A 57671-nucleotide genomic window follows, 5' to 3' on the forward strand; every position below is an offset into this window, starting at 1 on the left:
TTCGGAGACAACTTGTCTTTTGAATCCCTCGCTGTATTCTTGTACAGGGGATGGGCTTTTTTTTAATTTCATAAGGATAACTATTTCTGATGTTTTTTAGTCAACCTTTTTCAGGACGAGACATAAAAACAAGATCCCTCAGAAAATTCTGAGGGATTTTTATTTTTTTTAATATTTATTCATTTCTAAAAGGGGATCTATATACTCCCGATTATTACTTAGCCTTGGCACTTTATTTTGTCCGCCAAGCTTTCCTCTGCTATTCATCCAATCATAAAATAAGTTTGATTTGGCTATATGAACTACCGGCTCTTTAAGGGTTATATTGTTATAACGTTTTGCTTCATAATCCGAATTAACTTTCTTTAGGGTATCATCGAATATACGGGCGAAAGCTTCAATTTCGGATGGCTTTCTGGAGAATTCTATCACCCATTCATGTGCTCCGGATTCGTTTCCGTTCATGTATATTGGTGCACCAGTATAATCTATGATTTCTGCATTCGTATAATCACAGGCCCTTTTCAGAGCAGCTTCTACATTATCAATCATCAATTCTTCACCAAAGGTATTGATATAATGTTTGGTTCTTCCTGAAACTTTTATTCTGTACGGATTGGTTGAAGTAAACTTTACGGTATCACCTATCAGATAGCGCCATAGCCCACCATTTGTAGTCAATACCATTGCATAATTCTTTCCGATCTCTACATCTTCAAGGGTAATTGTTTTAGGGTGAGACTCTCCAAAATGCTCCATCGGAATAAATTCATAGAAAATTCCGTAGTCCAGCATCAATAGCATATCGTCGGCTCCCGATCTATCCTGAATACCAAAGAAGCCTTCTGATGCATTATAAATTTCGTAGTAATTGATATCCTTACCCATCAACTGCTTATATTGATCTTTGTAAGGGATAAAGCTTATACCACCGTGGAAAAACACTTCTAGGTTTGGCCAGAGTTGTCCTATATTGTCTGCATTGGTTTCTTTCAGTAATCTTAGAAGTAAAACCATCATCCAGCTTGGTACCCCGGTAAGGCTGCCAACATCCTGGCTTTTAACTTCAGCAGTTATTGCTTTTAACTTACTCTCCCACTCTCCCATTAGCGAGACCTTTCTGCTCGGTGTATTGATAACTTCTACCCAATACGGAAGATTCTCAATTAGTATTGCTGACAGGTCCCCAAACTTAGTATTGAAATCCTGATACATTTCTGAGCTTCCTCCCAGGCGAAGGTTTTTATGCTGAAAGAGTTCGGATTCTGGGTGGTTATTTACGTAAAGTGCAATAAGGTCTTTACCTGCTTTATAATGACAGTCTTCAAGACTTTCTTCTGTAATTGGTATAAACTTACTCTTGGCATTAGTTGTACCCGAGGATTTAGCGAAACGCTTAATTTGTCCGGGCCAGATAATATCCGGCTCTCCCTGACGGGCCTTTTCTATATAAGGTTCAAAATCTTCGTAGCTAACAATGGGGATTCTATTTTGAAAATCGCTGATGCTGGAAATACTTTTGAAACCATATTTCAGTCCGTATTCAGTATCCTCTGCCAGAAAAAGCTGAGAAAAAAGCACTCCTTTCTGCGTTTCGTAGGGATGAGCAATGAAGCGCTCTATCTGGTCTATTCTTCTCCCAATAAACCAGTTTACCACAGAATTGAAAAGCGCTTTTGTTGCCATAAAATGCCTAAAAAACAAATATAATGTTTTTTAGCTTTTGTAAAGATTTTTTGACAAAGAAAAAGCCATCCTTAAAAAGATGGCTTAAATTTATCATTACAAATAGCTAATTAGCAATATTCGTTGTATGCTGCCTGAAGGTTCGCTGCTATAGCTCCTGCAGGGTTACCTTCGATGTGGTGACGCTCTAGCATGTGTACTAATTCACCATCTTTAAATAATGCTACTGCCGGAGAAGAAGGTGGGAACGGAGCTAAAAGTTTTCTAGCTTCTGCTACCGCTTCTGTATCATATCCTGCAAAAGCAGTTGTAAGATGATCTGGTTTTTTATCGCCTAATAAAGATGCAATAACACCAGGTCTTGCTGCACCTGCTGCACAACCACATACAGAGTTAATTACTAACAGGGTTGTTCCTTGTTGTTTTATAGCCTCATCTACTGCCTCAGGAGTAGTAAGATCTTCGAATCCGTTGCTGGTAAGTTCTGCCTTCATAGGCAATACTAAATCTGATGGATACATAATTTAAATTTTTTATAATAATTGAAATATCTCATACAAAAGTAAACATATTTTACAGATGTATCAATATACTACATCTATGAAAAATATGTTCAATAGTAATCGGACATTATGACAAAAAACCCAGAACCAACTCGTAGTTCCGGGTTTAAATCAAACCGATATACAGATTAATGATATCTCAAATTAAATGCTAGCATATGAACTCCGAAGAAAGGACAGATTTCTTGCCTTCTTTCTTTCATATCTAGCTCAATAGCTTTTTAGCCATTTCCGAAATACTTTTCCCATCGGATTTTCCGGCTAATGTCTTGGAGGCTAACCCCATTACTTTACCTAGGTCTTTTGCTCCTTCAGCTCCGGATTCTGCAATAATTTTCTTTATTTCAGCTTCCAGTTCTTCCGCGCTTAACTGTGCAGGTAAGAATTTTTCTATAACCTTTGTCTGAGCTTCTTCTACCTCAGCAAGGTCCTGACGATTCTGAGCATTGAACTGCTCCATAGAGTCTTTACGCTGCTTTACCATTCTCTGTAGAATTGCAATTTCTTGCTCTGGTGTAACATCTGCTCCTTTTCCGTCAGTTTTTACTAATATTATTTGGGCTTTAATAGCACGCAATGCATCCAGAGCGACTTTGTCTTTCTCTTTCATGGCTGTTTTCATTGCATCCATTACTTGTACTTCTAAGCTCATCTTATTTAAAATTTAACAATGTATCAATATAACAGTTTACCAATAATTACTCAGTGGAAGATTGTTACATTGGTACATTTTACATTGTTATAATATTTAGTCTACGTCTTTATTTAAAAACCGGTTTTCACGAAGATTCATCTGTCCTTTGTTTTCGGAAAAGAATGAATTAATAGTATGATCGGAAGCATTTTCTCCGTCGATATTAATATTCTTTCTCTTGAATGCAGGAATCGTTTCAAAAGCATTTTCAGCCTCTGTATTAACGAATCTGGAGTTAAACTCTTTCAGTTTATTACGACGCTCTTCAATCTTTAACTGATTTTCATTTAAAGGAGCTTTGTTTACAATACTGATTTCTTCTTCGTATGGTTTTTCAACAATAGTAATATTTTCTATTGTTATTTCGGAAGGAGTTTCTACTGGAGCTTGTGTAACTTCAGCTTTCACAACTTCATTAACCTGAGTTTCTTCTATTCTGTTTGCAGATTCCTGTACTTCGACTCTATCATCAGCAAAGTTGAATGTAAAGGCAACCGGTGTTTCTTCTTCTTCGAATAATTCTCCATTAAATTGGAAATCCTGAGCCTGATCTTCTTTTGCCTGAGGTTCTCCGGTAAAAGAAAATAAGTTGAACTCGTTGCTGTCATTCTCTAATTTCCAGTTCTGATCACCAAAACTTTCTTCTTCTTTATCTAAAAATTGAATTTCAGTAGGCGCTTCTTCTACAAAAAATTGTGCTCTGTCTGCGCTTCTTTCTACAGAGTTAACCGGAAATTCAGGTCTTGGAGCATCATCTTCATCATCTAAACGAAATAAATCTTTTCCGGAAGTAACAACTTGCTCTTCGGAAGTTTTGAATGGAGATTCTCTTTTGATCTGAGGTGCAGATTTATCTTCGGAAAGGCTGTGTACAATTTTCTCTGTAGGCCCTGAATATTTTTGGTGCTCTTTTGCAAATCCTGTAGCAATAACAAGTACACTTACAGAATCTCCTAATTCTTCATCGGAACCAACTCCGAAAATGATATCCGCCGTATGGCCTGCTTCCTTTTGGATATGGTCCATAATGATACCGATTTCGTCCATGGTAACTTCTTCGTTTCCACTTCTGATCAATAGTAAAACATTCTTTGCTCCTGTAATTTTATTATCATTCAATAATGGAGAATCCAATGCTTTCTTAACAGCATCTTCTGCTTTGTTCTCACCAGAAGCAATACCATTAGACATCAATGCCGTACCACTATTCTGAAGCACAGATTTAGCATCACGGAAGTCAATATTTACATCGAAATAACCGGTAATAACCTCTGCCATTCCTTTTGCTGCATTGGTTAAAACCTCATCGGCTTTTGAGAAACCTGATTTGAAACCAAGGTTTCCAAATTGCTGACGAAGCTTATCGTTATTAATAACAATTAATGAATCGACATTATTGCGAAGCTTTTCAAGACCAAGCTCAGCTTGTTCTAATCTTCTTTTCCCTTCGAAGCTAAACGGAATAGTTACGATACCTACGGTAAGAATGCCCATTTCTTTTGCTACTTTGGCAATTACTGGGGCTGCACCTGTACCAGTACCACCTCCCATTCCGGCAGTGATGAATACCATTTTGGTATTTTGTCCCATTGCGGCTTTGATATCGTCGATACTTTCAATAGCTGCCTTTTCTCCAACCTCAGGATCTGCTCCGGCACCAAGACCTTCCGTCATGGTTACTCCCAACTGCACTTTGTTGGCAACAGGATTATTGTCTAATGTTTGAGCATCGGTATTACAAATGACGAAATCTACTCCATGAATCCCTCTCTCGTACATGTGCTTCAGTGCGTTGTTACCACCTCCTCCAACACCGATAACTTTTATAATTGATGAATTTCCTTTTGGCAAATCAAACTGAAATCCTTGTACACTTATATTTTCCATTCTTTGTTTCGTTTATATAACGGTCTGCAAAATTTAGCAAACTTTAATGATATTTAAAAAAAATTATTCAACTTCTTCGAAAAATTTTCGAACTTTCTCCATAATAGACTGTCCCAGAGTAGGCTTCATTTTATTCTTACTCGCTTCTGTTACCGGAGTTTGTGCTACAACTTCTGCTGTATTTTCGGTTACTGTTTCTTTCTTATCAGTAACTGTTTCAGTTACCTGTTCAACAATCTCAGGTTCCTCAAAGGCTCTCTTATCTCTGATTTTCAAGCTCTCCATCAGAAGTCCAATAGAAGTAGCAAATTCAGGACCTTTTAAAAACTGGTTCTTATCATTGGCCACATATTCGTTTGCATAACCTATTCTGGCATCAAATCCGGTTACATAATTGGAAAGCTGACGAAGGTGTCTAAGATTAGATCCACCTCCTGTAAGTACAATACCTGCAATTAGTTTTTTCTTTTGCTCGTATGCACCATAGCCTTTTAATTCATTATTTACCATTTCCAGAATCTCTTCTACTCTCGCATTAATAATTTGCGCCAACGTTTTTAAAGAAATTTCTTTGTCTGGTCTTCCGTGAAGCCCAGGAATGGTAACAAAAGTTGAATCTTTTTCTAACTCGGGAACAGCAGAACCAAATTTGACTTTTAGTTTTTCTGCATGGTTCTCGATGATAGAACATCCTTCTTTAATATCATCTGTAATAATTCCTCCGCCATAAGGAATAACGCATGTATGACGGATAATATTGTCTTTAAATATTGCAACATCTGTAGTACCACCTCCGATATCTACAATTGCAACACCTGCTTCTTTTTCTTCTTTTGTAAGAACTGCTTCGGAAGATGCTAAGGGCTCTAGCGTAAGAGCTTCCATATCTAATCCGGCTTCTTTTACACAACGTGCAATATTACGGATAGATCCCATCTGTCCAACAACAACATGGAAGTTAGCTTCCAATCTCTTTCCGTGCATTCCTATAGGTTCCTGAATCTCTCCTTCAGAATCTACTTTGTATTCCTGAGGTAATACGTGGATAATCTCTTCCCCAGGAAGCATTACCAGTTTTTTTACCTGATTTTTAAGCTGTTCTATATCGTCTTCAGTAATATATCTATCCGGATGCTCCCGCATTATATAATCGGAATGCTGTAAGCTTCGAATATGCTTACCGGCAATACCTACTGTAACATTCTTTATTTTCACTCCTGCACTTTTCTCAGCTTCGGAAACAGCTGCCTGAATAGAGCTTATCGTTTGTGAAATATTGTTAACAATGCCCTTATGAACGCCAAGACTTTTACTTCGTCCTACGCCCATTATTTCTATTTTTCCATGGGCATTTTTTCTGCCCACAATGGCTACAATCTTGGTAGTCCCAATGTCGAGCCCTACTGCAAATTCGTTTGTTTCCATCACTATCTCTAATTATTCAGTTTGATTTATTATTTTTTTTCTTTCTTTTTATCTTTAGCTTGTGTCTTTTTGCCCTTTTCTTTTTTGTGCTCGGGCTTTTTCTCGGGAGGAGCTTTCTTCTTTTCCGGGGCTTTTTTATCCGAGACCAATACAGGTCTTGCAATAATATTATTTGGCAATTTCTGAGTTAACAGACTATCAGCATCTGACTTAAAACCTTTTCTTAGTGTTGTTACGATCTGGTTATTATACTTTACCGACACTTGCCTGTACTTCATCGGGTCCTGATAGATAAGATACTTTTCAGCAAAAGTTTTAAATCCTTTTAGTTTAAAGTCTATATTCTCCAGGTCTCCTAATTGCACTTTGAAGTTTCCTTCATCAGTAAGCAATTCATAATTTCCACCTTCTTTATTTATTCCTACAAAATATCTTTTGTTGAAATCATCTTTTCCTATTTTAGCAATAAGCTCTGCTAGACCTTTATAATCTTCTTTTGGAATATCCCCGGAAACCAACATACACGGGTAAGAAAACTTATCTGAAAGAGGAAATTCTTCGCCATTACTATCAACATAATATTGCTTAGCACCATTGTTTATTCTCATAAACGGTACTCTTTGCTTTACATCTACATTCAATACTCCGTTCAGGTTAAGATACACATTTGCACTGTCTACTGCTTTAAGAGCATTTAATTTTTTTTCAAGCGTGGGTATATCTAAAGTTCCTACCTTTCCTGAGGGGTTAGTTTTCTTTACAATACTTTTTACAGTTGCTTCATCTATAAAATATACAGGTGTTTCCTGTGTTAAGTCTATTTTTAGCTTCTGCTCTTTGGTACTGAATCGTTTCAATGAAAAATTGAGCAAAAATGCCAAAAGCACTATTACCACGAAGATTTTTAATATTCTATATTTATTTTTCATTTTTCTATCTCAATACCTAGTTTCTTTCTGAACATATTTTTCTTGAATGCAAAGACCGCAAAGGATTTACACCTTTTTTGTTTCGCTAAGCCGCTTCGCTTAAGCTATGTCCGTTTTATTTTCCAACCTGTTTACAATTCTCTTTATTCCTGTCTTAAATAATTTTGAATTAAAATTTAACAACAACCCCAATCTGTAATCTCCTAATTTTAAATAATTCATAAGTTGTGCAGCATGAAAGTCAATCAGGTTTTCCTGTGCTTTGACTTCAATAACAACTTTATTTTCTACTAGTAGATCTACTTTAAAAGCATTCTTTACTTCCAGATCATCATAAATAACAGACAGGAATTTTTGTCTTTCAACATACAAACCTCTTTTAGTTAGTTCATGAGCCAAGCATTGTTCATATACTGTCTCATATAAACCCATTCCTAAAGCTTTATGCACTTTAAGTCCTGCATCAATAACCACTTTAGAGATTTCGTTTTCAGTCATTTTAGCTTTGTTAAGTGAAACGCCTTTGCTTACTTTATTCAAAAATCATCTGCTCTTAAATCTTTGCGTTCAAATAAATTACTCTTTTTCTTTTCCCATCCATTCCATAATCGGATCGTACAGAGTATCTATATTTCCTGCTCCGACTGTAAGAAGAATATCAAATTCCTTATTTTTAATTTTTTCAAATGCATCCTGAAGGCTGCTTATTTCTTTCTTTTCACTTTTTACTTTTTCCAATAACCAGTCAGAAGTTACTCCTTCTATTGGCAATTCGCGAGCTGGATATATATCTAATAAGATCAACTCTTCTCCTTTACTCAGACTTTCAGCAAAACCATCTACAAAATCTCTTGTTCTGGTAAATAAATGCGGTTGAAAGACTATTAACAGTTTTTTATCGGGATAAAAGGTTTTTATGGAACCAATTACAGCATTTAATTCAGTTGGGTGATGGGCATAGTCATCTATATATATTTTCCCGTTCTCAAAGAAATGCTTGGTATATCTTCTTTTAATCCCTTTGAAAGATTTAATTCCTTTTTTAAGATCTTCATAGCTTGCTCCCAACTGGTGTACTATTGCTATTGCTACAGTCGCGTTTTCTACATTATGAATTCCTGGTAAATGCCATTCAAAATCCTCAATAGTTTCATCACCGGCATGAAAATCAAATCGAAGCGTTCCACCTTCCATACGGATATGATCGGAGTAATAGTCAGCTTCTTCATTTACAGCATAGGATACTGCTTCTCTTCCAATGTCAAGTCCTTTACGTACAAATAACTGCTGATCTTCAGGAACCAGCCCTGCAAAATCTCTGAATGATTCTTCTATTGTATTTTTATCACCATAAATATCTAAATGATCCGCATCCATTGAGGTTACAACTGCCCACTTTGGACGAAGATTCATAAAAGAACGATCATATTCATCTGCTTCTACAACGGATATATCTGTACCATTGAAAATGAAATTAGATCCATAATTTTCTGCAATACCTCCTAAAAAACCTGAGAAAGGAAGATTCGCAACTTTACATAAATGTGTTATCAGCGTAGAAGTTGTCGTTTTCCCATGTGTCCCGGCTACAGCTACACATTCTGTGGTTTCAGTAAGAATTCCCAAAACTTTAGCTCTTTTCATTATGATAAAGCCCTTCTCTGTAAAGTAATCTAAAATCTTAAGATTCTTAATAGCTGGTGTAAAAACAATTAATGTATTTTCAGGAGTCAGGTTCTCTTCTACAGCAGTTAATACATCATCGAAATTTATTGTTATTCCTTCTGTTTGAAGGGCATTGGTAAGTTTGGTATGCGTTTTATCATAACCCGCTACCTTTTTGCCTACAGAATGGAAGTAACGCGCCAGCGTACTCATTCCGATTCCTCCAATTCCTATAAAATAATAGTTTTCGTATGTATTAACATCAGCCATCTGACTTTTTGCTTTTTTAATTTTTATTTATCCTTTAGTTTTCTTCAGGATGCTTATATTATTATTTTGTAACCTCTTCTGTAACTTTGTCAGGCTGAGCCTGTCGAAGCCTCGCTACTTTTTTATTCTATTTTTAGACAATTCTGGTAATATTTCCCAATTGTCATTAATTATAGCTTCTTTCTTTTTTCTACTCCAGCCTTTCACTTGTTTTTCAAAAGCGATTGCCTGTTCTACTTCATTAAATTCGGAATAAAAAACAACTTAACAGGTCTTCTTGTATATGTATAACTTTCTGGGTTATTACCTTCATTATGTTCATCAATTCTTCTGGTTAGATTATTCGTCATCCCTGTATAGTAAGAATTATCCAAACACTTTACAATATATACATAATAAGTTTTCATCTTTATTGTCCTTCGACAAGCTCAGGATGACACTGCTGATTTTATTCTTTATTTATCTTTATATATTTTCAATATTTCTTCTACAATTTGCTTTGTAGCTTCTGGCTTTCCAAATTTCTCCAGATTTATCATCATTTCTTTTCTCAGTGCTTCATTTTCACAAATCTGCTCCAGTGTATTCCAGAATTTTTCTTTCATTTCTATATCCCTAACCATAAATGCTGCTTTTTGATCAACCAGACTTTGTGCATTTTTGGTCTGATGGTCTTCTGCTGCAGTTGGTAACGGGATCAGTAAGATAGGCTTCACTGCTACTGCAAGCTCAGAAATAGCGATTGCCCCTGCACGGGAAACAATGACATCTGCTGCGGAATAAGCTGTTCCCATATCTTTAATAAATTCATTCAGTGAAATCTGACCTTCAGCACTACTCAGGTTTTGAATTTCCTGATTTTTATTTAGTGCTTCATAATCAAGTTTTCCTGTCTGCCATATCAACTGATAGCCCTTTTCAGTCAGCTTATCCAGATTATCCTTCCATCCGTTATTCAGTGTTCTGGAACCCTGACTTCCTCCTACAGAAAGTATGGTTAACTTATTCTGTAATCCTAATTTTTCTTTTGCTACCTCCGGAGCCAGCTTATCATCTATAATATTCTGACGTATTGGATTTCCAAGAAATTTCACTTCTGTATTTGGAAAGAAACTTTCCATTCCAGGGTAAGCGGTAAATACTGCTTTAGCCTTTTTCGACAGAATTTTATTGGTAACCCCAGGAAAAGAGTTTTGCTCCTGAATAAATGTAGGAACTCCTAATTGAGATGCTGCCCATAAAGCAGGTCCACTTGCAAAGCCTCCGGTTCCGATAGCAAAATCGGGTTTGAAGTTTCTGATAATTTTCTTTGCTTTAGAAATGCTGCTCAGTAATCTGAATGGCAGTTTAAAGTTTGATAAGATATTACCTCTGTCAAAACCTGCAATATCCAGTCCTTCAATTTTAAATCCGGCCTGTGGAACTTTTTCCATTTCCATCTTTCCCAAAGCTCCGATAAACATGAACTCTGCATCCGGAAATCTTTTTTGAATTTCCTGAGCAATAGAAACCGCCGGAAAAATATGTCCTCCGGTCCCTCCTCCACTTAATAATACTCTAGGCGATGTCATTTATTTCTTCTACTGTTTGTTTTTTACCCATTCCTTCTTCTTCATTGGTCAGAATTCTTGAGCTTACACTTAATATAATTCCTAACTGCAGATAGGTAACCAACATGGATGTACCTCCGTAGCTAATCAGTGGCAATGGCTGCCCTGTAACCGGAATAAGATTTACTGCCACCGCTATGTTTACGGATAGCTGTACAAAAATCATAATTCCTAACGCCAGTACCAGCAAAGACCCAAAGAACATTGGAATCTTACTGGCAATCATTACAATCCTTACAATCATAATGAAATATAATGTAATAAGTATTGTGGCACCAATAGCACCATACTCTTCTACAATAATTGCAAAAATAAAGTCGGATACTGACTGTGGCAAAGTTTGTTTTAACGCACTTTTACCAGGTCCCATTCCTATAGCCCCACCATGTACTATGGCAGCTTTCGCCTGCATTACCTGATAGTTTTTTGCTTTATCCTCTTCGGTTAAAGCTTCATCTTTTTTCTTGCTAAATGCTTCAATACGGCTTTTCCATGTATGTACACGGTTTCCACCGATAAGATTAGTGTTGAGAGCAACCACAAGGAAGATTCCTGCAAATATTCCCATAGCTCCAGAGAAGCCTATAATATATTTCAACGGAAGCCTTCCCAGTGCCATAACGATTAAAGACACAAACATGATCATTAATGCTGTGGAACCATTATCCTTTGCTACAAGCCCAAATACCAATAGCGTAGGTCCGAATAAATAGATAATATTCTCTATTGGCAACCTTTCTCTGGTGATCTTTTTTGTCAGATATCTGCAGATGTAGATGATCAGCATTAAATAAGCAAATGTTGATGGCTGGAAAGATATTGGCGTACCAGGTATCTTTAACCAACGAGATGCACTGGCGCCATCAATTTTCTGCCCCGTAAACGTGGTTAGTAACAATAGAAAAACGGTAACTCCGAGTAAAATACTACTCAGCTTCCCGATGTATTCATACTTTACAACTCCTACAAGACGCATAATTCCTAATCCCAGAAGTACAAAGAAAATATGCTTGATTACGTGACCGGTTGTGGTACCGTTATTTACAATATATTCCAGGTTGGAACTGGCAGAATATACTGGAAATATGGAAAAAATGGAAATCAAAATGATAACCATCCAAAGGACTTTATCTCCCTTCAGAAATTCAAATTTGTTATCGTTGCTATTTTCCATTTTTACGTTTGCTTAATCTTCTTTTACTTCTTCTCCTTCCAATACATACTTTTTGAACTGATCTCCGCGGTCTTCATAGCTCTTAAATAAATCAAAGCTTGAACAGCATGGTGCCAGTAATACAGTATCACCTGGTTCGGCAATACTTTTACAAAGCTTTACACATTCTTCCATACCAGAGGTCTCAAAAATCAAATCTTTTTTGTTTCTGAAGAACTGAATAATCTTTTCATTATCCAATCCCAAACATACGATAGCACGAACTTTCTTCTTTACCAGATCTTCAATTTCTGTATAATCATTCCCTTTATCTATTCCGCCAACTATCCATATTGCAGGATATTTCACGCTTTCCAATGCATAATACGCAGCATTTACATTGGTCGCTTTACTATCATTGATGTACTTTACATCATTAATAACAGCAACCTGTTCCAATCTGTGCGGAACAGCCTGAAATGTCATCAGACTATTGCGAATACTTTCATTACTGATATTTAGCAGCTTACCTGCTATACTTGCAGCTAAACTATTGGCAACGTTATGATTTCCTACAAGCGAAAGATCAGAAACTTTCATCCTGAGGTCATCCTGAAGTTTAACTACTAATTCATTATCAATAGAATAACCACCTTCACTTAGCTTCTCTTTCATAGAGAAAGGAATCATTGTCGCGTTAATCTCCAGAGACTGAAGAATTTTCTGACTCATTTCATCATCTTTATTGTATATGAAATAGTTGTCATTTTCCTGATTTTCTGTAATTCTGAATTTTGCTAAAGCATATTCTTCATAATTGTAGTTATACTGATCTAAATGGTCTTGTGACAGATTCAGAAGCAAACTAATATAGGGTCTAAAATTCTGAATATCATCTAACTGGAAGCTACTTACTTCAAGTACATAATAGTCAAAATCCTCAGTCGCTACCTGGTAAGCAAAGCTTTTTCCAATATTTCCGCCTAGTCCTACATTATATCCGTCATTTTTCAGGATATGATAGATTAGTGAAGTAGTAGTGGTCTTACCATTACTTCCGGTAACTGCAATTATTTTAGCATCAGTGAAGTGATAAGCAAACTCCAACTCTGAAGAAAGCCTAATACCTTTCTGATGAATTTTACCTACGATTTCGGCTTTCTTAGGTATTCCCGGGCTCTTAATAATCCAGTCTGCCTGTAATATCCGATCTTCGTCGTGGCTACCCTCCTCGAAATCTATTGCATTATCGAGAAGTATTTTCTTATAATTATCTCTTATAGATCCTTGATCTGATAAAAAAACATCCAGACCCTTTTTTTTAGCCAGAAAGGCAGCGCCAACGCCGCTTTCACCGCCACCCAGGATAACAACTTTCATCCTTCCGCTCTGGATTTCTGCATGCTTTTCCATTTTATCTTACTTTTAGTGTAATTAGACAAATAACCGCCAGCATAATTCCTATAATCATAAATCTGTTCACGATTTTAGATTCGTGATAAGATTTTTTCTGATAATGGTGATGTAATGGAGACATCAGGAAAATTCTTTTTCCTTCTCCAAATTTCTTCTTCGTATATTTAAAATAAGCCACCTGAAGCATTACAGATACAAGTTCTATTAAGAACACTCCGCAAAGCACAGGGATTAATAATTCTTTTCTAAGGATAATAGCCAGTACTGCAATAACCCCACCTAACATAAGACTTCCCGTATCTCCCATAAAAACCTGAGCCGGATAAGTATTATACCAGTAGAAACCAATAACAGCTCCTACCATTGCAATAGCAAATATGGTTGTTTCGCCCATATTTGGAAGGAACATAATATTGAGGTAATCGGCGAAAATAATATTCCCTGACAAGTAGGCAAAGAATGCCAGTGTAGACAATATTATAGCACTGGTTCCTGCAGCAAGCCCGTCTATACCATCAGTAATATTGGCTCCGTTAGATACAGCAGTTACAATAAAGATAACCACCGGTATGAAAATAACCCACGCCCATTCCTGTGCCTGAGCATCGTCCATCCAGAACAAAATTTTGCTGTAATCAAACTCATTGTTTTTTGCAAATGGTACTGTAGATACAACAGCCTTTTCTGGTGGTGCAAAGTTTTTCTCTATATTTTGTCTGTTCTCTGGTGATGCATTGGCATATTTACGCTGAACAGTAATATCTGAGTGGAAATACATGGTAACACCTACAATAAGGCCAAGGCCAACTTGCCCTATTACTTTGAAAATACCCCGAAGTCCGTCTTTATTTTTCTTTACTTTTTTCAAATAGTCATCCAGGAAACCAATTGCTCCCATCCAAACCATAGAAACAATAAGCAAAACAATGTACACATTCCATACACGTGTAAACAATAATACAGGAACAATAGTAGCCAATATTATAATAAGTCCGCCCATTGTAGGAGTTCCCTCTTTCTGCTTCTGTCCTTCCAATCCTAAATCTCTTACCAATTCCCCCATTTGCTTTCTGCGTAAATAGTTGATGATTCTCTTTCCGTAGATCATAGCTATCGCAAGGGACATTAAAATAGACAACCCCGCTCTGAAGGAAATATACTTCAGCAAATTCATACCTGGAATGTGAATTCCGTGCGCGGTTAAGTATTCGTATAGATAGTATAACATAGGTTTTCTATTTTCCCATTATGGTTAGTAATTCCTGTATCGTCTCTTTATCATCAAAATGATGTTTTACACCATTAATTTCCTGATAATCTTCATGCCCTTTTCCTGCTACCAGCACAATATCTCCACCCTCAGCAAATTTTATGGACATTTTAATCGCTTCTTTTCTATCCGGAACCGAAAGATATTTGCTATAGTTCTGGGGCTGAACCCCAGCCTCTATTTCTTTGATAATAGCAAGCGGATCTTCTGTTCTTGGATTATCTGATGTGATAATAGCTAATGTTGCATTTTTTGATGCTATATCACCCATTTCTGGTCTTTTGGAATGATCTCTGTCTCCACCGCAACCAAAAACACAAATCAATCTTTCATTTTTAGTTCTGATATCATTGATGGTATTTAAAACATTTTCAAGTGCATCCGGAGTGTGTGCATAATCCACTACAAAGAAGATTCCTGTTCTGGATTTCAGGGTTTCAAAGCGCCCTTTTACTCTTTTCAGTAAACTTATTGCTCTTAATATGTCTCCTTCTTCTATACCCAATTCAACAGCAACTCCAAAAACCAATAAAAGATTATATACATTGAACCTTCCTGTAAGGCTAGTCCAGAATTCTTTGCCATTAAAGTTTAACAACATTCCGTTAAAGTCGGATTCAAGAATTTTTCCGTGGTAATCTGCAAGTGTTTTCAAAGCATAAGTTTTCTTCCTTGCTTTGGTATTTTGCAACATTACCATCCCATTCTTATCGTCTATATTGGTAATAGCAACAGCTGTATCCGGAAGGTTATCGAAATATGATTTCTTCACATTCAGATATTCCAGAAAAGTCTTGTGGTAGTCTAAATGGTCATGACTAATATTGGTAAATCCTGCAATTTTAAAATGTAGTGCTTCTGTTCTGTGTTGGTGAATACCATGTGAGCTTACTTCCATAAAAGCATATTCACAATCTTCATATACAGCTTCTGACAGAAGTTCATTCAGCGTTATTACGTCTGGTGTTGTATGAGTCGACGGGATAATTTTATCTCCAATACGGTTCTCAACAGTAGATATCAGTGCACACTTATGCCCTAATTGAGTAAACACATCGAACAACAATGTTGTTACAGAAGTTTTTCCATTGGTTCCGGTAACTCCAATAAGGTTTAATTTCTCCGATGGATTACCATAAAAATTGCTTGCCAGATGACCTAAGGCAACAGCTGTATCTTTAACCTGAATATAGGTTACATTTTCTTTCTTATCAGACGGAATTTCTTCACAAACAATAACGTTCGCTCCTTTCTCCACCGCAGCGTTTATAAACTGGTGTCCATCCGCTACTACCCCCTTCATAGCTACATACATAGCACTATCTATTGCTTTTCTTGAATCAAAAACAATCTTCGAAATCTCACGGGAAAGTTCTCCCTGAGAATTTAAAACGGATATTCTATGTAATACTTTTTCTAATAACATTAATTCTGAAGACTTAAATAAATTTTCTGATTCCCGTTAATTTTTGTTCCTTCTGCCGGAAATTGTTCTAATACTTTTCCCGCACCCTTATATTCAACACGATAGCCTAAATTTTCCAATTGTGGGATTACATTCCGTCCCATCAATCCTACCAAATTTGGCATCTTGTTGCTATCTACATTTACTTTTCGTGTTGGCTCAATCATTCTGCTCATATCCACCTTCTTGTTCACCAACATTTCCTTGTTCACATTCAGAGGTGTTTTAAGGAATATTTTTCCTGCAATTTCTTTAAAAGCCGGTGCTGCCACTCTGGCTCCATAAAAGCCTTTTGAATTGTCCGGCTGGTTAACCACCACAATACATGTATACTTGGGATTATCCGCAGGAAAGTATCCGGCAAATGATGCTATATACTTCATTGGTCCCGGTTTCCAGTATTCAAAACGAGCAGTACCTGTTTTTCCGGCAATCTTTAAATTTGGTGTATAGATACTTTTTGCAGTACCTTTTTCTACAGCTTTTGTCAAAGAATGCGTCATCATTTCTATAGCCTTATCAGAAGCCATTTTCTGAACCATTACTTCTGGTTTAGCTTCATAAACAACCTTTCCTTCTTTAATAATTTTATCAATGAATAAAGGTTTTACCATCTTTCCTTTATTGGCAACACCATTATAGAAAGTTGTAAGTTGCAACTGATTTACATTAACACCATATCCAAAGGCAATAGAAGCCAAAGCTCCTTTTGACCATCTTTTATTGGCAGGTGTAAGAACACGAGGTTTTGTTACACCAGGAAGCTCTATATTCATTTTTTCGTACAACTTCCATTTTTTGAGGTGATCAAATAAAATCTGAGGATTATCTGCATAATGAGAAGTAATCACCTTTGCTGCACCAATATTACTAGACTGCGCCATAATATCACTGATATCGTAAACCCCACCGGAATGGCTATCTGTAATCCTTTGCCCGGCATAAGTCCACTCTATACCTCCAATATTTATTTTTGTATTCTCATCTACAAATCCATCATCCATTGCAGCCAGCAATGTTACCGTTTTCCAGATAGATCCCGGCTCTGTAGCATCTTTTATTGCGTAGTTATAAGCATCTACATATATACCAGGTTCCGTTCTGCGAAGGTTCACCATCGCCCTCACTTTACCTGTTTCGGTCTCCATTACAATAACACTTCCATGATCTGCATCAAACTCTACTAGTTGTTTTTCCAATGCCGAATGTGCAATATCCTGTACACGAAGATCCAATGTTGTATAAACATCCATTCCGTTTACAGGTTCCTTTACCTTCCAGAAGTCAATTGGCTTCCATTGGGTAGAATTAATTCTCTGTTCTAAACGGGTTCCGTCTGTACCTGTAAGAAATTTACTAAAAGCCCCTTCAAACCCTGACTTTGCTCCGTCGCGGTCCATTCCTATAGTTCCCGATCCAATCTGAGCTGTAGCAATCTCTCTGCGATATTCGCGATCTACAATAAATCCACCTTTATTTTTTCCTCTGTTAAAAATCGGAAATTTGCGAATTCTGTCATACTGATCGAAATCAAGTCCCTTCACCAAAGGATAATACTGATTTTCGGATTTTTTCTGTTGATCCAGTCTTTGCCTAAAATAAGAAGCGGGCTTACCAAACATGGCGCCCAAAGAATCCGACAATTTACCTGCGTTATTTTTATAAATGGTATCCCGCATGGTTTTGAAGTCAAGATAGATATCATAGCGCATTACCGTTGTTGCCAGAATAGAACCATCTGACGCAAAAAGATTTCCCCGTGCAGCCTTTAATGTTGCTTCCCGGTAATTCTTATTAATAATGTTGTCTTTATACTCTTCAACATTTGTATTCTGAAGAATGATAATCCGGGCAATAAATACAACAAATGTCAATAGGGCTACACCAACAAAGGCATATCCCCAAAAAAGCATCTTGCTTCTTTTTTCATTGTATTCACTTCCTTTTCTTACCATCAATTGAATCCATTTTTATTAAAAGTTTAGTCGGATGACTCTCCAACGTCATTAATGAATCCTTTCCCATTTCTTTGCTGAGCTCTGATTCCATTTTAATATGGATCAGTCTGCTCTGCGCATAAGCATTTCTGGATTTGTATTCTTCACTTTGTTCTTTAAGGCCGTTAACAATTTCTATTTTCTGATTTACCAGGTGGTTAGAATAAATCATTACCATCATCAGTATAAAAACCAGAGTAAAATATTTATAATGTTCTTTTACTTCATCCCTATTAAGGAAATTCCCCTTCACAACATCTATGAAGGTTAATCTTTTCCTTTGCTTAGGCGTTGAAGCTTTTTTAGCCATTAATATTGTGTTTTTATCTTAAACCTTAGCTCCTATTCTCAGTTTTGCGCTTCTCGCGCGAGAATTTTCTTCAATCTCTTCTTCTGTCGGAACAATAGCTTTATTCTTTAGAAGTTCGAAAGATTTTTTATAATTTCCAAAAATATCTCTTTCGGGCTCACCCTCAAACATTCCGTTTTTCAGAAAACGCTTTACAAGTCTGTCTTCCAGTGAATGATAAGATATTACTGAAAGTCTGCCTTCCGGCTTTAATACCCTGTAAGACTGCTGCAGCATTTCTTTCAGAACCTCCAGTTCCTGATTCACCTCTATTCTTATAGCCTGAAAAATCTGAGCAAAAAATTTATTACTCTTGTGTGTCGGAATATAAAAAAAGACTTTCTTCAGATCTTCTGTTGTTTTTATCTCTCCTTTTTTTCGAGCCGCCACCAGTTCTCTTGCAAGCTTTCTGGCGTCACGTAATTCTCCGTAGAGATAAAAAATATCTGCCAGCTGTTCCTCTTCATATTCATTCACCACTTTCTTGGCGTCCAGTCCCTGCATAGTATTCATTCTCATATCCAAAGGACCGTCTGTTCGAATAGAGAACCCTCTGTCCGCTTCATCAAACTGATGAGAAGAAACACCAAGATCCGCCAAAACACCGTCAACCTGGCTTACACCATACATTAACAAACTATTTTCAAGGAAACGAAAATTTTGATTTACCAGCGTAAATCTTTCATCATTTATTTTATTCTCAAGAGCATCCAGATCCTGATCAAAGGAAAATAAACGTCCTTTGTCGGAGAGTCTGGAAAGAATCTCCCGTGAATGACCTCCTCCTCCAAAAGTGCAATCTACATAGATTCCGTCCGGATTAGTAATAAGGCCACTGACACTTTCATCTAATAATACTGGATTATGATACATCTTCTGGATTTATTGATCCCATTACTTCTTCCGCTAATGCAGCAAAATCAACATCATTTGTTGAAATTACCTGCTCATACGTTTCTTTGTCCCAAATCTCGAAAAGCTCTCCGGCACTCGTAACCACAACATCTTTCTTAAGACCCGAGTACTGAACCAGGTCTTTAGAAATCTGCAATCTTCCTGCATTATCCACCTCCACTGTTTTTACACCAGCCGTAAACATTCTGATAAAATCTGCGTTTTTCTTTACAAATCGGTTAAGACCATTAATTTTGTGCATTAATTTTTCCCAACCGCTCATCGGATACACTTCAAGACATGACTGAAAAACAGATCGCTTAACAACAAACGGCAGGTCAGCAAAATTCTCCATTTGCTTCACCAGCGACGCAGGTACTTTCAAGCGGCCTTTATCGTCAATTTTACACTCATATGTCCCGATGAAATTATTCATTTGGGACAAATTTATACAAATATTTCCACTTTTTACCACTTCATACCACTATTTTGTTTATTGTGGATAACTTTTGATTTTCAAAATTTTAACGAATATCCTATATTTTCTAATATTTTGGTTTATAACAGTTTATCATATATTTTTATTTTTTTTCATAAAAAGAGATCTGATTGATATTAAAATTTTGTAATTTCTGACATATTAATCAACTTTACCTCTAATCAAGACTTGATTTTTTCGTATTTTTGCAGGGTTTAGGCAACATATAATTATGATTTTTAAAACAAAAAAAGAGAAGAAATTCACCTATATGGAAGCAGGAGAAGGACACCCTATGGTGCTATTGCACGGATTAATGGGTGGTTTGAGCAATTTCGATGAAATGTCAACATACTTCTCGGAAAAAGGATTTAAAGTATTCGTACCACAACTTCCTATTTATGATTTGCCTGTTTTAAATACTAATCTTACAAGTATATCTAAATATGTAATCCGTTTTATAGAAGAACATATTAAAGCCCCGGTAACTCTTGTGGGCAATTCTATGGGCGGACATGTAGGACTTATAACAGCACTAGCGAGACCAGATCTTGTTAAACATCTTGTTCTTACAGGGAGTTCAGGATTATATGAGCGTACTTTTGGTGATTCTTTTCCAAGAAAAAGTGATAAAGCTTATATCAAAAGAAAAACAGAAGAAGTATTCTTCAACCCTGAAGTAGCTACAGATGAACTTGTAGATGAAGTTTTTGCAGTGGTGAATGACAGAATGAAAGGTATAAAAACGGTTATGCTTGCCAGAAGTGCTATCAAACACAATATGCAGAATGATCTTCCGGATATTAAATGTCCAACATGTATTATCTGGGGCAGGCAGGACAATGTTACTCCACCTGAAGTAGCAGAGGAAATGCATAAAGAAATACCAAACTCTGATCTTTTCTGGATCGAAGAATGCGGCCACGCTGCCATGATGGAAAAGCCAAAAGAGTTTAGTGATATATTGTATAACTGGTTAAAAGACAAAATATAAATGCTGATAAAATCAGTTGAGTTTGTAAAAAGTAGCAGCAAATGGCAGGAATGCCCTGAAGCTAATCTTCCGGAATACGCTTTTATCGGAAGATCCAATGTGGGAAAATCTTCTCTCATCAATGCGATGATGGACAGAAAGGATCTTGCTAAAACCTCACAAACTCCCGGAAAAACACAGCTTATCAATCATTTTCTGGTAAATGAAACGTGGTATCTTACCGATTTACCTGGTTATGGATATGCAAAAGTATCGAAGACTCTTCGTAAAAGTTTTGAAAAACTAATCACCAATTATATCCTAAACCGTAATAATCTGGTGAATCTATTTGTGTTGGTAGATATCCGTCATGCTCCTCAGAAAATTGACATTGAATTTATGCAGTGGTGTGGTGAATCCGGAATTCCGTTTTCTATCATATTTACAAAGGCAGATAAGCTAAAGCCTAAAGCAATTGAAAACCATGTAAAAGCATATCATGATGAGCTTTTACAATTCTGGGAAGAACTGCCACAATCTTATATCACGTCTGCCGAGAAAAAAGAAGGCGGAGATGCTATTCTTGATTTCATTGGGGAAACTAATATTATTTTAGAAAAAAATAAGGTAAAGTTTTAATGGAAAATCCTGTCTGGAAAGTAAAAGCTTTTGAAGAGCTTACAACAACCGAACTATATCAAATCCTTCTGCTGAGAGCGGAAGTTTTTGTTGTGGAACAGAATTGCCCCTATCAGGATGTAGACAACGCGGATCAGAAAGCATTGCATTTGTGGGCAGAAATGGGTGGTAAAGTTGTTGCTTATTGCAGAATGTTTGATCAGGGAATAAAGTATTCTGAAAGCAGTATCGGCAGAGTTGTTACTCATCCGGAATATCGCAGTCATAAGCTAGGAAGACCGTTGCTAAATCTGACTCTGGAAACTATTAAAAACAGATATGCAAATCCTGATATCAGAATCAGTGCACAAAACTATCTGTTAAAGTTTTATGGAAGTCTTGGCTTCGAGCCTGTGGGAGAAAGCTATCTTGAAGATGACATTCCCCATACCGAAATGCTAAGAAAGCATTCTTTATAGTTTTAAATCTAAAGAAGAGAAGATTTAATCTCTCAATAGACATAAAAAAAGTAAGAAGCAAAATGCTTCTTACTTTTTTTATGGTTAACAAATACTTAGTTTTCTTCAGGTTTCAACCAACCCTTTTCACCAAAGTATTTTTTGAATTTCTGAATTTTAGGACCTACAACAGCGCTACAGTAAGGCTGATTTGGATTCTCTTTATAATAGCCTTGATGGTAAGCTTCTGCTGGCCAGAATTTTTCAAACGGAACAACTTGCGTTACATACTTACCATTCCATTGTTGCTTAGCCTCAGATTCTTTTAAAGCCTCTTCTGTTTCTTTTTTCTGCTCTTCACTGTTATAGAATACTACAGATCTGTACTGTGTCCCTATATCATTTCCTTGTCTGTTTAGCTGTGTCGGATCGTGAAGAAATAAGAATACCTCCATCAGTTGCTTGTAACTGATTACCGCAGGATCATAGGCTATCTGTACAACCTCAGCATGTCCTGTATCTCCGGTACAAACTTCTTCATAGGTAGGATTTGCTTTATGTCCTCCGGAATAACCTGAAATAACAGAGTCTACCCCTTTTAACATATTAAAGCATGATTCAACACACCAAAAACAACCACCTCCAATGGTTGCATACGCTAATTTATTTTCCATTTTATTTTGCTTAACCGTGCTCTTCCTCTTCTCCTGCCCCTGACAGGAAACTAATAGTAAACTAAGAATAAGGAAAAATACTTTTTTCATAATCTTATACGAAGTTAGTTATTTCTCAGATTATTATCTATTAGTTTTTATCAATTGCTTTATCAAAAAAAGCCAACCGGAATCCGATTGGCCAAAAGTAAAGTAAAAAAACAAACTATTTAATTTATGGTGTATTTATAATTTTTTATGATGATCAGGTATATTATTATGTCCTGGGCCAAAATCTTCCCTTAGAAATGATTTCATATATGCATAAATAGGATAACCATAGAAATTCTGATTATACTTAACATCAAACACAGATTTTAAGCCATCTAAACTTGTACCCCAAAATGACTCTGCTGTATTGTCACCATTAGAATATAATGTTACAACAGATTTACTCATAACCTCTGTTGTTTTCTCATCATATTTTGCTCCTGCTGAAATCTTCCACAGATTAAATGTTGATTCTATAGCTTTTTTTACTTCAGAATAGGAATATTCACTTTCTATAGCTACAAAAGCAAATCTACCATAAGAAACTTTCTGTGCATAAACCGAATAAAGTATATATTCTGGTGTATTTTGAAATAATTCAACATAATCAATACAAACTTCGGGTGGAAGTATTTTACTTTTTTTCTTATCAAGATCATTAATAGATTTAGATTTAAAAAAACCTTCTCTATTAGGTTCAAAAATAACATCAAATGAAGTACTAATTAATCTTGCGAGATAGATACTTCTAGTATTTATTTTTTTAGAGTTACTGGTCATTTTTGCTGTGAAAATCTTACCAAACCCAGCATTTGCTGAAAAAGCTTTTTCTACATCTGAGTAACTATAACATTCGGTTGCTGAGTAATCGGTTTCTCTTTTAGCTCCAGAGTTTATATAATCTTTATAATTTGATGAATTAAGTGCTTTTGATAAATTTTCATTATAAGTTGAAAATCCACTTCCTTGATTTTCTACCCCTCTAATAACATAAGGGTTTGAAAACATAAAATTGAGATCATAGGGAGCTTTCTCTTCTCTTAATTCTCTAGTAAAAGGGCTGTATGACGCATAGGCCTCATGGTGCAAAAAAGTTGCTCCAGGATATATCATTGGATTATTAGGAAAAAAATCTTCATTTGCTCTTGCTACTGCACCAGAAGATATACCTGCACTAGGTTTTAGATTTTGAACATTAAGATCCCCTAAAAATGTCTCATTATCTGATCTATTTGAAGTTTTAATATCCCATGTAAAAGCCTTATTATCGAAACGTCCTGCTTTAGTAACTTTAGTTTCTTCTGTTCTCAGATTATTATCGCTCTGATCCCTATTACAGGAAACAAAAGTAATTGCAGCTATTCCTATTACAGAGAACATTAAAAAAAATCGATTTTTTTTCATATATAATTATTTTGGTAGGTGTTTTTATAAAATAATAACCTCTGGGAGATAGATTAAAACCTCCCAAAGATTAAATAGTTATTTGCTGAAAGTTTTGCTTCCGTCAGTTTGCAAGGCAAATTTAAAATTGTAATATCCAGAGTCATTTAAGGCAGCTTGATCTGAAATTGTAGCTGGGGCTCCTTTATAATAACTCGTAATCTGAATTTTGGCATACTTACCATCTCCCGTTTTAATAACAATAATATTTCCTGCTATTGGAGTAATAAGGTGACTTGGTGGGCCAGAATAATTATACCATCCTTTAGTTGCTCCTGTTGTTATTGCCAAGTCATCCCCGCTATTTCCACTGTCTGTTTTAAAGGTAGCATCTTCAGGTGCTGTTTTTACACCATCAAAAGAAGTTCCTTTTACAATCGTAGCAGCTCCTTTTCCTTTTCTTGCGGTTCCCCCGTTAATAATAATTTTTGTTTTATTAAAACCTATATCCCACTTATCTGTGTCCTGTTCTGTAGAAGCAATAACTTTATTTTCACGAAGGCTGTATAATGTAAATTTATCTGTTGCAACTGTCGCTCCATCAACGTCTTTCACATCTTGTGTCTTAACAGTTGCTGATGGGTTTACTGGTGCTGGTTCAGAGCCTCTGTCATTACTGGAACATGATGCCAGTGATAGTAATCCGATTGCTGTAGTAAAAAGTAATTTTTTCATATATAATATATTAATAAGTTATTTTAAAGCTCACCCATAGTAATCTTCCGGCAAACTCTGGGTTAAATTGTATATTTTTGAAATTCGTGATATTATCAGAACCTATGCTGATATGATAGTTTTTGAAAATCTTCTTTCCTAGCGAAGCGTTGAGTAAGAAATAACCTGGTGCCATTTCGGATTTATTATTGATAATTCCGTTGCCGTCTGTGTCTGCAAAGCCATATTCGCCTCTATAGATTCCTCTTACATTGAAGAACCATCCATTTTTGTCCTCATAAAATAGCTTAGCATTGAAGGTATGTTTACTTCTTCCCGGAATGCCATAGTAATCTCCGGGGCCTAATATGATATAGTTTCCTCTGTCATTATTCCCACCTAATTTTCCGGCTTTTATACGGTCTAAAACATCTTTATCTTTTGCCTCAAGGTATTGATAGCCTCCTGCAAACGTAAAATTGTTCAGGAAACTTACAGACAATTCTGTTTCTATTCCCTGAGTAAAGACTTTGTTAAAGTTCTGATAAGAGAAAACACTCTGTCCGTTTTCTTTTCTGGCAATAGGAACTGTCTGAATAAGATTGTCAATATCATTACGGAATATATTCACTTTGGCAACTACTCCTTTAGCTGGTTTTAATGTTGCACCTAAATTATAGGCCCATGAACTCTCAGGTTTTAGCTCACTAATTTTTGAAGGATCTATAAGTACATTTTCTTGTTTTACAATTCCCTGCACTATCATTTTGGCCAGTTCTACACCAACCTCCTGTGTTCCTAATACAGAATAACCTACTAAATTATTGGTGAAGTTAAGATAGAGCTGTCTGAAGTCCGGAGCCTTAAATCCGCGTCCTGCAGAAGCCTGAATACTTAGAAACTTAAAGACCTGTATATCTGTTGCCAACTTTGGACTAAACTGAGATCCGAATACACTGTTGTTATCATATCGGAATCCTGCCTGGATATTCCAACCCTGCATAGGTGTATAAGCAATCTGCCCTAGTCCATAAAACTGATTTGAAGATTTTCTCTCATTATATCTATTGGCTTCAATATCCTGATAAATAATACCTGCACCTAAAGTTGTCTGCCATTTTTTACTCCACTTGATATCAGTAAAGTTTTCAGCTTTAGCATAGCGTTCTCTAAAGTAGGTTTCATCCATTACCTGTCCGCCATCTACAAACTTATACTGAGAATCGTTGTTCGATGCAGACATATAAAGCCTTAATCTGGAAGTAACTTTATCATTGGGTGTCCATGTAGCCTGTGGGGCAATGTTGTAGTCTTTGTTTTTAGAGTAACCATCAACTTTTTGCCCCTGGCTAAGCATTTTCCCATCCTGATCGTCATAATAATATCTTGCATACAGCCCAAATTTCCATTTACTATTAGGTGTAAAGTTGATATTGGTGGAATATGTGAAGTTTTCGAATGGATTCACTGTTTTCCCATAGCTGTCTGCTCCGGAATTAAGGCTGTAGCCTTCGGAACTATAACGGTTGGCAGATAGGTTTACTGAAAATTTATCTCTTCGGATGTTGATGTCTCCACCAAAATCTATGTTGGTATTGGTCCCGTAGCGCAAGCTTAAACTTCCTGAATCTTTGGTTGCTGTTTCGGTAATGATATTAACTACTCCGGCTAAAGCATCTGATCCGTATAGTGAGGAACTGGGGCCCTTTATAATCTCTATTCTCTTAATATTATTTACGGTAATTCTGGAAAGATCCAGTGTTCCCGCAGTCCTTCCGACCAAAGGTTCTCCATTTATAAGTATTAGTGTATATTCACCGGTCATCCCCTGCATTTGCAGGCTTGTACCATGGTTTGGGGTAATAATAAGACCCGTTTGCTCTGCAAGAATATCACTTAATCGTACACTTCCTGACTGCTGAATCTGTTTTTTATCTATAACCTTTATAGGAATAGGAACTTCCTTTACTTTCTGCTCGAAAGTATTTCCGGATACCACAACTTCTTCAATCTCCTTTTCTTTCTCAGATTGTTGTTGAGCACCCACAGCTATAGAAGCTGAAAGACAGAAAAACAAGACAGCTTTTTTCATAATCTTCTTTTGTGCAAAATTATATTTATTTATTCTAAATTAAGACATGAAATTAATCATATTTTATTTAGACTAAATTTAAATAACTTTGATGTATAAAATTTAACGAAGACAAATAGTTTATATTCAGGCTACTTAATTAAGCAGTAAACTGATTGAAAACAGACATATACATTCAGTAAACAATGATCCTATACTGAAATACAGAAGCCGGAACTAAAGTTCCGGCTTCGTCAATTATTACAATCTTTAAAAAATTTAAGCTTTCTTTTTCTTCCTTCTGCCCCACCAGATCATAAACCCGGTTACAGGTAATGATGCACAGATCAGACTCACAATAAAGGCTATAATCTTAGTCGGCAGTCCCAATATAGCTCCTACATGAATATCATAATTAGCCCCCACAACCTTCTCTCCAAAATTTTTGTCTTTAGGGTCATGTGTATGAAGCAAGTCACCAGAGTTTTCATCAAAAATAAGGCTGCTGTTTTTATGATAAGAATAAGATAAATGTTTTACATAAACTTCAAAGTTAGCATGTTCATGATCATCCATATGCTCGTGTCCAAGGTCTAATGCAAAACCATAAGACTCAGGGTACTTTTCCTTAACAGTATTAATAATCTTATCCAGTGTTCTGTCTGTTCTCATTTCTACAGGAGCTTTGGTCTTAATATGTGTAAAATCCGGATATTTTGTATTCCCTCCGGAGAAAACAATATAGATCATTGCCTGAACAACGAAAAACGCATAAAACAACCCTGTAATGGAGAAGATCAAAGCAAATATAGAAGCATAGAAGCCCAGAACATTATGAAGGTCATAATTCTTCCTTTTCCAGCTTTTAATGTTTTTCCATTTAAAAGAAAATCGTTGTTTTCTCGCCGCTTTATTTTTAGGCCACCAAAGGACAATTCCTGTAATTAACATAACCATAAAAATAATCACCGGAATACCTACCACATAAGAACCCCATTCCTGTTTTAGCAGAAAGCTCCAGTGGATCATCTTTACAATATTGAAAAATCCGTTTTTCTCATCATATACTCTTAGAACTTTTCCTGTATAGGGATTTACGTAAGCTTGCTTGTAAACAGGAAATTCATCAAAATAGTTCCATGCCTTCGGATTATGCTCATACCAGAAGAACATGTAAGACTGTTTCTTATCTATCGGGATATTTACCCAGTGAACGGGATATTTTTCTTTCACCTGCTCTACCACCAGCTTTTCCATAACCTTTATAGGAAGGATCTGCTTGTTTTCAATATTCTGTTCGTTATGGTAGATTACATCTTTTCGGGTATAGTTTTCAACCTCATCTTTGAAAACATACAAAGCTCCGGTTATAGAAATAATAAATATGAGAAAGCCAATAGAAAGACCAAACCAGAGGTGCAGCTTTCCAGACCATTTTTTGAAGAATCCCGGCTTCTTTTTATGATGATGTTTTTTCATATCCTGTCAGTGAAAATAAATTCGCCCAAAGATAAGCTTCTTTTTTTATTTAGATTAATTAAAATTTATATTCAATCATAAAAGTTCCTCTCATCCCCATAGAATTGACAAATTCATTGTCACGCGCATTCCACCATGCAACCGCAGGCTGGTAAAGCTTATCAAAAAGATTCTCAATACCTAATGACAGTTTCCAGTTCTTATTTACCTCATAGCTGGATTTCAAATTAAAAATGGTGTATTCCGGAACAAAACCTTCACCATATGTAAATTGGCCTGTTTTAGGATTTGGCTGGAAACGATCCTGCTTAAAGGAATGCATCATATCCAATCCTACAGAAAGTGCCTGAATTGGTCTAACCTGTACATAGGCTAAAACTTTGGGTGCGGAGATCCTGCTGTTATTAATCTTTGCAGAATAATCACCATCATCTTTCAGTGATGTAACACCCTCCATCCAGCTGTAGCTGGTGCCGAAATTGATCCATCGGGCTAGTGTAAAGTGCAGAAATCCTTCTACCCCATACACAACTTCCGGCGCTCTGAGTATAGTAAGAGACCTGTCCGGACTTTGTACAAATGTTGCCCCTAGTTTGGAAGTACTTACATAAGATGTAATCTCATAGTTAATCCACTTAGCAAGTTGTCCGGTTGCTCCAAATTCATAATTGTTTACAATAATAGGCTTGGTTTCCAGACTGGCAATTGTACTGGCTGTAGATGTTCTTAATATCCTTCCCAACTCATTAATGGAATAAGCCTGTGAGAAGCTACCAAATAAGTTGATGTAGGGCTGAACATTATAACGTACACCTATATTTCCAACAAGGGCATTATATTCCAAATTTCCGCCTTTTACAAATATACTCTTGGTAAAAGTTCCGTCACTTTTAAGTGTAGACAGGGTATTAAAATCCCCCACTTTTACTTTCATATTTTCATAGCGCAACCCTCCTTTTATCGTTAGCTTTTTTAATAAATCAATTTTTATTAATGCAAAAGGCGCTATGTTTGTCATATCCATATCCGGAGTCCAATAACGTCCGTCTTCCAGCTTCTGAACAGTCTGATCATTTAGGATATCTACTCCATAGATAACTTCAGCCTGAGAGTTCGCTGTATTCCATAACTGTGTATCCAGATTTATTCTTGCCCCTTTTTTCTTTGAAATTACGTTGGATTGCCCTCCGTTCAGGAAAGTATCACTATACCCATAAACAGTTCTGAAATCCTGATAATAAAGATTTACATTCAGAGAAGTACCATTGAAAAGGTTTTTGTTATCGTAACTCAATTTATAGTTATGATTCCTGGGTGTTCCTTGCGGGGTTGTCTCCAATCCAAGACCTTTGCCTTCTCCTATAGTTGGAGTAATACCATATTTACCGGTTTTTAATCCCAAATTCAAATCGGATTTTGATGCATAACCAATATAAGAGGCTTCTATTCGCTGATTTTCATTGATGTTATAACCCAGCTTCAGCATCCCATTATAGTTGTCCATCTTTGCTGTGCTGTAAGAAGGGCTAAGATTTACACCATTGGCATCTTTCATATATCCCGTTCTTTCATAGGCTAATAAAGCAACATAATCGAATTTATCCGATAGTTTACCCAAAAGAAGCTGGCTCGCTCTTACTCCAAGCGTCCCGCCATAAGGTTGACCTGTAAAGCCAATTTGAGAAATTCCGGATATCTTCTTGTCCGATTTGCTCCTTCTCGTTATATAATTAATGATACCTCCGTCTGCTCCGTTTCCGTAGATGGAAGATGCTCCTTTAATAACTTCTATACGTTCTATTGAAGAGGGATCTATTACCCTGATATCTCTTCCTCCGTTTCTCAACGGTGTCGATTGTGGCACACCATCTATCAGTACCAGCACCTGTCTGCCCCTAAGGGTTTGCCCTGTATTGGAAGTCTGTCCGGCACTAGGCCCTAAACTGGGAACTGTATATTGTAAAATACTTGTAATATCAGAGTTTACAGTTAATTGGGATTGTACCTGTTTTTCTCCTACAATAGTAACAGAACTTGGTACTTCTTTTATATTCTCTTTTTTTCTTGAAGCAGTAAGTATAACCTCGTCTACACTTTTGGTGTTCAGGCTGTCATTTTTTTGCCCAAATATATTGATTGCAGCAAGACAAGCTGCAGTTAGTATGACCTTATTCATTTTTAATGTGTGCTTATATTTTCTTTTTCTTCTGTTTTCCCCACCATACTAAAAATCCTGTTACAGGTAAAGATGTACATATAAGCCCTGTAATAAACCAGATTATTTTTCCAAACAGCCCAAAATAGGACCCGGTATGAATGTCATAGTTGGCGTTAGAATATTTCTCTGCAGCATTTAGGCTTTCATGAGATTTATTCAGAAGGATTTTTCCTGAATATTTATCAAAAATGATCTGATGCCTTTCGCTGTACCTGCCCTCTTTCTGATAGACCGTTACTGGGATATTTTTCAGTTCCTTTCCTTTCTTATTTTTTCCGCTTAGGGGAATTCTGAAACTTGATGATCCGGGATAATGTAATCTTGTCTGCTGTGCGGTAAGATCATACACAGAACTGTTCTTTATTGTAAGTGAATCCGGTGATTTAATATCTTTCTCTTTTTTGAGCTCTGCGGATCCGGATAGGGCATAATTGAATACATTCTTCACGTACGGATAAGTAAAATAGATTCCGGTGACAGCCATTATTAATCCAATAAATGAAGCATAGAAACCTAAAATATTGTGAAGATCATAGTTTTTACGTTTCCAGGTTTTCACATTCTTCCAGTCGAAACTAAATCGTCCTTTTCTTGCTTTTTTATTTTTCGGCCACCATAATACAATTCCGGTAATCAGCATAAAAATAAAGAGTACAACTGGAATTCCGATAACATATTCTCCCCATTCAGAATTCAGTAAAAGACTCCAATGAAGGTATTTCATAAGCATGAAAAAATCGTACTTCTCATTATATACTGCTTGTATATCACCTGTGTACTGATTCACATAAATAAGTTTATTGACCTTCACCTGACCGAAGTAATTCCATCCTTTCTTGCTCTTTTCATAGTAAGAAAACATATAGGACTTATTTTTGTCTAACGGGATTTCTACAGCGCTCACAGGATATTTCTCCGGAACATGAGTCATCACCTTTTTACGGAGTACTTCTATGGGCAAGGCCTGTTCCTTTACAGACTGTGGCTTTACATAAATAGCCTCTTTTCGGAGCACGTTCTGTACCTCGTCTTTAAAAACAAATAAAGTCCCCGATAAGGACACTATGAGAACAATAAACCCGACAGATAGCCCCAGCCAAAGATGTAATTTGGCAGACCATATTTTAAAAAATCCAGGCTTCTTTTTATGATGATGTTTCTTTTTCATTCTAAAATTACATTAGAATAAACATTATCCCGATGCCCTATTCTTCTGGTACCGCTTACATTTCTTACAATACTTTCTGACATATTTAAGGTAGTCTGATCAGCCAGAATATGAGAACTTTTGGACTGAACATTCTGAGGGAGTTCTATATTTGGGGGCAACAATCTTAACGATCCCGAAACTTCATTTTGTTTATATCTCTGATAATATATCCCGCTAATAACTACTTCATCGATATTTTTTGACTTAAGAGAGTTTTCTTCCTGCGCAAAAAACAATACAGAACCTAATAAAGAGGCACATATTAGTGCTTTATTCATGTTTGCAATTTTTGGCAAAGATATTATCTTTAACAATTCTAAATAAATTTTATTTTTCTATCAAATTTATTTTATTTATTATAAATATAAATAATGTAAGCCAAACTTAGTAATCAAAGAGCCTTACAAAAATACCTTCTCATACTATAAACATGAAAACATGAGATAGGTCATAAAAAAACCGCCAGCCTAAGGCTGACGGTTTTCAACAATATTTAAATTAAAGATTATTAAGCCGGGATCTCTCCTTTATAAAGGAAAGAAACGATCTCTTTGTTAATTTTATCTACCATCTCACTAAATAAGAAGAAAGATTCTTGCTTGTAGATTACTAACGGATCTTTTTGTTCGTAAACAGCCCCTTGAGAAGATCTTCTAAGGTCATCCATCTCACGAAGGTGGTTTTTCCAGTTTTCATCGATAATACCTAAAGAAATATTCTTTTCAAAATCTGTAATCAAAGACTCACAGTGTGTTTCATAAGCCTTCTGAAGGTCAGTAACAATAGTTAGTGTTCTGTGACCATCGCTGAAAGGAACCTGAATCATTTTGAACATACTACCTTGGTTTTGGTATACATTCTCGATAATAGGGAAAGCTTTCTCTTTCAATAAAGCTAACTTCTGCTTGTAGTCTTCTACAGCTGTATTGTATACTTTATCAATTAGTGCAGGTGCCTGCATATTTTTGAATTCGGATTCAGAAACCGGAACATCCATTGTAAAATTCTTAATAATTTCGAATTCAAATTCCTTGAAATTATTATCTGCTTTTGTTTGGTTAACAATAGATCCTGCCGTTTCGTAGATCATGTTCATAATATCAAACTTCAGGTGCTCTCCGAATAAAGCATTTTTTCTACGCTTATAGATAACATCACGTTGTTTGTTCATTACATCATCATACTCCAATAATCTCTTACGAATACCAAAGTTATTCTCTTCTACTTTCTTCTGAGCTCTTTCGATGGAACGACTGATCATAGAGTGCTGAATCACATCTCCGTCTTTGTGCCCCATCTTATCCATCATTTTCGCAATTCTTTCTGAACCGAAAAGGCGCATCAGATTATCTTCCAAAGAAACATAGAACTGAGAGCTTCCCGGATCTCCCTGACGGCCTGCACGACCTCTTAACTGTCTGTCCACACGTCTGGAATCATGTCTTTCAGTACCAATAATTGCTAAACCACCCGCTTCTTTTACCTCTTTAGAAAGCTTGATATCGGTACCACGACCTGCCATGTTTGTTGCAATAGTTACAACTCCCGGTTGTCCGGCTCCGGCAACAATTTCAGCTTCTTTCTTGTGAAGCTTGGCATTAAGTACCTGGTGTTGTATTTTTCTTAATTGAAGTGCTTTTGATAATAGCTGAGAAATCTCTACTGACGTTGTACCAACAAGTACTGGCCTTCCGGCAGCTGTAAGTTTCTCAATTTCTTCAATTACTGCGTTATACTTCTCACGGTTGGTTTTATATACCAAATCGTGTTTATCGTGTCTCTGGATTGGTCTGTTGGTAGGGATTACCACTACGTCCAATTTGTAGATTTCCCAAAGTTCTCCTGCCTCTGTTTCTGCAGTACCCGTCATCCCTGCAAGCTTGTTGTACATACGGAAATAGTTCTGTAATGTAATCGTTGCAAAGGTTTGGGTTGCTGCTTCAATTTTCACATTTTCTTTTGCTTCAATTGCCTGGTGTAGACCATCTGAGTAACGTCTTCCCTCCATAATACGACCTGTCTGCTCATCAACGATCTTAACTTCACCGTCAATTACCACATATTCATCATCTTTTTCGAATAATGAATAAGCTTTAAGTAATTGACTTAAAGTATGTACACGTTCAGATTTTACAGCAAAGTCACGGTACAATTCTTCTTTAGCAGCAAATTCTTCTTCTTTAGGGAGGTTTTGCTTTTCTAGTTCTGCAATTTCAGTTGCTATATCAGGAAGAACGAAGAAACCAGGGTCTGAATTACCCTGCGACATATATTCCACCCCTTTATCGGTAAGGTCTACCTGATTGTTTTTCTCGTCGATTACGAAATAAAGGTCTTTATCTACCTTTGGCATTTCGCGGTTGTTATCCGCCATATATTGCGCCTCAGTCTTCTGTAAAAGCGCTCTGTTTCCTTCCTCTGAAAGGAATTTAATTAATTGTCTGTTTTTTGGCAATCCTCTGAATGCCTGAAGAAGTTTGAATCCACCTTCTTTTTTGTTTCCTGCTGCAATAAGTTTTTTTGCTTCGTTGAAGATACCTGTAATGGTCTTTTTCTGTACCTCTACAATACGATCAACACTTGGCTTTAACAGATCGAATTCTTGTCTGTCTCCTTGCGGAACAGGACCAGAGATAATAAGCGGAGTCCTTGCATCATCTACCAATACAGAGTCTACTTCATCCACAATCGCATAGTTTAATTCACCCTGAACTAATTCTTCAGGACTGTTTACCATGTTATCTCTCAGGTAATCAAAACCAAATTCATTATTGGTGCCGTAGGTAATACTGGACCTATATGCTTTTCTTCTGCTTTCGGAGTTGGGTTGGTGATTGTCGATACAATCTACGGAAAGACCGTGAAATTCAAAGATAGGAGCCATCCATGCCGAGTCACGTTTTGCAAGGTAATCGTTTACCGTTACCACATGTACACCACGTCCCGGAAGGGCATTAAGGAAAATAGGTAAAGTTCCTACTAACGTTTTACCTTCACCGGTTGCCATCTCTGCAATCTTACCTTGGTGAAGTATTGTTCCCCCGATAAACTGAACGTCATAATGTACCATATCCCACTTCACAGCAGTACCGGCAGCGTCCCACTCGCTCTTCCAGATTGCCTGATCCCCTTCTATTACAACAAAATCTTTTGTTGCAGCCAGTTCGCGGTCTCTGTCTGATGCAGTTACACGGATTTCACCATTTTGTGCCCATCTTCTTGCAGTTTCTTTCAACAATGCAAAAGCCTCTGGAAGAATATCTCCTAAAACTTTCTCTTCTTGCTGATATGCAACTTTATTAAGATCTGCTACCTGCCCGTAAAGCGCTTCTTTCTCGTCAACATTCTCAGTTGTCTCAATTTTGCTTTGGATATCCTCTATTTGCTTACGTACATTCGCTGTAGCATCCTGAATTTTTTGTTGAAATTCTCTGGTCTTTTCTCTAAGCCCGTCATCTGAAAGCTGTCCAATAGCCGGCTCAGTTTTTTTTATCTTCTCTACTACTTTTTTTACTTCCTTCAGGTCTTTTTCGTTTTTGTTACCTAAAAAACCCTTGAGAATCGTGTCTAAAAAACCCATTTATATCGCATTTGGCAAATAGCATTTGGCTAATTGCATTAGTTAATCATTAAAAAAAGCCGATAGCTCCATGCAATCAGCCAAACGTTTTATTAATATTCGTCCTCGTTCCAAAGGAAATCCTCATCGGTCGGGTAATCTGACCAAACTTCCTCGATACTTTCATAAATTTCACCTTCATCTTCAATAGCCTGAAGGTTTTCCACAACCTCCATCGGTGCGCCTGTTCTAATAGCATAATCGATTAATTCTGCCTTAGTCATTGGCCATGGTGCATCACTAAGATATGAAGCTAATTCTAATGTCCAGTACATATTTTGAATTTTTTGCAAATGTAAAAAATTAGGTGGGATATTAATTAATTTTCCACCTCTAACTCACTATTTTTTTGTTTTTTTTCTCAAAAACCATTCCACAAATATTTTTATGCCATTTTGGAACTTAGTCTTTGGCTGATAGCCTATTAAAGTTTTTGCTTTCAGGATATCAGCATTTGTTCTCTGTACATCTCCAGCCTGCATAGGTAACCGTTGAAGAACAGGGACTGCATTCAACTCTTCTGACAGTACCGAAACCATCTCCTGCAGGGTTATTACGTCACTCTCCCCCAGGTTTAGTATCTCATAAACACCGTCATGATTATGAAGATAACTAATTGATTTGGTGACACCGTCTATAATATCGTCTATAAAAGTATAATCTCTGGCAGTAGTCCCATCTCCGTAAAACGGAATTCTTTCGTTAAGATACAGTAAATCAGTAAATTTATGGATAGCAAGATCCGGTCTTTGCCTTGGCCCGTATACTGTAAAGAAACGCAGCTGGATTATGTCAATTTTATATAAACTATGGTACACATGTCCTAATATTTCTCCGCATTTTTTTGTAGCAGCATAAGGAGATATAGGCTCATCTACAAAATCTGTTTCTGCAAACGGCGCCTTTTCATTGTTACCATAAACACTGGAAGATGAAGCACATACAAACTTATTTATTCCAAAATATTTGCAAAGTTCCCAGAGATTCATTGTACCACGGATATTAACTTCTTCATATTCAAGAGGCTTTTCAATAGATGGACGTACTCCTGCTAATGCTGCAAGGTGTATCACCATATCAAAAGAATGTGCCTGAAAGATTTTTTCCAATCCGTCTTTATCCCTGATATCCTGATAGTAAAGTCTGTATTGTTCAGATTTTGTTCTGTCAATAAGCTTTGCTATATCTGTAAGCTTATGATCAAAGTCAAAACCGCTGTCATCACCTACTGACTCCAGTGTATTTTGAACTTTTATCTGGTAGTCATAGAAATTATCAAAGTTGTCCACATTTATGACAGAATGTCCTTCTCTCAATAATCTTTCCACCAAATGTGATCCTATAAAACCAGATCCTCCCGTTACTAAATAATTCATCTTTTTCCTGTTCCTAACAAAAATAATCTTTTCTATAGACATTTATGTTAATTTCGAAATAAATAAATTACTGAAATATTACTTACTTTTACATATACATAATTTATATACAAATGAAATTCTCTGGACAAATACTAAAAATGATCACTGAAAACGGTAAACCTATACAATATTACCTTAATCTTTCAGGTGATTTAATTAGTATGAATCAGCTCTTTGATAAAGAAATAAGCATAAAACATATCGGATATCAGTGTGTTTCCTGCGGGCAGGATCTACCTATTTTCCGTATGGGATTCTGTAAAAAATGTTTTTTTGAAAGTCCATATGCCAGTGAAACAATCCTTCGCCCTGAATTGTCAACAGCTCATTTAGGTATTGAAGAGAGAGATCTGGAGGTTGAGAAAGAAATTCAGTTAGTTCCGCATGTTGTTTATCTGGCCTATACAGGGGATGTAAAAGTTGGTGTAACGAGAGAAACTCAGGTTCCGACACGATGGATTGATCAAGGCGCTACATTTGCCCTTCCCATTGCAAGAACAGAAAACCGATATGAAGCAGGAGTTATAGAGGTAGAGATGAAAAATCACCTTGCAGATAAGACCAACTGGAAAAAAATGCTGCAAACTCTGGAATCGGATGTCGATCTTGCTGATTTCCGTGAAAAAATAAAAGAGTATTTCCCAAAAGATTCGCAAAAATTTTATTCTTCTGATGAAGAAATCTGGAGGCTGGATTATCCATATGAAGCACCAAATGATATAAAAGTATTTACATTGGACAAAAAACCTGAATTTACAGGAGTACTAAAAGGTATAAAAGGTCAATATCTTTACTTTGAAGGCGGAAATTTTATCAACGTAAGAAGCCATGAAGGCTACGTAATAGATTTTTCGGCCGGATAAACGGAAATACGATACACTGATGAAATTAAAGTACAAAAGGTTTTTAAAAATATTCGCTTTTGGTATCGGTATATTAGCGATTCTTTCTTTTGTCGCTTCTTATGGATTTAATTACTGGCTAAAAAATAACCTGCCGGAGATTATTAAAAAGAGATCTCCGTATAATATTACGTATCAGCATCTGGATGTTGATATTAAAACAGGAAATATAACCGCAAAAAAGATTAATATTTCCAATAAAAAACCGAATGATCAAAGTGAAATTGGCTTAGACGGAAGTATCGGAGAACTAAAAATAAGCAGTCTCGGAATATGGGACGCTATATACAATAAAGTAATCAATACAGACGATGTAACATTTGTACAACCGAAATTAAGAGTTGTGCTGGCAAAGCCAAAAGATGAAAAAACAGGCAATAATAATAAACAGCCTATACTTTTTAAAAACATCCATGTACAAAGCGGGGATATAGATATTCTAAAGTTCAATAAAGATTCTCTTGTTACAGTAAAGAATCTGAATCTAGAGTTAACAAACTTCAGAATGACAGAAAAGGATGTAAAGCAAAAACTCCCTGTCGTTTTTGATTCCTACTCTATTTCCGGAGAAAACTTTATCTATCGTGACGAAAACATCTACGATTATAAAGCAAAAAGAATTGCTACCGAAAATGGACAGATGAGTATTAAGGGTTTTGAAATGAAGCCTTTACTCACCCAACAGCAGTTTGCGCAAAAATATCCCAATAAAACAAATCTGTTTTCTGTTACATCTAAAGAAATGACTTTTAAAGATGTTGTTTTTAAAGATAATAAAGTCTCTTTGGCAGAAGTAAAATTTGACACCCCTGACATCAGAATCATGTCAACTAATGGAAAGAGCCCTAAATCTCAGAAAAATTTTTCTTATGATATTGAATTGGATAACATCTCATTAAAAAATGGAAATATACTAATGCTGAAACCAGACGGAAGCCAACATTTTCAGTTAAAAAGAGTTTCTGCCAATATGAATAAAATCCTGATGAACGAGGAAACATCGAAAGGAGAAATCCCATTTAAATATGGTGCTTATAGGTTCGAGACGCATGATTTTCACTATAACCCTGGTAAATATTACGAGCTCTCGTTATCATCTCTTGTTCTGGACAATCATAAAATCACTGTTTCTGATTTCAGCTTTCTTCCGACCATGAGCAGACCTCAGTTCAACAAATCAATCCCGGTACAGGAAGACTTATATACAGTAAAGATTCCTAAAATAGAACTCGCCGGATATAAAGTCTCAAATCTGAACAACCATTTGCAGGTAGAAGTCAACAATCTGAATGTATATCAGATGTACATGAATATTTTCAGCAGTAATCTACCGCCACCAGATCCTACTCCAAGAACATTTTTCTCGGAAAAATTCAGGAAAATTAAATTTCCTTTAACTATACATCATACGAAAGTAATCAATAGTCTTCTGGAATATGAGGAAACAGATAAAGGCGCTTTGGCACCGGGAAAACTTTCTTTTGCGAACCTTAATGTGGGTATCGAAAATATAAATACAGCCAAACTAAAAGGAAAGAATACTATGGTTACCGTAAACGGAAAAACCAGCTTCTTCGGAACTTCTCCAACTACAGTTTGGTGGACCTTTGATGTTGCAAACCCGCAAGATGCTTTTAACTTCAAAGCCAATATCATCAATCTGGATGCCTCCCGAATTAATGATTTTATAAGACCCTATCTGCATGTAAGCACCAGTGGGATGATTAATAGTGTCGATTTTGATTTCAAGGGGAATAAATATGGTATAAAAGGCCCTTTCCTGATGACAAATACCAATCTGAAAGTAGAGCTTCTGGATGAGAAAAACCAGAAAAAGAAGAAATTCCTGAGCTTTCTGACCAACTGGTTTATCAAAAATAACACAGGTAATACTCCTAAACAAATTGATGTAGACTATACCAGAACCGAAAAAAGATCTCTTTTTAATTTATTATGGCGTGGTATAGAAACCGGATTAAAAGGTTCTCTGATTGGTGATACCTCCAAAATTGAAAAGACAGTAGATGACATCAAAGAAAAGAAAGAGAAAATAAAGCAAAAGATTGACGCCCGAAAACAAAATAATCAGGCTAAAAAAGGACTTTTTAACGGCCTCTTTAAAAAGAAAGAAACAACAGACTAGATACTCAGATTTCTACCTTCTCTCTCATCTACAGCAATCCCTGTAAGAAAGTTATTAAATTCTGATCCGGCATAGTTGCTTTCAGCACCATATGAGTCTATAATATATGCCTTTTGTCCTGTAGTATCTTCTACTAAATAAAGCACGGCATTATCAGACGGATTCGAATCACCTTCGAAACGATAAACTTTAATAATTGTAAGATCTTCCGGTTGGTACTCTTTATCGGAATTCTGAAGAACAAATTTTTTATTTTCATTCATTTGAATTTCCTTGTCTACCCCTCTTCTTTTCAAGGTATTCATTACCTGTACCAGAGTTGTCATGTCATTATTTTCCATTGTCTGTAATTTAGTCTACTAAAGTTATGCATTTCCAGGCAAATAAGACTTACTCATTCTCTTTTTAACATAATAAAAAAACCAGACAAAGTTTTGGCTTGTCTGGTTATATCTAAACTGGAAAATTATTCTACTTCAGCTTTTTAATACCCATTTCATACAGTGCAAATGAAAGCAGATCTGCATTCTCTGCAACAACCTGCTCGGTAGAACGTCCCGCTCCGTGCCCCGCATTCGTCTCAATACGAATAAGAACTGGGTTCTTACAAGCCTGTTTTGCCTGTAATTCAGCTCCAAATTTAAATGAATGTGCAGGAACAACTCTGTCATCGTGATCACTCGTAATTACCATTGTAGAAGGGTAACATGTACCTGCTTTTACATTATGTACTGGTGAATAAGATTTCAGGTACTCAAACATTTCCTTACTGTCTTCGGCTGTACCGTAGTCATATGCCCATCCGGCACCAGCTGTAAACTTATTATAACGCAGCATATCCAATACCCCAACACCTGGGAAGGCTACTTTAGCTAAATCAGGGCGCATTGTCATGGTTGCACCAACAAGCAATCCTCCATTCGAACGTCCTGAAAGCGCCATATAATCTTTGGAAGTATAACCATTCTTCTGTAAATATTCCCCTGCAGCAATGAAGTCATTAAAAACATTTTTCTTTTGCTGTTTGGTTCCGGCATCATGCCATTTTTTTCCGTATTCACCTCCACCACGGATATTCGGAACAGCATAAATCCCTCCATTCTCCATCCAGATGGCATTTACAACAGAGAATGCAGGTTGCAGGCTGATATTAAATCCTCCATAGCTATACAATATTGTAGGATTCTTTCCGTCTTTTTTCAGTCCTTTTTTATAACTGATCATCATCGGAATTTTAGTTCCGTCTGCAGACGTATAAAATACCTGCTCAGAAACATAGTTTTCAGGATTGAATTTCACTTTTGGCTTCTGATATACCTCGGATTTCCCTGAATCTACATTAAATTTAAAGATTGTTGGAGGCGTAATATAGTTGGTAAATGAATAATACAGTTCTTTCTCTGTCTTCTCACCACCAAAACCACCAGCAGTACCATTACCTGGAAGTTTAATTTCCCTAACCAGCTTTCCTGTTTTATCATATTGCTTAATCTGACTCAGTGCATCCTTCATATAGGTTGCAAAGAAGTAACCTCCGCCTGAGTTCACACGCATAGGCTCAGATGTTTCAGCAATAACATCCTTCCAGGTTTCAGGCTTCGGATTCTGAATCGTCGTTTTTACCATGCGCATATTAGGCGCATTTTTATCAGTATGCAGGAACAATGTATCTCCATCTGTATCAACCAGGCCTACATTGCTATCAAAACCTGTAACAATTGGGATAAAATCTGTTTTATTCTTAAGATCTTTAATATAAAGCTCGTTACCATTGGTTGCGTTAGCTGCAGAAACTACAAGATACCTCTGATCTTCTGTCACATAACCACTCAAGTATCTTCTTGGGAATTTATCACCGCCAATAATCAGCTCATCCTGAGACTGTTTTGTTCCAAGCTTGTGAAAATACACCTTGTGCTTATCCGTCATTCCGGAAAGTACGCTTCCGTCTTTTGGTTTATCATAGCTGGAATAGAAGAAACCTTCATCTCCTAACCAGGAGATACCACTAAATTTCACATCAAGAAGCGTTTCATCGATTTGTTTTTTAGTTTCTGCATCCAGAATAATAATCTTATTCCAGTCAGATCCCCCTTCAGAGATACTGTAGGCTACTAGCGTGCCCTTTTTGTTGAATGAAAGACTTGCTAAAGAGGTTGTTCCCTTATCAGAAAACTTATTGGGATCTAAAAATACATCTGTCTTACCAGCAGCATCCTTTCTGTATAATACTGATTGAGCCTGCAGACCATCATTTTTATAGAAATAAGTGTATTTACCTTTCTTAAACGGAGCTGAAATCTTTTCATAATTCCAGATATCTAAAAGTTGTTTTTTAAGCTGCTCGCGGAAAGGAATCTGCGCAAGATAATCCTGCGTAAATTTCACCTCCTGTTGTACCCATGCTTTGGTATCTTCAGCTCTGTCATCTTCCAGCCAACGGTATGGGTCTGCTACCTGATTACCAAAATAGGTATCGGTATGATTTACTTTCTTTGTTTCGGGATACTTCAATGAGTTAGAATTTTGTGCTGAAACAGCCGCAAAAGCAAAAGCTGCAACTGCCACAGATAGTTTTTTATACTTCATAGAATTGGTTTTACCAAAAATAGGGAAGTTTTCTTAATTCTAAGAATTCTAATTAAATCTATTTCTAAAAGCTTGTAACATTATTTCAATTGCCCAGCCATTAAAGCAAAAACCTCAGTAAATACTGAGGTTTTAATTTATTGACAAGATGCTTCACACAACAAAGGAATCTGAGGATTGTTATAACACACCTCTATTCCATTATATTTGCGCTGAATATCACAATATTCGTCACAATTCATTGGTGGATTGATAATTACTCCACAACCTCCTTCAATAAATCGAAGCTCTCTTTTAGATAATTTTTTCATAATTAATATTTTAGATTTTTTAGTGTATAAAAAATCCCGGAAAATTCCGGGATTAAGTCCTAACATTCACAAATTTCAGCAACCATACTTAGACATCGTGCTTTTTGTGTCGGAGTCCAATTGCACCATTCGTCACAAGTTGTTGCTGGTGCCGGGCACAAGCCAGCTGCTCCATGAACTGTCTTAAGTTCTCTTTTAGATAACTTTTTCATAATGTAATATTTATAAGGTTTTGGTTTTACTAATATAACATTATTTAATAAAAAACAAAAAACCCCAACTTTCGTTGGGGTTTTAATTTTTATAAAACGCTAAAATTAAGCGTTTGGTGCTACAGATACATAAGATCTGTTATCTCTCTTTTTAGTAAATACTACTTTACCATCAACTAGAGCGAAAAGCGTGTGATCTTTACCGATACCTACATTTTCTCCAGCGTGGTGCTGAGTACCTCTTTGTCTAACGATGATGTTACCCGCGATAGCTTCTTGACCACCGAAAATTTTAACACCTAGTCTTTTAGAGTGTGATTCTCTACCGTTTTTGGAGCTACCTACCCCTTTCTTGTGTGCCATTTTATTTTAACTTTTTTCGGGTTAAATATTATTCTCCTGCAGCTTCTTCAGATGTTTCTTCTGCAGCTTTTTTAGTTGTTTTTTTAGCAGCAGCTTTTTTAGCTGGCTTTGCTCCGTCAAATCCTGTGATTGAAGTAATCTGGATTTGAGTTAATTGTTGTCTGTGACCGTTTTTAACCTGGTAACCTTTTCTTCTTTTCTTTTTGAAAACGATTACTTTATCAGCCTGAACATGATCAATAATCTCCGCTTCTACAGCGATTCCTTCTACAGCTGGGGCGCCCACAGTGATTGCTCCGTTAACAGTTAAAAGAACTTTGTCAAAAGAAACTTTGTTTCCTTTATCTCCTTTCAAACGGTTAACATACAATTTTTGGTCTTGCTCAACTTTGTATTGAAGCCCTGCTATCTCTACGATTGCAAACATTGTATATATTTTTTATAATTATTCGAGGTGCAAAGATATTTATTTTTTTGCAATTAGCAATATGTTTATCAACATTTTTTGCACACAAAATCAATTAGTTCAGTTTCTTATCTACTATTCTGTGGAAATAATCCTGCAGGAATGCTTTACACTGCAGCTCTAATTGGTTCATCTCTGCATTTCGCTGACCGATAAGATTGTTTTTCAATCCTTTATCATTCTTGTCGTAAAATCCTAAAGTTTTATGTCCGTCGAAAACGCAAATATAATTTCCGGAAGCATAACGGTATGTATTATCCATATAGTTTACAGTAAAAGGCAACTGGTTTTTATCACCGAATAAACTTACCCCCCAGCTTCGGAAAGGTTTCTGATAGCCAATCATGTCCAGGACTGTCGGATAGATATCTATCTGCTGCGCCCATTCGTCATTTACACCTTGCAAACTTCCGTCCGGTTTATAAATAATAATAGGTACTGCCTGCTTGTTCAGACCTTCCTGATATTCCTTATAGTAACTCTGATTATCGTGGTCAGCTGTCAGAATAAAAATAGTGTTCTTATACCACGGCTCTTTTGACGCAGATTCAAAGAACTTTTTCAATGCATAATCTGTATAACCAACAACCTGGTGCATCTGTACTTTACCCATCGGGAACTTTCCTTTAAATTTAGCCGGCACCTGGAACGGTTCATGGGAAGTTACAGAGAATACTGTCGACATAAAAGGGCCTTTTTTCTGAGTAAGCGTCTTGTTCATATATTGAAAAAAAGGCTCGTCCCAGATCCCCCAGACTCCATCGAAATCTGCATCGTTATTATATTCTGTTTTGCCATAATAATGCTTGAAGCCCAGAATATTTCCAAAGCCTAAGAATCCCATAGATCCGTTTGGAGCTCCGTGAAAAAAAGAAGTATCATAGCCTTCACCATTTAAAACAGAAACTAAAGACTGTATAGTCTGATTAGGATAAGGAGAAGATGTAAATGCATCTTTAAACGACGGAATGCCAGACAGAACAGAGGACATCCCGTGAATAGATTTATAACCATTGGCATAAGCGTTGGTGAAAATCATACTTTTCTGTGATAAAGAATCTAAGAATGGTGTATAGCTTACATAATCCTTAATGCCACTATTTTTATTAAAGGCACCAATATATTCCCGTGAATAACTTTCCAGAATAAAGATGACAATATTGGGTTTGGAAGGAGCATTATTCTCATACTGCTTTACAGGGTGAGCCAATTTATCCGCCTCTTCCTGTGGCATAAAGGTGAGTTTCTTGAAAGATGTTGTGCCAATTGTTCTGATGATACAAAATGGCGTATTAAGAACCACATTGGCTTGTACATATTTATCTACAAATTTATTGGCATCTACCAGATTAATAGGTCTTGTACTCTTTTTAAAGTCACCCCGTATTCCGCCAACAGCCAAAACAGTGATTATACAAACTCCAATAACAGATGTTAGCACATACATTCCTTTCTGTTCGTATTTTTTCTCCTTTACCTTAACTCTTGTATAGAGGAAAATCCATAAAAATGCACAAACAAAATATAATAAGAATACGTACCAATAGTTTTTAAGAAAATCAGCAAACAGTTTTCCTTTATTCGACTCATGCTGAATACTTTCCAATATGTTAACTGCACTTCTGCTGAAAGTAAATTTATAATAAATAAAATCTACAAAATTGAAAGATATTGCTACAAGGTTACATACAAAGTAAAGAATCATCAGGAACTTCTGATACCCCTTCCTGGTGTTGACAAATAATGGTAAAATTGAGAACAGAATAAACAGCGCATTGGTATATAAAATTGCTGTAGTATCGAATGCTATCCCATGAAAACAGAGCTTTAGCAGCTCTCCGACCGAATCAATTTTTAAAAGATTCCAGTTGAAAACAGCGAACAAAACTCTGGTTACAAAATAAAAGAAGTAGGCTAAAAATAAGCGATATGCTAAAGCCAGATATTCATTTTTTCTAAAATTCCTGATCATTTTTAGTAAATAGAGAATGACAAAATTAGCAAATAATTCATACTGAAAAGCATGGCACTCTTTTTTAAAAGATAAAACTTGGTTATCTTTTCCAACCTTTTGAAAAGAACCGGAGTCTTTATCAATAGAAACCACCAAAATGAACGAGGAAATTCTACAACAATGTATCGGTAACGATCGTATCGCACAGCGAAAGCTGTATGATGCCTACTATCCGAAGCTGCATTTTGTTTGCAAAAGATACCTGAAGTCTCAGGAAGACATAGAAGAAGTTTTGGCTGATGCCTTCTTCAGTATCTTTTCCAAATTGTCACAGCTAAAGGAAATTTTAGCATTTGATGCCTGGGCAAGAAGGATTACAGTCAATCAATGCCTCAGTTTTCTGCGCAAAAAAGAGCTGGCCTCCATCTCTATTGATGAGTTTGAACTCAATATACCGGATCCCGTTATACAGGATTTCCCGTATAATGAAGAAGAATTGTTACGCTTAATGGATACCCTTCCCACGGGAAGCAAGACCATTTTCAACCTGTATGCTATTGAAGGCTATTCTCATAAAGAGATTGCTGAGCAATTGGGAATAAGTGAGGGAACCTCCAAATCTCAACTAAACTTTGCAAAAAACAAGCTACAGAAATTGGTACATCAGTTTTACTTTTCAAAAACCAACTAAAATGAACCCAAGAGATCCACTTAACGATATATTTAAAAAGTTAGACCATTCGGAATCTAACGACCTTTCTTCTAAAGAAAAGATATGGGCTATGCTGGAAAACAAGCTGGACCAGCCTGCTAAAAAAGAGACAAAAGAGTTTTCACTCAATCGGAAATGGCTTGCCGCTGCCGCAGTGATACTGTTTGCAGGAATTACATATCTGTTTGTAAAACCTACAGATAAACAAACGCCGATAATGGCTAAGACTGAATCTGTAAACGTAGCAGATTCTCCTGTTGAAACACCTATCCCTCCACAAAAAATTGTACAAAATGATATTACAACGAGCCAGGTAGAAAAAATAAAAGAAGAGAAAAAGAAACTAAATGCTCCTAAAGATATTATTGCATATCAGGAACCTGCTAAAGTGGAAACTTATTATGCGGCACCCTCTCTTGGAATAAGCCCTTCTGCCAGCTATGCTCCACCCCCGCCAGCAAGTACCGTAGCCGGAAAAAATGTAGAAGCTCCGCGTATGCAAGATGAAAGAAGAATGGCGAGAAAATTAAGTAATGCTGATGGGAATATAATTAAAGAAGTTACACTTGTTGGATTTAAAGCTCAAAAAAAACAAATTACAGTAGCAAGAGAAGAAACTGTTGTTTCACCTGCAATGGGAATTAAGAGATCTTCGGTTAATACAGACATGAACAATGTTGTTATCAGAGGAGTATCTACTCCTTCACAAGCCAACGAACCTTTATATGTAATGAACGGTGAAGTTGTAAATAATAATTATTTAAAAGTTCTGTCTCCCAACAATATTGAGTCTATAAATGTACTGAAAGGTGAAAAGGCGACTGCATTATATGGTACAAAAGCAGCAAATGGTGTAATTGTTATCACAACTAAAGATTTATCTAAACGAGAACTGAGAAAAATAAAGCGTAAAGCAAGAAAATTAGAAAAAGAAAATCCAATAATTACTCTTCCTCAACCGAAAATTGAAGTTTCAAAAGAGGAATATCCAGAATTTACAGAAAATAGTTTTGAGAGCCCTGCAACAGCTCCTCTTTCAACTTTTTCCGTTGATGTAGACAAAGCCGCTTATTCTAATATAAGAAGAATGATTAATTATGGACAGACTGTGCCCAAAGATGCTGTAAGAATTGAAGAAATGATTAATTATTTCCCTTATAATTATTCTCAGCCAACGGACCAGCACCCTTTTTCTATCAGTACAGAGTACAGTATTGCACCGTGGAATCCTAAGCATAAGCTTTTGAAAATAGGTTTACAGGGCAAAAATTTAGACCTGAGTAAGGCTCCGAAATCTAATCTGGTTTTTCTGGTGGATGTTTCAGGCTCAATGGATCAGGAAAATAAATTACCTCTGCTAAAAAAATCATTAGCTCTGATGACTGAAAAGCTTTCCTCTGAGGACAAAGTAAGCTTGGTAGCCTACGCTGGTTCAGCAGGGCTTGTTTTGCCAGCTACTCCCGGAAGTGATAAGAAAAAGATTCTTGAAGCTATCGACAGGCTGTCTGCTGGCGGAAGTACCGCTGGAGGTGCCGGAATTCAGCTGGCTTATAAAATAGCAAGAGAAAACCTCATTAAAAACGGAAATAACAGAGTAGTAATAGCTACTGATGGAGATTTTAATGTGGGGGTTTCTTCCAGAAAAGATCTTACAAGTCTTATTGAAGAAGAAAGAAAATCTGGCGTTTTCTTAACCTGCCTGGGATTTGGTATGGGCAATTTTAAAGATACGACACTGGAAACCCTTGCAAAAGTAGGAAATGGAAACTATGCATATATAGATAATCTGCAGGAAGCTAATAAATTTCTGGTAAAGGAATTTGCAGGGACGATGTATACAATAGCTAAGGATGTAAAAATCCAGATAGAATTCAACCCACAAAATATACAGGCATACAGACTGATTGGATATGAAAACAGATTGCTTAAAGACGAAGACTTTGTGAATGATGCTATAGATGCCGGAGAAATTGGTGCAGGACATCAGGTTACTGCTCTCTACGAAATTATACCTACAGGCACAGAAGATGAATTTTCTCCTAAAAATATAAATCTGAAATACTCCAAAAAAACGGAAACTGGAAACAGTTTCGGAAAAGAATTGGCAACCATAAAATTCCGATATAAAAAGCCTGACGGAGACAAAAGTATTGAGATCATTAAAAATATTGACAATAAAAATGTTACTCTAAGCAATACTTCCGATGACTTCAGGTTTGCTGCTGATGTTGCATGGTTTGGAATGAAATTACGCGATTCCCAATATCTCAAAGATAAAGAAACAAAAAGCATCTTAAATCTCGGAAAATCAGCTATAAAATATGATCCGGACGGCTACCGGAATGAATTTCTAAAACTTGTAGAATTAGTTAAATAATGCTGCAGCCGCTTAAAAAGTTTTAAGCGGCTGTTTTATTTTCTATTTTTGAAAAAAGAAATTCATGAAGCGAGATCTCTATATTGACTTTGCCAAAGGACTGGCTACACTTAGTATTATTTTTATTCATACTGCATTCTGGTCCGGCCAATTTTATATTCCAAGTGAATTCAGAGTATTAAGTCTTCTGATAGATGTTCCTATTTTCTTTGCTTTAAGCGGAATTACATCTTCAGGAAATATAGAGAAAACTCTTTACCGTCTGCTGAAACTACAGATCACGTATATGATCTTTGTAACTGGATTATTTTTTGCGGACTGGATCTTCAAAGTAAGTGTTATTACCTTTTGGGATATAGAAACGCTAAAAAGCTTCTACTCTACATTTGGAGGGAAGTATATTCCTCAGAACCCCTCGGCTGCTATCGACTGGGCTCAATTAGGCAACTGGTATCTGCATAGTTACACCAACTGCGACACCTTCCCTGTGGTTATGGGTAGCTTCTGGTATCTTAAGGTGTATTATATTGTTACCATTTTAGGAGTCTTAATTCTCCGTTTCTTCAAGCAGCATATTTCATGGTTTATTGCTCTTTGTGTAGCCCTTACTCTTATTTTCAATATTGATCCAAACAACTATCCTTCCGGACAAGTTGGTTATGTTGTATATTATTTAGGTATATTCCTTATAGGATTTCAGTTAAAAGGAAAAACTATAAAAAAAGCTTACATTCCTGTTTTATATGTATTAGCAGCGATAAGTATTATTACAATAGGTTACATCTACGGACCAGATATTTATTATAAAATCAACAAACAGAAATTCCCGCCACAGGTACCTTATATCGTATGGTCTTTGTTATCACTGATTACTGTTTTTGTTTTGTACAACCGATTAAAAATTACAAAAGATACCTTCATCAATAATATTGGCCGGAATGCCATATTCTTCTATTTTGCACAGGGCATCAGCTCTTCTTTGGTATACTTCATAGTTGTTCCGCTAAAAGGTAATATCCATTGGGCAGTACTGATGGTTTTGATATATGTAATCAATGTTATTTTAGCAATTCTTATTGCAGAAGTATTGAAAAAAGCGGATGCTTTAGGCTGGAAAATTCTGGAAAAATTGAGAAAATTAACTGCTAGAAGTGTTTAGATGCCTGTAATAGAATTAAAAACCCATATAAATGCTGATATTCAGATAGTCTTTGACCTATCAAGAAGTATTGACCTGCATACTATTTCTACAGCTAACACTAATGAAAAGGCTATTGCCGGAGTCACTTCTGGGTTAATAAACAATGGAGAAACAGTTACATGGCAAGCAACACATTTTGGGATCAGACAAACTCTGACATCAAAAATAACAGCATTAGATCCACCTTTTCATTTTCGGGATGAAATGTTAAAAGGAGCTTTTAAATATATCAAACACGATCATTATTTCGAAAAAAAAGATACCGGGACTATAATGACTGATATTTTCAGGTTTGATTCTCCTTTAGGTATCTTGGGAATGCTATTTAATAAGCTGATTTTAACCAATTATCTAAAGCAATTTTTACTGAGCAGGAATCAGATTATAAAAGATTTTGCAGAGAGTGATGAGTGGAAAAAGGTCTTAAAGTAGACCTATTCAAATCTTTTTACAACCGCATTTTGGAAAGTATATCTTGGTGTCTCAATAATGTCTCCAGGCCTGATGTTAAACCATGGATTTCCATTTACGGAAAGAATATGAATAGTCTGTGCCGGAGTAAAACCTTCTATCAATGCATATTTTTTATTTTCCCCATCAGAAATTTTGTCAGCTATCATTACCGTATGCCCCGGACTTCCGGGAGTTATAATCAAGTCCCCAATGTTTAGCTCTGTAGTACTCTTGCTATCTTTAAGTTCTTTGGAGAGTGAAATTGTACCTGCATAGTTGTATATAATATCCAGATACTGTCGGAAATCCGAATAAGAGCCCAAAGCATTCTCGGACGCTCTTTTTATGAATTTCACATTATTCCCGTTAATCAAAGGCCGCATTCCTTCTGCATAACTTTTCCACGAAAAGTGATCTCCACTGGTAAAATTAAAACCTATTTCGTTGTATCTTTTTTGGCTAAAAAGATACTCAGCCCGGAGCCTTATTAAAGCATCTGCACATTGCTGCAAATCTTTTTCTCCAACATCATACGTCAGAGTTCCAACATGATGTGTTTGATCCGATATTTTTGTTCCGTCATACTTCAGGATCGGGCTGCCATATTTTTCCAATGCCTGATTCTGAATAAAATGCTCCCATGTATTTTGATTTGTTATTTCCCGGGTAAAGCCCTTCGGAACCAGAAGTCTTCCTTTCAGGGTATTGGATTTTTCATCAACAAAACGCACCTGAACTTCAGAATTATTCTTTGCGGGTACTTTTGCCGATAGGTTTTCATTCTTCTGGCAGGAAGAAAGTATTGCAAAGGCTCCTAATAAAAATACTGTTTTCATAGAACTCATTTTATCAAATATAACTGATTTCATCCTCCAAATTCTTAATTTTGTGAAAAATTATAATTCATGTTCAGGCTAAAATTACCAACCGATCCACGCTGGGCAAACATTGCTGAAGGTAACCTCGGAGAAATATTAACCGACCATGCATGGTGCGAGCAGAAGGCTGCAACCAATGCCATTACTCTTATCACTATGCTTCCGGAGTATCCGGAAATAGTAACAGAACTATTGGCTATTGCTCAGGAAGAGCTGGATCATTTCAATCAGGTACATGAAATTATCAAACAAAGGGGTTATACATTAGGCAGATCCCGCAAGGACGATTATGTAAATGATCTTTTCAAATTTATTGTTCAGGGAAGCCGTGAGGAGCTTATTATAGACAAAATGTTATTCGCTGCAATGATTGAAGCACGAAGTTGCGAGCGTTTCAAAGTATTGACAGAAAATATAAAAGATGAGGAACTAAAAGTTTTTTATAACGATTTAATGATTTCTGAGGCCAATCATTACACAACTTTCATTAAATTCGCAAGACAATTGGGTGATCCTGAAAAAGTAAACCAACGCTGGGAAGAATGGCTTGAATATGAAGCCAAAATTATCCAGTCTTACGGAAAAAAAGAAACCATCCACGGCTAATTAATGGAAAAAAGAGGAATCAATTATTATATCGGTTTATGCTTCAGATCACTGCTCCAGGGTTTAGTGATTCTTGGACCTATTGGAGCCACCATTGGGCTGATCTGGTATCTTGTTTCCTCTATCGATAATATTATCCCTTCCATTTCCGAGAGATTCCCCGGACTTGTATTTATTTCTGTTATTGTTATCACCGCACTTGTTGGTTTTATAGGTACCAAGTTTTTATTAGGCCGTATCCTAGTAGATGCTATGGATAATTTGCTGGAACATACACCCGGGATTAAATACATCTATTCTTCACTAAAGGATGTAATGAGCTCATTTGTAGGCGATAAAAAGAAATTCAGTAATCCGGTATGGGTGAAGACCAACAATAATCCGGAAGTATGGCGTATTGGTTTCCTTACGCAACACGATTTATCACCTGTAGGTTTGAGCGGAAAAATTGCCGTTTACCTTCCCCATTCATATGCAATTTCCGGATGGGTAATCCTTACCGAACCCGATAATGTCCGGGAAGTTGAAGGAATGAATTCAGTAGAAGCCATGAAATTTGCTGTTAGTGGTGGCGTTTCGGGTTTCCATTCTGATGAAAATATATTTAAGGCACCGGAATGATGCTTTAGAGAATTGTGAGTCTGTTGTTTTTTGTATAAGTATTACAAAAGCAACATTTTGCCTTCCATAGTATTTGAAAGGTTTCGTTTACAATTTCTAAAATTCTTTTCAATCTTAAATATTATCAACATGAAACTTCCTTATGCTGAACCTTATCGTATAAAAATGACAGAAGAAATCCACCAATCTGCTCCTGAGGAGAGAGCAGAATGGATTAAAAACAGTCATTATAACTTATTTAACCTAAAAAGCTCACAGGTTTTTATAGACCTATTAACCGATAGTGGCACCGGCGCTATGTCTGACAAGCAATGGGCAGCCCTTATGACTGGAGATGAAAGCTATGCAGGTTCACGTTCTTTTGAGCAACTTTATAATACCGTTAATAAACTTACCGGATTCAAACATCTTTTGCCAACTCACCAAGGGCGTGCTGCAGAAAATGTTCTTTTTTCTGTTTTAGTAAAAGAAGGCAATATTATTCCGGGAAACTCACACTTCGATACCACCAAGGGGCATATTGAATTTCGTAAAGCCCACGCAATAGACTGTACAATTGACGAAGCTTTTGACATTAATAACCTTTATCCTTTCAAAGGGAATATTGATCTCAATAAACTGGAAAAAGTTTATCAGGAATATGGTAAGGAAAAAATCCCGTTTTGTCTTATTACTATTACCTGTAATTCATCAGGAGGCCAACCTGTTTCTATGGAAAACATAAAAGCTGTTCGGGAATTGTCCAATCAATATGGTATTCCGGTATTCTTTGACTCAGCAAGATTCGCAGAAAACGCTTATTTTATTAAAAAAAGAGAAGCAGCATATCAAGATAAAAGCATTAAAGAAATTGTAAGAGAATTGTATTCTTATGGGGATGGAATGACCATGTCTTCCAAAAAAGACGGTTTGGTAAATATCGGTGGGTTTATTGCCCTTAATAATGATGAAGTATTTCAGAAAGCCTCAAATTTCACAATTATTTATGAAGGCTTTATTACTTATGGAGGAATGGCTGGCCGTGATATGGCTGCTCTTGCTCAGGGATTGGATGAAGCAACGGAGTTTACATATCTTGAAAGCAGAATTTCACAGATTGAATATCTTGGAAACAAACTCATTGAATATGGAATTCCTATTCAGAGGCCAATTGGTGGACATGCTGTTTTTATAGACGCTCTTACCTTCCTGCCAAATGTTCCGAGAGCGGAGTTTCCTGCACAAACTCTAGCTATAGAATTGTATAAAGAAGCTGGTATCCGTGGTGTAGAAATAGGAATCTTATTAGCTGACAGAGACCCCGAAACCAGAGAAAATCGCTATCCAAAAATGGAACTCCTTAGACTGGCAATTCCAAGAAAGACATATACCAACAATCACATGGATTATATTGCCGCTGCTCTGAAAAATGTTTTTGAGCGAAAGAATGAGATTACAAAAGGTTATAAAATTACTTGGGAACCGGACATTCTAAGGCACTTTACCGTTCACCTTACCGAAGCATAATATTTAAAACTCATCCTGAAAAGATGAGTTTTTTTATTTTTCATTTGGAATATTAAAAATAAATTCTACATTTGTAGAGCAACTAAAAATTAAAACAATGTCGAAGATAAAATTAACTGAAGCTGAGCAATTTATAATGGAGGTCATCTGGTCTAAAGAAAAAGCTTTTATGAAAGATATTATGGAGGCCTATGATGATCCTAAGCCAGCCAGTACAACTTTAGCTACCGTACTAAAACGTATGCAGGACAAAAATCTGGTAGGATATGAAACAGTTGGAAACTCACGACAATATTATTCTCTGGTGAAAAAAGAACAATACTTTAGTGGAGAAATGCAAAGCATGATGAAAAAATTCTTCAACAACTCTGTATCTCAGTTTGCATCTTACTTTACAGCGAATGCTAAACTTAGTCAAAAGCAGTTAAAAGAACTGCGTGATATGATAGATCTGGAAATAGAAAAAAAACAAAAAGATGGATAGCTCCAAAATTATTCTGCTTTTAGGAATTTCATTCCTATGCTGGCTTATTTATAAGTCGGTACTGGCAGATCATAAATTATTTGTATTCAACAGATTCTTTCTTTTAGGAACTGTCGTTATCAGTCTTGCTATACCATTTATACAAATTGATATTGCCCGAGAAAATAATCCGGTTACCCGAACTGTAAACCTTTACTATATTCAGGAAGTCATTATTGGTAAAGCTCCACAACCGTCATTCAACTGGTATAAGATTGTTGCTTATGGCTATATTGTAATAACCGTATTTTTTATTATTCGCTTTATACTGGGCATACTTCAAATTGCTCACAGGATTTATAAAAACAAAAAGAAAACGGTCGATAATATCCATTATATACTACTCGACAATAAGCAAATTCCATATTGTTTTCTCAATTATATATTTGTCCCTGGCGAAGATTTTCTTCACAAAAACATCGAATCTGAAATATTACAGCATGAGCAGGCTCATCTTTTTCAGAAGCATACATTAGACATTATGTTTATTCAGCTGGTTTTGGCTTTTGCATGGTTCAATCCTTTTTTCTGGCTTATTAAACAATCTATTACTGCCAATCATGAATTTCTGGCAGACGAACATACACTTCGTTTATCTAAAGATATACAGCATTACCGCAAATTGATTATATCAAAAACAATGGCGCCATATCATAACCAGTTTGCAAGTAATTTTAATTTTTTACTCACTAAAAAACGTTTCATTATGATGACAAAGCAAACATCCAAAAACAAAGTACGCTTTTTAAAAATATCCGGCGCTACTTTATTGATAGCCGCTACTGCATTTGGAATAAGTATGAATGCAAAAGAAAAAGAGTATGTAACAAGTTCACTTACGGCTAAACTAGATCAAATTTCAGACGCTACTCTGGCGTTAACCTCTGCAAAGTCCGATACCACAAAACAGGAACGAAAAGCTATTATTTCAAAAAAAATAGAGGAACTTAACGCAAATACAGCTACAAAACGGGAAGAAATTATTAAGAAGTACAATAAGTCCGGGGAATTAAAAAATTCAGATTTCCCTCCCGCTCCACCTGTACCTCCAACCCCTCCAGCGGCACCGCCTGCACCACCAACTCCACCAGACCCTATGGCAAAATTAATTCCCATAAGTCCCTCAGAAAAAGTAGACAGGGAAGCAACATTCTCTGAAGGTATTGAAAGTTTCCGTAATTTGTTCGTTCAGACTTTTGACAACAGCAAAGTTGATGGCAAAGGGACCCTTAAATCCACAGCATCATATATTATAGATCAGAACGGAGATGTAAAAGATATAGTTACAACAGGTTCTAACGAAAGCCTCAATGCAGAAATAAAAAGAACTATTGCAACAATTGTTGCAAAGAAAAAATGGATTCCTGCTCAGCTAAATGGCAAAAATGTAGTTTCACGTTACCACTTTCCTATAACCATGAATTTTGAAGGCACTAAAAAGTTATAGAAAATTTAATTCAACAAAAGCTCTGGCCTTCCCAGAGCTTTTGCTTCTTAAATATATTAACAGACCTATTGTGCAGACTACAGAAACTTATGTAATATTCTTCCCTATTTCGTATTTTTGTAAGGAATACCTGTCTCATGAATTTCCAGATACAATCAGAATACAAGCCTACAGGCGACCAGCCACAGGCAATTGAAAAGCTTTCAAAAGGTCTTTTATTAGGCGAAAAATACCAAACCTTATTAGGGGTTACCGGTTCCGGTAAAACCTTTACAATTGCCAATGTTGTACAGGAAATACAAAAACCAACATTGGTACTGGCACATAACAAGACTCTGGCGGCTCAGCTTTTCATGGAATTCAAAGAGTTTTTTCCGGACAATGCTGTAGAGTATTTTGTAAGTTACTATGACTACTATCAGCCAGAAGCATTTATTCCTACTACTAATACTTATATTGAAAAAGATCTTAGTATTAATGAGGAAGTAGAAAAACTGCGTCTTTCTGCAACAGCTTCATTGCTTTCCGGAAGAAGAGATGTACTGATTGTTGCGTCCGTTTCATGTATTTACGGTATTGGTAACCCTACAGAATTCCATAAATCGGTAATTTCCTTAGATGTAGAAGTCCCGATATCCAGAACCAAACTATTACATACACTGGTAAGCTCTTTATACTCCAGAAGTGTAAACGAATTCATTCGGGGGACATTCCGGGTAAAAGGAGATGTTATCGATGTCTATCCCGCTTATGCAGATAGCGCTATCCGTATTCAGTTCTTTGGAGATCAAATCGAAAAAATTCAGAGTTTTGATCCTGTTTCCGGAAATGTAACTTCAAACTTCGATAAAATTAATATCTACCCTGCCAATTTGTTTGTAACATCTCCTGAAACAATGCAGAATGCTATTAAGGAAATTCAGGATGACCTGGTAAAACAAGTTGATTTTTTCCAGGAAATCGGAAAACCTTATGAAGCGAAAAGACTGGAGGAGCGAACAGAGCTTGACCTGGAAATGATAAAAGAATTAGGCTATTGTTCCGGAATAGAAAACTATTCCCGATATATGGACGGAAGAGAAGCAGGATCCAGATCTTTCTGCCTTTTAGATTATTTCCCGGAAGATTATCTGATGGTAATCGATGAAAGCCACGTTACAGTACCACAGGTGCACGCGATGTATGGTGGTGACAGAAGCCGGAAAGAAGTTTTGGTAGAGCACGGTTTCCGTCTTCCGGCTGCAATGGATAATCGTCCATTAAAATTTGAAGAGTTCGAGATGCTACAGAATCAGGTAATCTATGTAAGCGCTACTCCTGCAGATTATGAACTGCAAAAAACAGGTGGTGAATATGTGGAGCAGATTATTCGTCCCACAGGTTTATTAGATCCTGTTATCGAGATAAGACCTACTCAGAATCAAATTGATGATTTAATTGAAGAAATTCAGAAGAGAACTGAAGAGGATGAACGTGTACTGGTGACAACACTGACAAAAAAAATGGCAGAAGAGCTAACCAAATACTTTACACGTTTTGGGATCCGTACACGCTACATACACTCTGATGTGGAAACCCTGGAAAGAATACAGATCATGCAGGATCTCCGTGCCGGATTATTTGATGTTCTAGTAGGTGTCAACCTTCTTAGAGAAGGATTAGACCTTCCTGAAGTTTCGTTAGTGGCAATTTTAGATGCTGATAAAGAGGGAATGTTACGTTCCAGAAGATCTCTAATACAGACGATTGGTCGTGCAGCCCGTAACCTTAACGGGAAAGCGATTATGTATG

General features: G+C 36.4%; 51 protein-coding genes (1 of these 51 running past the window's edge). 15 read left to right on the top strand and 36 right to left on the bottom strand.

The window, feature by feature from the left end:
- Nucleotides 1-168: 168 nt before the first annotated feature.
- From BAZ10_RS10705 to mraZ, 18 genes are all read right to left on the bottom strand, one after another.
- Nucleotides 169-1686, bottom strand: coding sequence for a GH3 auxin-responsive promoter family protein (locus BAZ10_RS10705; RefSeq protein WP_078772051.1), 1518 nt, complete (start codon nt 1684-1686; stop codon nt 169-171).
- A 110-nt stretch (nt 1687-1796) separates the two neighbouring features.
- On the bottom strand, nt 1797-2207 hold the full coding sequence (locus BAZ10_RS10710; RefSeq protein WP_009090298.1) for a BrxA/BrxB family bacilliredoxin: 411 nt from the start codon (nt 2205-2207) through the stop codon (nt 1797-1799).
- Nucleotides 2208-2454: 247 nt separating this feature from the next.
- Nucleotides 2455-2901, bottom strand: a complete 447-nt coding sequence (locus BAZ10_RS10715) for a GatB/YqeY domain-containing protein (protein ID WP_059156217.1) — start codon at nt 2899-2901, stop codon at nt 2455-2457.
- A 96-nt stretch (nt 2902-2997) separates the two neighbouring features.
- Nucleotides 2998-4830 carry a cell division protein FtsZ gene (ftsZ, locus tag BAZ10_RS10720; protein WP_078772052.1) on the bottom strand — a complete coding sequence of 611 codons (1833 nt, stop codon included), beginning with the start codon at nt 4828-4830 and terminating at the stop codon, nt 2998-3000.
- A 63-nt stretch (nt 4831-4893) separates the two neighbouring features.
- A complete protein-coding gene (gene ftsA, locus BAZ10_RS10725) occupies nt 4894-6255 on the bottom strand; it encodes a cell division protein FtsA (RefSeq protein WP_078772053.1) in 1362 nt (453 codons plus the stop codon).
- 29 nt (nt 6256-6284) lie between these two features.
- Nucleotides 6285-7184, bottom strand: a complete 900-nt coding sequence (locus BAZ10_RS10730) for a cell division protein FtsQ/DivIB (protein ID WP_078772054.1) — start codon at nt 7182-7184, stop codon at nt 6285-6287.
- Between the two features lie 99 nt (nt 7185-7283).
- Nucleotides 7284-7682, bottom strand: a complete 399-nt coding sequence (locus BAZ10_RS10735) for a GxxExxY protein (protein ID WP_078772471.1) — start codon at nt 7680-7682, stop codon at nt 7284-7286.
- 78 nt (nt 7683-7760) lie between these two features.
- Nucleotides 7761-9119: a UDP-N-acetylmuramate--L-alanine ligase gene (murC, locus tag BAZ10_RS10740; protein WP_078772055.1), complete on the bottom strand. Its 1359-nt coding sequence runs from the start codon at nt 9117-9119 to the stop codon at nt 7761-7763.
- Nucleotides 9120-9352: 233 nt separating this feature from the next.
- A complete protein-coding gene (locus BAZ10_RS19480; RefSeq protein ID WP_394363737.1) occupies nt 9353-9526 on the bottom strand; it encodes a GIY-YIG nuclease family protein in 174 nt (57 codons plus the stop codon).
- 48 nt (nt 9527-9574) lie between these two features.
- Nucleotides 9575-10690: an undecaprenyldiphospho-muramoylpentapeptide beta-N-acetylglucosaminyltransferase gene (gene murG, locus BAZ10_RS10750; protein WP_078772056.1), complete on the bottom strand. Its 1116-nt coding sequence runs from the start codon at nt 10688-10690 to the stop codon at nt 9575-9577.
- Nucleotides 10677-11903 (bottom strand): FtsW/RodA/SpoVE family cell cycle protein, encoded by a 1227-nt coding sequence (locus BAZ10_RS10755; RefSeq protein WP_078772057.1) that lies wholly within the window; start codon nt 11901-11903, stop codon nt 10677-10679. Before BAZ10_RS10755 ends, murG begins: the two co-directional genes overlap by 14 nt.
- 12 nt (nt 11904-11915) lie before the next feature.
- On the bottom strand, nt 11916-13262 hold the full coding sequence (murD, locus tag BAZ10_RS10760; protein WP_165689666.1) for a UDP-N-acetylmuramoyl-L-alanine--D-glutamate ligase: 1347 nt from the start codon (nt 13260-13262) through the stop codon (nt 11916-11918).
- A 34-nt stretch (nt 13263-13296) separates the two neighbouring features.
- Complete coding sequence (gene mraY / locus BAZ10_RS10765; protein ID WP_078772059.1) at nt 13297-14526, bottom strand: phospho-N-acetylmuramoyl-pentapeptide-transferase; 1230 nt, start codon at nt 14524-14526, stop codon at nt 13297-13299.
- A 7-nt stretch (nt 14527-14533) separates the two neighbouring features.
- The gene (locus BAZ10_RS10770) at nt 14534-15994 is read right to left on the bottom strand and encodes a UDP-N-acetylmuramoyl-L-alanyl-D-glutamate--2,6-diaminopimelate ligase (protein WP_078772060.1); all 1461 of its coding nucleotides are present in this window, start codon (nt 15992-15994) and stop codon (nt 14534-14536) included.
- The gene (locus tag BAZ10_RS10775; RefSeq protein WP_078772061.1) at nt 15994-17988 is read right to left on the bottom strand and encodes a penicillin-binding protein; all 1995 of its coding nucleotides are present in this window, start codon (nt 17986-17988) and stop codon (nt 15994-15996) included. Before BAZ10_RS10775 ends, BAZ10_RS10770 begins: the two co-directional genes overlap by 1 nt.
- Nucleotides 17969-18340, bottom strand: a complete 372-nt coding sequence (locus BAZ10_RS10780) for an FtsL-like putative cell division protein (protein WP_009090270.1) — start codon at nt 18338-18340, stop codon at nt 17969-17971. Before BAZ10_RS10780 ends, BAZ10_RS10775 begins: the two co-directional genes overlap by 20 nt.
- 18 nt (nt 18341-18358) lie before the next feature.
- On the bottom strand, nt 18359-19252 hold the full coding sequence (rsmH, locus tag BAZ10_RS10785) for a 16S rRNA (cytosine(1402)-N(4))-methyltransferase RsmH (RefSeq protein WP_078772062.1): 894 nt from the start codon (nt 19250-19252) through the stop codon (nt 18359-18361).
- The gene (gene mraZ, locus BAZ10_RS10790; protein WP_078772063.1) at nt 19242-19709 is read right to left on the bottom strand and encodes a division/cell wall cluster transcriptional repressor MraZ; all 468 of its coding nucleotides are present in this window, start codon (nt 19707-19709) and stop codon (nt 19242-19244) included. The genes rsmH and mraZ overlap by 11 nt, the downstream gene beginning before the upstream one ends.
- A gap of 274 nt (nt 19710-19983) precedes the next feature.
- Here mraZ and BAZ10_RS10795 point away from each other — a divergent pair, with 274 nt between their 5' ends.
- Genes BAZ10_RS10795 through BAZ10_RS10805 form a run of 3 tightly spaced genes read left to right on the top strand, consistent with a single transcriptional unit; the run spans nt 19984 to nt 21821 of the window.
- Nucleotides 19984-20745, top strand: coding sequence for an alpha/beta fold hydrolase (locus tag BAZ10_RS10795; RefSeq protein ID WP_078772064.1), 762 nt, complete (start codon nt 19984-19986; stop codon nt 20743-20745).
- The gene (yihA, locus tag BAZ10_RS10800) at nt 20746-21363 is read left to right on the top strand and encodes a ribosome biogenesis GTP-binding protein YihA/YsxC (protein ID WP_009090260.1); all 618 of its coding nucleotides are present in this window, start codon (nt 20746-20748) and stop codon (nt 21361-21363) included. It abuts the gene before it with no gap.
- Nucleotides 21363-21821 carry a GNAT family N-acetyltransferase gene (locus BAZ10_RS10805; protein WP_078772065.1) on the top strand — a complete coding sequence of 153 codons (459 nt, stop codon included), beginning with the start codon at nt 21363-21365 and terminating at the stop codon, nt 21819-21821. The genes yihA and BAZ10_RS10805 overlap by 1 nt, the downstream gene beginning before the upstream one ends.
- A 95-nt stretch (nt 21822-21916) precedes the next feature.
- Here the strand turns inward: BAZ10_RS10805 and msrA are convergent, their stop codons facing one another.
- From msrA to BAZ10_RS10860, 11 genes are all read right to left on the bottom strand, one after another.
- A complete protein-coding gene (gene msrA, locus BAZ10_RS10810; RefSeq protein WP_078412144.1) occupies nt 21917-22564 on the bottom strand; it encodes a peptide-methionine (S)-S-oxide reductase MsrA in 648 nt (215 codons plus the stop codon).
- Between the two features lie 135 nt (nt 22565-22699).
- The gene (locus tag BAZ10_RS10815; RefSeq protein WP_245803799.1) at nt 22700-23908 is read right to left on the bottom strand and encodes a thiol-activated cytolysin family protein; all 1209 of its coding nucleotides are present in this window, start codon (nt 23906-23908) and stop codon (nt 22700-22702) included.
- A gap of 78 nt (nt 23909-23986) precedes the next feature.
- Nucleotides 23987-24622 carry an HmuY family protein gene (locus BAZ10_RS10820; RefSeq protein ID WP_078772066.1) on the bottom strand — a complete coding sequence of 212 codons (636 nt, stop codon included), beginning with the start codon at nt 24620-24622 and terminating at the stop codon, nt 23987-23989.
- Between the two features lie 10 nt (nt 24623-24632).
- Nucleotides 24633-26693, bottom strand: coding sequence for a TonB-dependent receptor plug domain-containing protein (locus BAZ10_RS10825; protein ID WP_078772067.1), 2061 nt, complete (start codon nt 26691-26693; stop codon nt 24633-24635).
- A gap of 258 nt (nt 26694-26951) precedes the next feature.
- Entirely contained in the window at nt 26952-28151 is a 1200-nt protein-coding gene (locus BAZ10_RS10830; RefSeq protein ID WP_024563810.1) for a PepSY-associated TM helix domain-containing protein, read from the bottom strand.
- A gap of 58 nt (nt 28152-28209) precedes the next feature.
- Nucleotides 28210-30327 (bottom strand): TonB-dependent receptor, encoded by a 2118-nt coding sequence (locus BAZ10_RS10835; RefSeq protein WP_078772068.1) that lies wholly within the window; start codon nt 30325-30327, stop codon nt 28210-28212.
- 13 nt (nt 30328-30340) lie between these two features.
- Entirely contained in the window at nt 30341-31537 is a 1197-nt protein-coding gene (locus tag BAZ10_RS10840; RefSeq protein ID WP_078772069.1) for a PepSY-associated TM helix domain-containing protein, read from the bottom strand.
- Nucleotides 31534-31857 (bottom strand): hypothetical protein, encoded by a 324-nt coding sequence (locus tag BAZ10_RS10845; RefSeq protein WP_245803800.1) that lies wholly within the window; start codon nt 31855-31857, stop codon nt 31534-31536. The genes BAZ10_RS10840 and BAZ10_RS10845 overlap by 4 nt, the downstream gene beginning before the upstream one ends.
- A gap of 230 nt (nt 31858-32087) precedes the next feature.
- Complete coding sequence (gene secA / locus BAZ10_RS10850; protein WP_078772070.1) at nt 32088-35159, bottom strand: preprotein translocase subunit SecA; 3072 nt, start codon at nt 35157-35159, stop codon at nt 32088-32090.
- Nucleotides 35160-35251: 92 nt separating this feature from the next.
- Nucleotides 35252-35473, bottom strand: a complete 222-nt coding sequence (locus tag BAZ10_RS10855; protein WP_002662059.1) for a DUF2795 domain-containing protein — start codon at nt 35471-35473, stop codon at nt 35252-35254.
- 66 nt (nt 35474-35539) lie between these two features.
- Entirely contained in the window at nt 35540-36574 is a 1035-nt protein-coding gene (locus BAZ10_RS10860; protein ID WP_078772071.1) for a GDP-mannose 4,6-dehydratase, read from the bottom strand.
- Nucleotides 36575-36687: 113 nt separating this feature from the next.
- Between BAZ10_RS10860 and BAZ10_RS10865 the strand changes: the two genes are divergently transcribed.
- Both BAZ10_RS10865 and BAZ10_RS10870 read left to right on the top strand, forming a co-directional pair.
- Entirely contained in the window at nt 36688-37479 is a 792-nt protein-coding gene (locus BAZ10_RS10865; protein WP_078772072.1) for a DUF2797 domain-containing protein, read from the top strand.
- 19 nt (nt 37480-37498) lie between these two features.
- Nucleotides 37499-39661, top strand: coding sequence for a hypothetical protein (locus BAZ10_RS10870; RefSeq protein WP_078772073.1), 2163 nt, complete (start codon nt 37499-37501; stop codon nt 39659-39661).
- On the opposite strand, the gene BAZ10_RS10875 is transcribed toward BAZ10_RS10870, so the two are convergent.
- The 6 genes from BAZ10_RS10875 to BAZ10_RS10900 form a co-directional block, all read right to left on the bottom strand.
- Nucleotides 39658-40002, bottom strand: coding sequence for a hypothetical protein (locus BAZ10_RS10875; protein WP_034870840.1), 345 nt, complete (start codon nt 40000-40002; stop codon nt 39658-39660). The two genes, BAZ10_RS10870 and BAZ10_RS10875, sit on opposite strands and share 4 nt — an antisense overlap.
- Before the next feature lie 130 nt (nt 40003-40132).
- Nucleotides 40133-42250 (bottom strand): prolyl oligopeptidase family serine peptidase, encoded by a 2118-nt coding sequence (locus BAZ10_RS10880; protein WP_078772074.1) that lies wholly within the window; start codon nt 42248-42250, stop codon nt 40133-40135.
- 137 nt (nt 42251-42387) lie between these two features.
- Complete coding sequence (locus BAZ10_RS19075; protein ID WP_165690097.1) at nt 42388-42561, bottom strand: hypothetical protein; 174 nt, start codon at nt 42559-42561, stop codon at nt 42388-42390.
- Nucleotides 42562-42878: 317 nt separating this feature from the next.
- Entirely contained in the window at nt 42879-43136 is a 258-nt protein-coding gene (rpmA, locus tag BAZ10_RS10890) for a 50S ribosomal protein L27 (protein WP_009090203.1), read from the bottom strand.
- 28 nt (nt 43137-43164) lie between these two features.
- A complete protein-coding gene (rplU, locus tag BAZ10_RS10895; protein WP_045182615.1) occupies nt 43165-43563 on the bottom strand; it encodes a 50S ribosomal protein L21 in 399 nt (132 codons plus the stop codon).
- Nucleotides 43564-43657: 94 nt separating this feature from the next.
- A complete protein-coding gene (locus BAZ10_RS10900) occupies nt 43658-45574 on the bottom strand; it encodes an LTA synthase family protein (RefSeq protein WP_078772473.1) in 1917 nt (638 codons plus the stop codon).
- Nucleotides 45575-45713: 139 nt separating this feature from the next.
- Between BAZ10_RS10900 and BAZ10_RS10905 the strand changes: the two genes are divergently transcribed.
- The 4 genes from BAZ10_RS10905 to BAZ10_RS10920 all read left to right on the top strand — a co-directional run bounded on the left by BAZ10_RS10905 (nt 45714) and on the right by BAZ10_RS10920 (nt 50278).
- A complete protein-coding gene (locus tag BAZ10_RS10905; protein ID WP_078772076.1) occupies nt 45714-46247 on the top strand; it encodes an RNA polymerase sigma factor in 534 nt (177 codons plus the stop codon).
- A 1-nt stretch (nt 46248) separates the two neighbouring features.
- The gene (locus BAZ10_RS10910) at nt 46249-48645 is read left to right on the top strand and encodes a vWA domain-containing protein (RefSeq protein ID WP_078772077.1); all 2397 of its coding nucleotides are present in this window, start codon (nt 46249-46251) and stop codon (nt 48643-48645) included.
- Between the two features lie 64 nt (nt 48646-48709).
- Nucleotides 48710-49804: an acyltransferase family protein gene (locus tag BAZ10_RS10915; RefSeq protein WP_078772078.1), complete on the top strand. Its 1095-nt coding sequence runs from the start codon at nt 48710-48712 to the stop codon at nt 49802-49804.
- A complete protein-coding gene (locus tag BAZ10_RS10920; RefSeq protein ID WP_078772079.1) occupies nt 49805-50278 on the top strand; it encodes an SRPBCC family protein in 474 nt (157 codons plus the stop codon). It abuts the gene before it with no gap.
- Nucleotides 50279-50280: 2 nt separating this feature from the next.
- On the opposite strand, the gene BAZ10_RS10925 is transcribed toward BAZ10_RS10920, so the two are convergent.
- Complete coding sequence (locus BAZ10_RS10925; protein WP_245803801.1) at nt 50281-51135, bottom strand: DUF4846 domain-containing protein; 855 nt, start codon at nt 51133-51135, stop codon at nt 50281-50283.
- Nucleotides 51136-51204: 69 nt separating this feature from the next.
- On the opposite strand from BAZ10_RS10925, the gene miaE reads away from it, so the two are divergent.
- From miaE to uvrB, 6 genes are all read left to right on the top strand, one after another.
- On the top strand, nt 51205-51783 hold the full coding sequence (gene miaE / locus BAZ10_RS10930) for a tRNA-(ms[2]io[6]A)-hydroxylase (RefSeq protein WP_078772081.1): 579 nt from the start codon (nt 51205-51207) through the stop codon (nt 51781-51783).
- Between the two features lie 3 nt (nt 51784-51786).
- The gene (locus BAZ10_RS10935) at nt 51787-52404 is read left to right on the top strand and encodes a DUF502 domain-containing protein (RefSeq protein WP_047034502.1); all 618 of its coding nucleotides are present in this window, start codon (nt 51787-51789) and stop codon (nt 52402-52404) included.
- Nucleotides 52405-52533: 129 nt separating this feature from the next.
- Entirely contained in the window at nt 52534-53910 is a 1377-nt protein-coding gene (locus BAZ10_RS10940; RefSeq protein WP_078772082.1) for a tryptophanase, read from the top strand.
- 97 nt (nt 53911-54007) lie between these two features.
- On the top strand, nt 54008-54394 hold the full coding sequence (locus BAZ10_RS10945) for a BlaI/MecI/CopY family transcriptional regulator (protein ID WP_078772083.1): 387 nt from the start codon (nt 54008-54010) through the stop codon (nt 54392-54394).
- A complete protein-coding gene (locus BAZ10_RS10950) occupies nt 54387-55880 on the top strand; it encodes a M56 family metallopeptidase (protein WP_078772084.1) in 1494 nt (497 codons plus the stop codon). The genes BAZ10_RS10945 and BAZ10_RS10950 overlap by 8 nt, the downstream gene beginning before the upstream one ends.
- 137 nt (nt 55881-56017) lie before the next feature.
- On the top strand, nt 56018-57671 hold the 5' portion of the coding sequence (gene uvrB / locus BAZ10_RS10955; RefSeq protein ID WP_078772085.1) for an excinuclease ABC subunit UvrB. 341 nt of this gene lie beyond the right edge of the window; the window shows 1654 of its 1995 coding nt (coding positions 1-1654); the start codon lies at nt 56018-56020; its stop codon lies beyond the right edge, outside the window.

Origin of the sequence: Elizabethkingia occulta (genome assembly GCF_002023715.1) — a bacterium.
Lineage (GTDB): Bacteria > Bacteroidota > Bacteroidia > Flavobacteriales > Weeksellaceae > Elizabethkingia > Elizabethkingia occulta.

What these genes read in the sequence shown, in the direction of transcription:
- BAZ10_RS10940 (WP_078772082.1), top strand. Translation starts at nt 52,534, where the DNA reads ATGAAACTTCCTTATGCTGAACCTTATCGTATAAAAATGACAGAAGAA.
- BAZ10_RS10870 (WP_078772073.1), top strand. Translation starts at nt 37,499, where the DNA reads ATGAAATTAAAGTACAAAAGGTTTTTAAAAATATTCGCTTTTGGTATC.
- BAZ10_RS10875 (WP_034870840.1), bottom strand. Translation starts at nt 40,002, where the DNA reads ATGGAAAATAATGACATGACAACTCTGGTACAGGTAATGAATACCTTG.
- BAZ10_RS10880 (WP_078772074.1), bottom strand. Translation starts at nt 42,250, where the DNA reads ATGAAGTATAAAAAACTATCTGTGGCAGTTGCAGCTTTTGCTTTTGCG.
- BAZ10_RS10905 (WP_078772076.1), top strand. Translation starts at nt 45,714, where the DNA reads ATGAACGAGGAAATTCTACAACAATGTATCGGTAACGATCGTATCGCA.
- rsmH (WP_078772062.1), bottom strand. Translation starts at nt 19,252, where the DNA reads ATGTATCATAATCCAGTATTATTAGATGAAAGTGTCAGTGGCCTTATT.
- BAZ10_RS10920 (WP_078772079.1), top strand. Translation starts at nt 49,805, where the DNA reads ATGCCTGTAATAGAATTAAAAACCCATATAAATGCTGATATTCAGATA.
- murG (WP_078772056.1), bottom strand. Translation starts at nt 10,690, where the DNA reads ATGACATCGCCTAGAGTATTATTAAGTGGAGGAGGGACCGGAGGACAT.
- BAZ10_RS10820 (WP_078772066.1), bottom strand. Translation starts at nt 24,622, where the DNA reads ATGAAAAAATTACTTTTTACTACAGCAATCGGATTACTATCACTGGCA.
- BAZ10_RS10935 (WP_047034502.1), top strand. Translation starts at nt 51,787, where the DNA reads ATGGAAAAAAGAGGAATCAATTATTATATCGGTTTATGCTTCAGATCA.
- BAZ10_RS10815 (WP_245803799.1), bottom strand. Translation starts at nt 23,908, where the DNA reads ATGAAAAAAAATCGATTTTTTTTAATGTTCTCTGTAATAGGAATAGCT.
- BAZ10_RS10845 (WP_245803800.1), bottom strand. Translation starts at nt 31,857, where the DNA reads ATGAATAAAGCACTAATATGTGCCTCTTTATTAGGTTCTGTATTGTTT.
- BAZ10_RS10915 (WP_078772078.1), top strand. Translation starts at nt 48,710, where the DNA reads ATGAAGCGAGATCTCTATATTGACTTTGCCAAAGGACTGGCTACACTT.
- msrA (WP_078412144.1), bottom strand. Translation starts at nt 22,564, where the DNA reads ATGAAAAAAGTATTTTTCCTTATTCTTAGTTTACTATTAGTTTCCTGT.
- ftsA (WP_078772053.1), bottom strand. Translation starts at nt 6,255, where the DNA reads ATGGAAACAAACGAATTTGCAGTAGGGCTCGACATTGGGACTACCAAG.
- rplU (WP_045182615.1), bottom strand. Translation starts at nt 43,563, where the DNA reads ATGTTTGCAATCGTAGAGATAGCAGGGCTTCAATACAAAGTTGAGCAA.
- BAZ10_RS10945 (WP_078772083.1), top strand. Translation starts at nt 54,008, where the DNA reads ATGTCGAAGATAAAATTAACTGAAGCTGAGCAATTTATAATGGAGGTC.
- BAZ10_RS10950 (WP_078772084.1), top strand. Translation starts at nt 54,387, where the DNA reads ATGGATAGCTCCAAAATTATTCTGCTTTTAGGAATTTCATTCCTATGC.
- BAZ10_RS10780 (WP_009090270.1), bottom strand. Translation starts at nt 18,340, where the DNA reads ATGGCTAAAAAAGCTTCAACGCCTAAGCAAAGGAAAAGATTAACCTTC.
- BAZ10_RS10735 (WP_078772471.1), bottom strand. Translation starts at nt 7,682, where the DNA reads ATGACTGAAAACGAAATCTCTAAAGTGGTTATTGATGCAGGACTTAAA.
- BAZ10_RS10795 (WP_078772064.1), top strand. Translation starts at nt 19,984, where the DNA reads ATGATTTTTAAAACAAAAAAAGAGAAGAAATTCACCTATATGGAAGCA.
- BAZ10_RS10825 (WP_078772067.1), bottom strand. Translation starts at nt 26,693, where the DNA reads ATGAAAAAAGCTGTCTTGTTTTTCTGTCTTTCAGCTTCTATAGCTGTG.
- BAZ10_RS10830 (WP_024563810.1), bottom strand. Translation starts at nt 28,151, where the DNA reads ATGAAAAAACATCATCATAAAAAGAAGCCGGGATTCTTCAAAAAATGG.
- murC (WP_078772055.1), bottom strand. Translation starts at nt 9,119, where the DNA reads ATGGCTGATGTTAATACATACGAAAACTATTATTTTATAGGAATTGGA.
- rpmA (WP_009090203.1), bottom strand. Translation starts at nt 43,136, where the DNA reads ATGGCACACAAGAAAGGGGTAGGTAGCTCCAAAAACGGTAGAGAATCA.
- mraZ (WP_078772063.1), bottom strand. Translation starts at nt 19,709, where the DNA reads ATGAATAATTTCATCGGGACATATGAGTGTAAAATTGACGATAAAGGC.
- murD (WP_165689666.1), bottom strand. Translation starts at nt 13,262, where the DNA reads ATGAAAGTTGTTATCCTGGGTGGCGGTGAAAGCGGCGTTGGCGCTGCC.
- BAZ10_RS10925 (WP_245803801.1), bottom strand. Translation starts at nt 51,135, where the DNA reads ATGAAAACAGTATTTTTATTAGGAGCCTTTGCAATACTTTCTTCCTGC.
- BAZ10_RS19480 (WP_394363737.1), bottom strand. Translation starts at nt 9,526, where the DNA reads ATGAAAACTTATTATGTATATATTGTAAAGTGTTTGGATAATTCTTAC.
- BAZ10_RS10755 (WP_078772057.1), bottom strand. Translation starts at nt 11,903, where the DNA reads ATGGAAAATAGCAACGATAACAAATTTGAATTTCTGAAGGGAGATAAA.
- BAZ10_RS10835 (WP_078772068.1), bottom strand. Translation starts at nt 30,327, where the DNA reads ATGAATAAGGTCATACTAACTGCAGCTTGTCTTGCTGCAATCAATATA.
- BAZ10_RS19075 (WP_165690097.1), bottom strand. Translation starts at nt 42,561, where the DNA reads ATGAAAAAATTATCTAAAAGAGAGCTTCGATTTATTGAAGGAGGTTGT.
- BAZ10_RS10805 (WP_078772065.1), top strand. Translation starts at nt 21,363, where the DNA reads ATGGAAAATCCTGTCTGGAAAGTAAAAGCTTTTGAAGAGCTTACAACA.
- yihA (WP_009090260.1), top strand. Translation starts at nt 20,746, where the DNA reads ATGCTGATAAAATCAGTTGAGTTTGTAAAAAGTAGCAGCAAATGGCAG.
- BAZ10_RS10705 (WP_078772051.1), bottom strand. Translation starts at nt 1,686, where the DNA reads ATGGCAACAAAAGCGCTTTTCAATTCTGTGGTAAACTGGTTTATTGGG.
- secA (WP_078772070.1), bottom strand. Translation starts at nt 35,159, where the DNA reads ATGGGTTTTTTAGACACGATTCTCAAGGGTTTTTTAGGTAACAAAAAC.
- mraY (WP_078772059.1), bottom strand. Translation starts at nt 14,526, where the DNA reads ATGTTATACTATCTATACGAATACTTAACCGCGCACGGAATTCACATT.
- BAZ10_RS10840 (WP_078772069.1), bottom strand. Translation starts at nt 31,537, where the DNA reads ATGAAAAAGAAACATCATCATAAAAAGAAGCCTGGATTTTTTAAAATA.
- BAZ10_RS10775 (WP_078772061.1), bottom strand. Translation starts at nt 17,988, where the DNA reads ATGGTAAGAAAAGGAAGTGAATACAATGAAAAAAGAAGCAAGATGCTT.
- BAZ10_RS10860 (WP_078772071.1), bottom strand. Translation starts at nt 36,574, where the DNA reads ATGAATTATTTAGTAACGGGAGGATCTGGTTTTATAGGATCACATTTG.
- ftsZ (WP_078772052.1), bottom strand. Translation starts at nt 4,830, where the DNA reads ATGGAAAATATAAGTGTACAAGGATTTCAGTTTGATTTGCCAAAAGGA.
- BAZ10_RS10865 (WP_078772072.1), top strand. Translation starts at nt 36,688, where the DNA reads ATGAAATTCTCTGGACAAATACTAAAAATGATCACTGAAAACGGTAAA.
- BAZ10_RS10710 (WP_009090298.1), bottom strand. Translation starts at nt 2,207, where the DNA reads ATGTATCCATCAGATTTAGTATTGCCTATGAAGGCAGAACTTACCAGC.
- BAZ10_RS10730 (WP_078772054.1), bottom strand. Translation starts at nt 7,184, where the DNA reads ATGAAAAATAAATATAGAATATTAAAAATCTTCGTGGTAATAGTGCTT.
- BAZ10_RS10910 (WP_078772077.1), top strand. Translation starts at nt 46,249, where the DNA reads ATGAACCCAAGAGATCCACTTAACGATATATTTAAAAAGTTAGACCAT.
- BAZ10_RS10715 (WP_059156217.1), bottom strand. Translation starts at nt 2,901, where the DNA reads ATGAGCTTAGAAGTACAAGTAATGGATGCAATGAAAACAGCCATGAAA.
- BAZ10_RS10855 (WP_002662059.1), bottom strand. Translation starts at nt 35,473, where the DNA reads ATGTACTGGACATTAGAATTAGCTTCATATCTTAGTGATGCACCATGG.
- BAZ10_RS10770 (WP_078772060.1), bottom strand. Translation starts at nt 15,994, where the DNA reads ATGTTATTAGAAAAAGTATTACATAGAATATCCGTTTTAAATTCTCAG.
- BAZ10_RS10900 (WP_078772473.1), bottom strand. Translation starts at nt 45,574, where the DNA reads ATGATCAGGAATTTTAGAAAAAATGAATATCTGGCTTTAGCATATCGC.
- miaE (WP_078772081.1), top strand. Translation starts at nt 51,205, where the DNA reads ATGTTCAGGCTAAAATTACCAACCGATCCACGCTGGGCAAACATTGCT.